Genomic DNA, 57,196 nt, shown 5'->3' with positions numbered 1-57,196 from the left:
ACCAGCGTGCCGTCGGCATTGCCGGCGGCGGGGTGGACGACCAGCCCGGCGGGCTTGTCCACCACGATCAGATGCTCGTCCTCATAGGCGATGACGAGCGGGATCTCCTGCGCCACATTGTGTGCGGGCGCGGGGGCGGGCACCGCCACGTCGAAATCGCGCGCACCGTCCAGCTTCCAGGCGGGATCACGATACGGCCTGCCGTTGCTGGAGACGTGGCCGGCGGAGATCAGCGCCTTCAGCCGCTCGCGCGACAAGGTCGGCAGCGCGGCCGCCAGCGCCCGGTCCAGCCGCCATCCCGCCGCATCCGGCGAGACAAAGGCTTTCGTGATCGACACCCCCGCGTCCATGTGTTGGGAAGATGGGAATGGTCCGACAAATTTCAAGAACGCTGGCGGAACGAATCCGCGTTCTCGCCGCAGCAGATCCGGGCCGCGAGGTGTGCGGGCTGCTGCTGGGCGCGGGGGAGGTGGTGACGGCGATCCTGCCGGCGGCGAACGTCGCGGCCAATCCGGCGCGGGCGTTCGAGGTCGACCCGGCCGTCCTGTTGGCGGCGCATCGCGCAGCGCGAGACGGTGGGCCGGCGGTGCTCGGCTGCTATCATTCGCACCCGAACGGCGTGGCCAGACCCTCCGCCCGCGATGCCGCGGCGGCGCAGCCGGGCCAGTTGTGGCTGATCGTCGCGGCCCGGGAGGTGCGGCTGTTTCGCTTCGATCCCGGCGGGTTCGTCGAACTGCCGGCCCCAAGTGGTTGCCACGCCGACGATCCGCGGCCATGACGCACCGCCGAACACGCGAGGAAACCCCATGACCGACGACGCGGTGGATTATGCGAGCCTGCTCTGCTCGCGCCTCTGCCACGATCTCCTGTCGCCCGTGGGGGCGATCAACAACGGGGTCGAGCTGCTCGCCGACGAGCATGATCCCGAGTTGCGCGCGCGCGTGCTGGAGCTGCTGGCCGAAAGCGCGCGGGCATCCGCTGCCAAGCTGAAATTCTTCCGGCTCGCCTTCGGCGCGGCGGGCGGCTTCGGCGATGCGGTCGACACGCGCGAGGCGCGCGCTGCGATCGAGGGGCTGTTCGGGCAGGACAAGCGCGTGGCGCTCGGCTGGATGGTCAGCGATCCGTCGATGGGCAAGGGCGCGATCAAGATCCTGCTGAACCTCGCGCTGATCGGCGCCGACGCGCTGGTGCGCGGCGGGCGGCTGGACGTCGGCGCGGAAGGCGGCGAGATCGTCGTCCGCGCGGAGGGGCCGCGGCTGGTGCTCGATCCGGAACTGCGCACCGCTTTGCTCGGCCAGACGGCCCCGCAGGCGCTCACCCCGCGGGCGGCGGCGGCGTGGCTGGTCCATCGCCTCGCGACCGGGCAGGGCGGCAAGGTGATGGTCTCCGACGCGGACGAGGGCGTGCTGCTGCTCGGCGCGCACCTGCCGGACGGGCGCAACCGGCTGTAAAAGACTTTTGCGTGAGCGGTGACGTCCGTCACTGGCGCGCCGGGCGCGGCCGAGCATAATCTCCGTCATCGACTCGCCGGACATAGTGTCGCGGTGAAGGGGGGAGACGAGCCATGGCGCTGCCGATCAAGTATCCGGACGAGCTGAAGAACTCCAACTGGCAGAAGAAGAAAGGGCTCGTCGCCAAGATCGCCACGTCGGGTGATGCCGGCACTGGCATCGGCAAGCTGCTGATTGCGCTCGAAGCGGCGTGGGGCAAGATCAAGTGGGATCAGCTCGGCTTCGACCAGGTGATGAAGGGCGTGGGGCGGACGAGCGTCGGCGAGGATCACATCAAGGAGTATGTGAAGGTCGTCAACGGCGAGATCAGCAAGGCGCTGCCCGCACGCAAGCTGGCCGCGGCGGTCGAGACGGAGGCCAAGAAGGTGGCCGAGGGCTGGGCGAAGGACAAGCTGATCCCGAAGAGCGCCACCGCTGCGGCTGCCGGCGTCAGCCTCGCCGCGCGCGATCTCGCTTATGCCATGGCGCCCGGCAATTTCGCCGAGTTCATGAAGGAAGAGGTCAACGCGATCCGCGTCGCGATCAAGAAGAACGAGGCGTTCAAGCAGCAGGCGCTGCAGAAGGTGAAGCCGCTGGTCGCCAAGATGCTGAGCGAGGCGGCGAAGGTGAAGCAGCCGGAGGATTGGGCGGACTTCTGGAAGGAGTATGTCCGCGGCGTGGGCACGCAGATGCCGCTCGCGGCAAAGGCCGAGCCGGCGCTCGACCCGCTCTACCGCAAGTTCAAGGCGCCTGCGGCGAACCAGACGAACCCGAAGGACGACAAGGAGATGAAGAAGCGCCTCAACGAGGTGATCACGCTGGGCAAGGAGATCCAGGCGGAGCTGCGCTGAGGCCCGATGGTCGGGGAGACAGGATGAGAATCAATTGTAAGCCTTGACAAGGAGTCCGCAGGAGTCGCGGCTTTCTCCGGTTTTTCACTCCACATGCTACAGCAGCGGTGCTATCAGTTGCTACAGCATCTGCACGGAGAAGCCGTCCATGTCCCTCGCGACCTACCTCGTTAAGCGCGGTAAGCGCGGCATCTGGCAGCTTCGCGTGCCCATTCCGCGTGCCCTCCACGCCCCCGGCAAGCCCAAGGAGCGAACCATGTCCATGGGCACGACCGATCGTTGCATCGCATCGGATCGTGCATTGGCTGTGCTGGACGAGTGGAAGCGGGATTGGGCCACAGCGCGAGGTCAGACGTTCGCCGCGCTGCCTCTGGTCTCGAGAGAACGTCGGACACCATCCCGAGCGGAGCTGGAGGGGCTGGCCGTAGAGTTTGCGCACGACGAGGCGCTGGCGCAAAGCGACATGCGCCGACAGCAACCCGGCGGGTGGCGCCGGCACATGCATCGCACGGAGGCGGCGCTTAACGCGTTCACACCGTTGGCAACGACCGGCGACCACTCGCTTGTTGAGGGGATGGCAAGGGACATTATCGCCGGCATGGGGCTGGACCTTGAACCCGGCACCTCGGCTTATCGCCAGTTCCTTACCGACCTGAGTGCCGCGCGCATGGCAGCGCTGAAAACAAGCTATGCGCGCGCGCGTGGCGACCTTGAAGCGTCCGCCGAAAGCCCGCTGGTTGCCCGCGTGCGCCAGCGTGAGCAGGACAAGGCTAAGCCGGGCGAGGCGTTGCTAGACCTGTTCGATCGCTATGCCGAACAGCGCCTCGCCGAGGGTCGCAAGCGCGAGGACACGCTCAAGCAAGATCGTAAGGTTATTGAGCAGTTCGTCGAGTTTGTCGGGGCCGATCGTGCTCTAGCGTCGATCAAGGCGGAGCACATCCGGGAGTACCGCGACACCTTGCGCCAGCTACCGCCAAAATGGCGCGACAGGGCCGATATGCGGGGCTTGTCGATGCGGGAAGCGGCAGCGAAGGCCCGCGCCGCTGATATGCCCCGCACGGCGCTCACAACGGTGAACAAGCACCTATCCACCATATCGCCGCTGTTCGCTTGGCTCATCAAGGAACGGTGGGACTTGTCGAACCCGTGCACCGGCCTGTTTCACGATAAGGTGCGCGGCAAGAACCCGCGCCCGCCGCTTGGCACGGAAAGGCTGAACAAGGTGCTGGCATCGCCTCTGTTCACCGGGTTCGAGGCCGACGGCAAGGAGCACAGCCCCGGCGAAGTCCGCGCGAACGATTGGCGATACTGGATACCCTTGCTTTGCCTCTTCACCGGCATGCGCGTCGGCGAGGCGGCGCAGCTTCGCACCGAAGACGTGTCGCAGCACGATAGCGGCGCGTGGATCATAGACATCCAGCACGCGCCGGAGAAAGGGCAGACGACGAAGGCAGGGCAGTCTCGCGCTTCGATGGCGCATGCGAAGCTCGTGGAAGCTGGATTCATCGAGTTCGTGAAGGACCGGCGTGCGGCTGACGGCGATTGCCGCTTGTTCCCGGAGCTTGTCGCGAACAATCGCCACCAGATCGGCGCCGAGCCCTCAGCGTTCTGGCGCGACTATCTCACGCGCATTGGCGTCAAGGCCGGCGCAGATGGTTTAGGCGCACATAGCTTCAGACATGAACTGGCAGACCGGCTCCGGGTGGAGGTCGGGCTGGTTGATGACCAGATCGCGGTTGCGCTGGGGCACGATCAGAAAAGCACAACGGCGGGCTACGGTGCGGTGCGCCAGGGCACTGTCCGGTTTCTAGCGCCCGTTATGGAGCAGGTTCATTTTAAAGGGGTCAATTTTGAGCATCTCCTTAGTCGTCGGTGACTTGTAGTCAAGCGGCGCGCTAGCGACAGTGATCGCTTGCGCGTTGCGGATGGCGCTCTCGTCCGCCATAATCGCCTTAGCTTGCGAGACGTTCGCGAACGGCCTAGACGCCGCGCCCCATCAGCGAAATGGCTTGTGAATCAACGAGGAAAAAGTGGAATCCGCGCTCGACGCGGCCGTGAGGCGCGTCGGGTTCATCGCGACCGTAAAATCCTCAGACTTCTGCGGCTGCACATCCATCTCTCGGAGCGTCAACACGGGCTCCACCGTGAACCGCTCGAGCCGTTATCAGTATACGCTGGGAAGCTGGACCACCCCAAGGGCACGAAGCTCACAACCTTTCCGGTCAGGAAACAGGCCGACGGCAACCCCATGCCGCACTGGGACGACCTGTCGCAGTGGATGAAGGCCCAACTGGCTGTGTTCACTTTGGAGATCTGGTCGTTCCAAACCTTCACGATGCATGTCCATCCCGACCTGGAACGTAGATGGGTGGCTGAGGGCAAGGACCCACGGGTCATGATGCGGGATCGACTGCGGCGAGAGTTCGATCGGCATGTCCGTCCTAGGCTCGATTGGTTCTTCGTCATTGAGGGCTGGAGCACAAGGACGAGAGACGCGACCATCTTGCACATACATGGGGGTGCTGCGACGTTCGAGGCGGGAGATGAAGAGAAGGTCATGTTGGCCGCTGCTCGCGCCGCTGGACACGGGCTGAAGGGCTACAGCACCGTGCCTCGGGCGATACATGGTCGGAAGTTCAGAAAGCTCCAGGCCGCCTACATCGACTACCTTTTCAAGTTCACCCGGCGGTCAGACCCAAGGCTACGTGAAAAGCGGTTTACCATGTCCCGCACCATGACCGGCGGCGCAAGAGCCTTTTGGGGCTTGGTCACTGAGGGATAATCTTGAAGCGGTAGAAGCCGCCCGCACTCTTCGATCGCACCCTGCATGATCATCTCGTCAGCAACAACGACGAGGCTCTTACGATCATGCTCATGTTCGACGTCACCGACACTGAAGGCACTCACCTGGCGACGATCTTCGCTATCGGCATTCCCCATGCTGCAAGCCTGTTCATGGCCTGGTGCTTGTGCCATGACGGTCGGACACCGGCCCGCATCAGCGTCGTCGAGCGCACCTGGGGCGAAGACAACCAGCACGCCCGCCATCATCGTGAGGCTGTCCTCGCCGAGCTCGCGGGCATTGGGACGTTCGATCCCCAGTCGGGATGGCTAATCGCACCCGCCGACTGGTCACTCGGTGGGGATGATCGGGCGTGAGCGATCAGCACAACACGCCCAAGTTAACGAAGTTTTGGGCGACGTGGGAGCGTGGGAACGATGTCACCGTCATGTTCGCCTGGACCATGGAGACAGCGCAGCGCCTCTATGATGAGGACTGCCGCGGGCGCGGCGTTCGATCTCGCGGCCTTCTCATCCAGGAGGTGCGTTGCTCGAAGCTCGATGGCCATCTACGCCTAGTTGTCCGCGAGGCATGCGACCGCGGTATCGAGGGCATCGGCCGCTACATCATGGGGGTTGGCTATCGAATATGCCGCCCCGGCGAAGACGAGGACATCGAGGGCCAACATCCAACGCGTTGATCTGATCGAACCGGCAGCTGGACACCGCACGATGAAGGTCGATGGTGTCCGGCCTGCGGACGCGCCTCCCACCGCACTTTACCCAGTGCCAATCATCAAGCCTCAGCCGACGGCGCGAGCGCTTCGATCATCCGACACTCCGCCACCGTGCCGCCGTCGCACGAGTCGATCACGGCTTTCAGCTCGCGGCGCAGCGCTACAAGGTCGGCGAGCTTCTGGTCGACGGCCCGGAGGTGCTCGCCAGCGATCTGATCGATCGCCGCACAGTCTTGCCCGCGATCATCCGACAGACTGAGCAGCGCCCGCACCTGATCCAGCGAGAAGCCGAGATCGCGGGCGCGGCGGATGAAGGAGAGCCGGGCTAGCTCAGGCTCGCCATAGGAGCGATAGTTGCCCGTGGTGCGTGCCGGGCGGGGCAACAGCCCGATCCGTTCATAGTAGCGGATCGTCTCGACCTTGGTGGCGGTCGCCTTCGCCAGATCGCCAATCGTCAGCATGTGCCTCCTACTCAGCGCCGAACCGCAGCCGCAAACCGCCGTTCACGGTGAAGCCGTCCAGCGGCGCCCAGGCGTCTACCGTCCAAGCGCCGTCGGGAGCCCGGCGAGGGCGCAGCAGCGGGGCGTAGCGGGTTTGGCGCACGTTCAGCAGGTTCTCCGCGTTGAGGAACAGGCTGGCACGGCCCAGCATGATCTCGCCCATCGCGCCAAGCTGGAAGTAAGGTCGACTCCGAGAACGGTAGGGATCGTCCTCAAGCGACTGGCGGCCGGTGTAATAGGCTTCGAGGCCGAAGCGGCTGCGGCCGTGCCGCTCCCACACCGCGGTTAATCCGGCCGTATCACGCGGGGTCAGCGGCACCGCGCGGCGCCCACCGCTGTCCGGGTCCGGCTCGCGTGCGTCGGTATGCACATAGCTGCCGGTCAGCGTCACTGCCTGCCAGCGATAGCGCAGCAAAAGCTCGGCCCCGCGGGTGCGGGTGACGCCCGCGGCGTTGACCAGCCCGACGCGGTCGCTGCTCACGTCCTGCACCTGAACGGCATGATCGATGTCCGATCCGAACAGCGTTACGTTCCCTTCGACCGGGCCGCGTGCATAGCCGACATCGATGCTGGCGCTGTCAGCGGTCTCGGCCCGCAGATCGCGTAGGGGCTCCAGCCGCGAAAGGCCGGCCGCCTCGATCTCTTCCACGAACGGAGTCGGCGCATGAAAGCCGCGGCCGAGAGATGCGCGCAAGGTCCAAGGACCGGGTCTGAACAGTGCGGAAAGGCGAGGGCTGAACCGCGTGCCATAATCGCTATGGTCGTCGACGCGCCCGCTCGCTGCGAGCGTGAGGCGCGACGCCAGGGTGTGCTCGGCCTGTGCGAAGAGGGCCGGCACATGGTAGCTATAGTCGAACACCGGAAACGTGCGCGAGCGATAGGCGTCATTCTGGTAAGCGGCGCCTGCCAGCCAGCGCGTGGCGCCTTGTCCGCCACCAAGTGATACCTCGGTAAGCAGCGTCCGGTGACGATCGTGCTCGACGACGTCGCCGAAGCGGCGCCGGTGCGATTGGGTGACGCCAGACATGCGCAGGTGGAGCGTCGCCCAGCCGGCGACGGGAAGCTGGGCGTTCACCCCCGCGTCGTAGCGCCGGCTGCGCTGCTGTTCGGGAAAGGCGCTGCCATCTGCGACCGTGCGTCCCGGCAGCGTGCCGCCGGCACGATGCTCCCCTAGAGCCCCGACGGTCAGCAGCGCTTCGGCCCCGCTCGCCCCTTCCCAGAATAGACGCGGACGCAGTGTCCAGCGACGATAGCCCGGCAGGCTGGCCCAGCCGTCGGCGTCGATGTCGCGGCGATCCTGCCGGTTGAGGCCCGCGGTCAATGATGCGCCGAGGGCACTCGTGACGGGAGCCGCGGCATAGCCGGTCACGTCCTGGCCGTCGCGGCTGGTCGCGTTCAACAGCAGCTCGCCCTGCGGCTCGGCCGTCGGTCGGCGCGACACTAGGTTCACGACGCCGCCCAACGCCGAGGGACCGTAGAGCGCAGACGCGGCCCCCTTGATGATCTCCACCTGTCGTAGGTCGGTCGGGGCGATCTGGAGCAGGCCGAGCGCCGGCGTCTGACCGCCATAAAGCGGCAGGCCATCCGCAAGGATCTGGGTGTAGCGCCCCTTCAACCCCTGCACGCGGACGTTCGCGGCGCCCAGACCCGGCGAGGTCGTCTGCACGCGAAGGCCAGGCGTCTCGCTCACCAGCATCGCGATGTTGCCGGGGCGCATCAGGAGTTTCTCCTCGATCTCCTCGCGGTTCAGCACCTCAACGCGGATCGGCTCATCCTGAACGCGGCGGCCGCTGCGCGTCGCCTGAACGACAATCTCCTCGGGCTCCTCGGCTTCAACTTCGGGAGGTCTGTTCTGCGCCTCTGCCGCAGGCCCGAGCACCACGACGACGGGCGCGATGGCCACGGCAGCTGATAGACGATTTTGCCAGCGAGCTTGCAAGCCACACCCCTATGCCAAGCCACATCATCTGCCGTTGGCGCTGTCGATAAGGCCTGTAGTAGCTACAGGGTCAAGCCACTGGATCACTTCACACCCAGCTGACGCCTGATCCCGACCAGCGCTGTGTCGGCATGGCCACCATGCAATCGTCCGAGCTTCGCCAGCTCGGCCACGAAGGCGTCGACATCCTCCTGACGATAGCAATGCGGCCGCAGCACATCGAGTGCTGCCTTGACCGACGTGAGAGCGACCTGCTCACCACCGTAGCGACCGTTAAGATTGCGTGCTCCAGCGTTGCGAGAGCTGTGTCGACTGCCCTTTGTTCGGGAGATGCCGTTGAGCCACGTCGCCGAAGGCTGCGCGCGTCTTCTCGGTAGATCGGTCGCAGGGGCTCCGGTCCCGAGGGGATTGGCTTGGGCCGCATGCCGATTGCAATGGGATGGAAGCGCACGTCATGGCTCCCGCAGCTACATCGGAAACGCTTGATGGCGTCGTCAGCTGCTACCGACCATCCGCGCTCGCGAAAGCCGGCGAAAACCTCGAAGTCACAATAGACGGAGATCAAGCCCCAGCGAAGGCACTCCACGCCAACGTCTGCGTCGCGCCAGGCGAAGTGGCCAATCGCCTTTGGTCGGCTGTTCGCTCCCATGCACCGCTGTGAACATATCACGAACAACCTAGCAAGGCTGGATGGCTGTGGAAGGCGGGGACAACCGCTTTGATCGTCGATGCCGCTCGGCGACTCCACTGGCCAACGTGGCGAGCCGCAACAAGCCGCCAGAGATGTTCTTAGGACCGCAGGGCTATCCTGACCCTGCGCCCGCTGCGATGCCCTAGCCCCTGTTTGCGGGCTATCTGGGCGACTTGCTGGCGAACGCCGCAGCGGCGCGAACCTGAGCGCCGGCCGGAGCTTTAGCGTCAAGATACGGGTCGAAAGGGCACGCGAGATCATCTCGCACGCTCCGCGACATTTCTGCCCTACACGGAAGAGTCTGGAAAACTCAGGAGTTCTGCGGCTTTGAGCCAGGTGTCAAAAACGGGGCAAGGTTGACGGAAGTTGGTGCTAAGTTGATGGACTTTCAGCTTTTTATGGTTGAAAACGGCAAGCGCGGCTATGTCGCTGCTGATCGCGCATCCGCCCCGCTCAGCATACCTGAAGGCGACCGAGCAGCCAGTGGATACGTCCACGCCGGCATGTAGGGCCTTCCTCCAGATGCTGGGCGTGTTCGCCGAGTTCGAGACAGCCCTACGCCGCGAACGGCAGATGAAGGGAATCGCAAAAGCCAAGGCCGCTGGTGTCTACAAGGGTCGCAAACCTTCGGTCGAGATCGATGCGGCTCGGGCGCTCCGGAAGCAGGGCTTGGGTGCCACTGAGATAGTCAAGCATCTCGGGATCGGACGTGCGAGCGTCTATCGTGCGCTGGGAACGTGATCGCCATCCACGCCGCTTCGACCTGCCGTCAAGCGAAGTCTTCGAATACGGGCGACCACATCACCCGGATGGTGCCGATGAGCCATATTTCCCCCGCTGCCCGCCATCCACAGGCGTGTGGAACGAAACATGGCGGCATCATGGGTGGGTAGCGTGCGAGACTCACCAGCGCTGGTGGGAAGACGGCGGCTCCATACCTTTTTCAGCTAAGGCCTTCGCGAAGACGCGCCGCAATCTCAGGTCCGACCCGGCGGAATCCAAGCAGACGTGCGGCGCTTCTGACGAGGTCTTCGCTGTCGCCTCCAGGATTGTCCTCGCGCGCCAAGGTTAGGGCCGCCCGTATCTCGATCAATGACAGCATATCCGCCTTACAGGTCGCGCCGGTTTCGGCTGAGCGATCGCGCACGGGCGGGGCGGCTGCTTGCCCAGCTGTGAACCAGAAGTCGTCATCAAGCCGTAGCACGGGATCTGTCCGGCGCGCGGCGCTTAGCGCATTGCGCGTCGCCGCAAGAACCCTGCGGCCCGCATTCTTCTTGCCGAACGCGCCAGCGATGCGTCGTGCGACCTCTTCCAGATGGACAGGGCCTTCGATCTCTACGACTTGCCGCACCAGCGGGATCAAAGTCGCAAGTGGAGCCTCATGCGGTTCAGCAGCGCTTGTAGCCCTCGGCTGCGCGCGGACGTAAGGTGGCATGGCCCGAGCCGCGGGCTCGGGCAGGACATACGACTCTACCTCCGCCACACTCTCAACAACGATCGGTCTGTCGTTCGAGCCCGCGATAGCCACCGGCTTGCCGGCGGCGTCGCGCGCCGTCTCCAGTGCTGAGCGCAGCCGCTCAATCTGGCTGCGGCGATCGTAGAACCAGTCTGTGCTCCATATTCGGTGGAACTGCCATCCGAGGTGTTCCAGCACATCCTGGCGAAGCCGATCGCGTTCCCGTGCCCATAGCGCGGAGTGGTAGGCGGCACCGTCGCATTCCACGGCAAGCAGGTAAGTGCCCGGCTGATCGGGGTGGCGCACGCCGATGTCGATGCGGAAGCCGGCCGACCCCACCTGTGGATCAGCGAGGTAGCCGAGGCTGCGAATCACCTCCGCGACGTCTTCCTCGAAGGGCGAGTCCGCGGCCATCCCCGTGACTGTCGCTTCGTCCATCTGCCCGGATTTGGCGTAGTCGAGAAAGCGCTTCAGGATGCGCGGTCCTTCACGCGATGCTCGGCTTACATCGAGGGCCGACGGATCGAACGAAGCGAACACCTCACAGCGGAGCCGCGCACGGGTGAAAAGCACGTTGAGGCGGCGCTCGCCGCCTTCGCCGTTGACCGGACCGAAGCTCGCACCGATCATGCGACCGCCCGGTTCGGTCGGGCCATAGCCGACGCTGATCAGGATCACGTCCCGCTCATCGCCCTGCACGTTTTCGATGTTCTTGACGAATACGTCCTCCTGCCTGCCCTCACGTAGCAGTCGGTCAAGCGCTGTGTCCGAGCGGCGGGCAAGTTCGAGGAGCTCGGCAATCGTGTTCTTCTGCGCATGGCTGAAGGTGACGATCCCGAGCGAGAGATCCGGCGTCAATCGCGCATGTTCGGCGACGCGCCGGACCAGCGCCTCGCCTTCCCGCCGATTGTCGCGGCGCCCGCCCTTGTCATACGCACCGTTCACCTGCGTGAAGATGAGGCCATAGCCGGGATCTTTCTCTAATGGCGATGGCGGCAGGACGAGGCCGTGCTCGTAGAACTCGGCGTTGGACACGCGCATGAGCGACGGATCGCGAGACCGATAGTGCCACTTCAGCATGCGGGAGGGCAGGCCACGCGCCTCACACAGCGTCAGGATGCTCTCCAGCTCACCGAGCGAGGCTGCACCGCCGAGCAGATCCTCGGCGTCTTCCTCCGGCTCGTCCGTCGCCCCCTCGCCGCTGTCGTCCGCGAGCAGCCGATCGAAAAAGGACGATGGCGGAAGCTGTTTCTGGTCGCCGACGACCACGATCTGGCGCGCGCGTGCGATGGCACCCAGCGCATCCTCCGGGCGAACCTGGCTCGCCTCGTCGATCACGAGAAGGTCGAAGGAGAGGGTGCCGGGCGTGAGATATTGCGCCACCGAGATCGGGCTCATCAGAAGGACGGGCTTGATCCGCTGGATCGCTGCCGGCGCTTCCCTGAACAGGCGCCGCAATGCCATGTGCGCACGCTTCTTGCCGATCTCGCCACGCAGCGTCTTCATCTCCCCCTGCGCGCCCTGTGGCAGCTGCTCCAGGTGGCCGGCGAGAATAGTGGTGACGTTCTCCTTGAGACGGCGGCGCTCCAGCCAGGTGAAGTCGGCCGCTAGCGCGTGACGATCCAGCCCACGCAACGACGCCAGCACAGGGTTGTGGGCCAACGCCTCGTCCCACAACCGCTCCGCACGGGCGAACCGCAGCTCGTCTGCGGCTGCCGAGGCGGCCAAGGTGCCATCGGCAAGCCGGGCGGCCAAGTCCTCAAGGCCGATCCGCTCGATAGCCTCGCGAGCACGGCATAGAGCGGTCCACTCGCCATAACGATCGATCGAGTCCGCCATGGCAGAAAAGCGAGCGGCTCGGATAGCAAGGTCGGCTTCGGCCGAAGCCGCAGCGTGATCTGTCGCGAGGGCCAGCGTGCGGCAAACTGCTTCGAGCAGAGTGATCTCCGCCGCGCCACGTCGTAACGCCTCAACCATCTGCGAGAGGCGTGCCGTTTCGGACGCCAGCGCGATGAGCCGGTCGCCCGCGACAGACATCGCACCGCCACGCGCCCGGGCGCACCAGCGTGCGACGGTGGCGACACGGGCGAAGTCGGTTCTCTCGCCGCGCCAGCTGTCCCCAAGCGACGAGGCCAGGAATGCCTCGTCATCTGCCCAGGAGCGCCGCTGCGACTGAACGTCGCAAAGCTGGTCAACAAGGCCCAGCCGTTCCTCGGGCAGCTTGGGCAGCGCTGCGTGCAGCAGCCCACCCAACGTCCGCGAGGCCCCGCGATAGGCGGACCCCCAGCGCGCGAACCACGAGCTTGCCCCAGCAACCAGCGGCGCACGCAAAGGGCCGACTTCGGTCGAGAACGCCGCGTCGACGAAGGCGGGCCGCGCTGCCTCGCGGGCTTTCTGCCAGGCCGCCGACGCGTCCAGTGCGTCGGTCAGGCGGGCAAGATCGCGATTGTCGATCAGGCGCTCCGCAAGGGGGCGGTCGTCAGGCGCAAGCCCTCCCAACCGACTAAGCAGATCGGCAACCGCTTCCACTTGGTCAGCGGCTCGCGGTCCTGCCACATTGGACGCGGTCATCGGCGTGTCGAGCGCGGCGCGGAGCTCATCAGCAGCTTGCCCGGCACGCCGCAGCTCGTCCACCAATCGGGTCAGCGCCACTGGCTGTAGATCGAGCGCGCCCACGCCTGCAAAAGGGTGGTGCTCGGGTGCGCCCGCCGTTTCGATCAGGGCCGCAAACCGGGCGAGCGCCGCAACCGCAACGTCCTCTTCGGCGCGCGTCATGGTTACGAGGGTGGACGCATCAAGTGTCGGCGGGGGCGTTCCTGCACCGACGAGCCGAGCCTGGCGGCCGAGCACAGTATATGCTGTTTCGCCGGACTTGCCGATCGGCTGATGCAACGCCGCGGCTATGTCATTCAGCCGATCACGGGCCTCGCGGAGCTCCGTGGGGGCGCTCGGAACACCCGGAACGGCTTGCCCCGCCAGCAGCGTCCGCGCGAGCTCACCCAACACGGCCTTCTTGTTCGCGGTCCGGCTGTGCAGCTCCAGGATCAGGTCGCGCAAGCCGACCTTTACCAGCCGGTCGTGGACTACTGATAGCGCGGCCATCTTCTCCGCCACGAACAGGACGGTGCGCCCTTCCTTCGCTGCCGCCGCAACGATGTTGGTGATGGTCTGGCTCTTGCCAGTGCCGGGCGGCCCCTGAACCACCAGGTTGCGGCCGGCACGAACCTCCTCGATCACCTTGGCCTGGCTGGCATCCGCGTCCACGACGTGAAAAATCTTTTCGGGCGGGAGAACAACGTCGAGTCGGTCGTCAGGCCCGAACAGCGGGCGCTCGGGCTCAAAACCCTCGTAAAGAAGTCCCCGCGTCAGTTCGTGTGCACCAAGCTCGTCTTCCGGCCACGCATCAAGCGCGAGGTCTCGATACATGAGGAGCTTGGAAAAGGAGAAGAAGCCGAGCTGGATGGCGTCCCGATCGATACGCCAGTCCGGCCGACTGGCAACGATGGTTTCTACCTCACGGTGGTAGTCCGATGGTCGCCAGCTCTCTTCCGCCACGTCGATCTCGGGCAGCTTGATGCCGAAGTCGTCTGCCCAACGCTGCTGAAGGGGCAGGTTGGTCATCACCTCCTCGTCACGAACGCGGAGCTCGTAGGTGGAGCTGCGTTCGTTGCGTTTGAGCTCGACCGGGAGCAGGACCAGGGGGGCTTCGCGAGGGACATCGGAGGTCTTGTCCTCGAACCATGTTGCGAAGCCGAGCGCCAGGTAGAGGATGTTGACGCCTTGCTCCTCCTCGGCGGTCTTCGCCTCGCGCGCGATCTTCAGCAGCTTTTTGGCAAGCGCGTCGGGTCCCAGCCGCGTCTCAAGCTGGTTGTCGGTGTAGCGCCCTTCACCAATCGCGTCGTCGTGATCATCGGCCAAGACAACTTCGCCAGCCGCATGCCGATCGTGGCCAAGCGCACGGAAACGCATGGCGCGACCGCCGGACAGGATCGCATAGACGTCGTCCGATCGCTCGTTGATGACGTTGACCACGTTGCCGCGCGTGTTTGCCCGATTGACGTGCACCAGCCGGTTGCGCGTGCCCGTCTCGACCAGCCGTCGACGGGTTTCGTCAAAAAGGCGTTGGACGGCGCGACGGGTGGGATCAGCAGATGAAGTAGAAGGAGCGGTAGCGGTCGTCGTCATCGTGTTGCGTTCTCGAGCGTGCTAACCATATCAATCAAATGCTCGAACCGTTCGCTCACGGCACCACCACCATCGCTCATGCAGCCTCCCCCAGCGAACGCAATCGACTTGATGATCGCCGCCCCACGTCAGCATGGCTCGGTCTTTGTAGAAGGAAAAGACCGAAACAGCCCTTTGGCAGCGGCCGATGCACCCCAGCCGGACGCTTGGGATGCTCACAGGGACGCGCTCAAGCTTCGTCAAACAGGCCAAGCGGCTCGGAATCGGACGTGCAAGCGTCTACCGTTCGCTAGGGACATGATCGCCATCCACGCCGCTTCAACCTACCGTCAAGAGAAGTCCTAGAAAACGGGTGAGTAGGCCACCCGGGTGCTGCCGATCAGGCGTGGGCTTTCGGCTGCCTGCCATCCATAGGCGCGCCGATGGCATGACCGCCAGCGTTCCAAATCTTTCCTACCCACTTCAGAGGCCATTAGAAAAGAGGAAGCTGTGAGTCTGGCTCATCCTCCGCGCGCTGAGGGCCGCTGGCTACCAACCGCAAGCCAGCTCCTTTAAGAGCAACCGCTAGGCTAATGGGGCGGCCCTCGACCGTGAGCTCAACCTCGAGACCGCTGCTGGATAAAAGCTTGGAGAAGGAGATTGAAGCGTTGCCTCCTTCGACATGCACAGCTCCGAGGTCTCGCAACTGAATCAACGGCTGGCTCTCTTGGTTGACCACGCTATCGGCGCGCACCGGGCTCGGCATCGGTCGCGCCGTTTCGAGCAGGACGGTTTGGTGCTCGAACCCGCCGCGTCTCAGACGCTTCTCGGTAGCTGCGGAGACCAAATCTTCCCATTCGATGCCGCTGGTAGAGGCAAGCCCTCGCACCACCTCGAGAACGTCGGAAAGCTCCTCCAGCTGTTCCGGGAGTGTTGCGGCAGCGCTGAGTTCAAGACCTTCCTCAAATAGCTTACCGATCAGGGCAGCTCTGTTTTCGCCTCGAGAGAGTCGAGCAGCGCTCACACGCTCACCTTTGGCGGCGATACTCTGAGGAATCGCGTCGCGAACAACTTTGTAATGTCGATGCCTCCCTCGCACACGCGGATACTTAGGGTGAGGCACGAGAACTAAGATGCCCGCCGCACGTAGGCGGTAATATGCGTGGCCCAGCACCGAGCCAGCTACTTCAACTGGTAAGCTGCGAGTTTGAGCGAGAAGTATAACCCTATCAAGGAATCGGTCATCATCTCGTACTAGCTCAACTTCAGGTGCAACCCATATGATAAATCTGTCTTGGCGCAAGGATGCGGTGTTGAGATCTGTCTCGTTGCGAACTCTGCATGTAGGGAGAGGCGGGCGCTTGGCGGCTTCAAAGCCGACAAACTCTCGCGAGCGATACCAAGGTAAGTGCTGCCCGAGGCCGAGCGTGGCTGGTAGATCGCAAAACCACATGACTTGCGCTCGGTCCTTGATCTTCCGAGCTATTGATACTGTCTCAAGAGCTATAAAGCGTAGCGCTTCCCTCGACAGCGTTCGATCCCGACCGTATTGCCTTGCAACCTGAACGTAGCGCCAACTGCCGTCGTTTTGCTCCTGAAGGAAGTCTGGTTTGAAGCGAACGTCGGCTGCAAGCTCCTCCCCGGTGCGTGCATCAAGCTGGAATGAGTCATGGCTAAGAAACTGGAGGCCATCAGGCAGGCCCCAGAGACAATCAACCCGCACGATGTCGTCCCCTGGGGAGTAATACGACCAAGCTGCGGCGCGGGCAGGAATGTATCGGTGCACGATGATCGCAATGTCGTCTTGCGCCACACCACCTGAGCTTAGATCGGAAAGGGTCTGGCTGACCCATCTTGCAGCTGTCTCGCCATTGACCGTGTGGGTGCGAGGTAGATTAAAGGACTTCACCTTCGGGTCTTTGCAGTCGGTTCGTAAGACGGCGCGACCGCCTGTCAGCCGATCAATCTCGCTTGCGAGTGCGGCCGCACCGTCTTCTCGCACGAGCAATGCCGCAAGCTCATCGCCGCCCGCGAAGAACAACTGATGTCGGGGCGGCTCTGAGCCCGTCCAGAAGTCTCTAATGTTCCGCAGCTTTCGCCAAGGTGGGTCATCTTGAACTCTATAAAGTGTAAAAATGTCTCCATGAGCGGAACGTGACGTGCTTTCCTCTGCGTGGCGCAGCGACGGCATCACATGGGGGTTTGCCCCAGCGGACGTAGGACTCTCCTGATCAAGCTGAACTATCCAAACTTTGCCGTTGGACGCGCACCATTCTAGGTGGGATCGTCCACCCACTCGAACATTAATCCAATGGCAAACCCTGCGAAGCACTCCTCCAACCTTAAGCGGAGACGCAAGATTTAGATTAATCTGCTCGTCTGGCGCCTGCGCAAACTTCGAGTTCAATCCACGCTCTGGAGAGAAGAGTGGCTCTTCTATGAAGTATTTCCACTGATTGCGAGTGGCGCTTAGATGCACCTCGTTTGAAACATGGCCGGAAAGATCAGGCGCAGTGTAGCGGTGGATGCATATGCCCATGCCGCTATGCCGCGCTCGATCCGAGAAGTGCCTGAAGATTGTCTCCATGGCCGCTGTGAGATCGGCCACCGACGCCCCTACTTCTAGGCGCAGTGACTTGTAGAGGCCGCGATCTTCAAGTCCTTCACCGACCGCGCTGGACCGCACGATAACTGCAATGCTTCCGTTGTCAGAAACGAGTCGCAGTGCCTCGCCGAGGCTTATCTTTTTACGATCTAGACGTGATTTCCACGCTGCCGGGTCATTCGCCCACTCCTGAGAAAGCCATGCGGGGAGAGCGACATATGGCGGCACCCACGCCGGCGGAAGGATCTGAAGTCCGGCTACCTTGGTGCCGTAATGTAAGATAGTCGTGAAGTAGTCAAACTGGGTGCTCGCTGGCGCGTGGGCCAGTCCTGGATGTAGCAGCAGGCCGGGCAGCCGCGGCTTGTTGTGGACTAGAGCTTCTGTCGGCCCGATTCTCACGCGGTTTCACGGCTGGTCACTGTTGTGCCGCTGCTCCCTTTTGGCTCATCAACCGTCCCGAACCACTTGTGAGCGAGTTTCTGCAAAGAGGCGAGGACATTGTCTGAAAAGTAGCCGATGAGCCATCCCGTGCCTACTGCGCCATAGAAGCTCGAGAAAAACTTGGTGTCGATGAGCGAGAGGAGGCCTGACGCGACGAGCATGGAGGCGAATACCGCGACGGTCCCGGAAAGCACGGGCACGATTAGACGCCAAAGGAGGCGATCTTGGTTCCACAAGCCTTTCGCGACCGAGTGGTAGAGCCACTTCAGGGCGAAACACGAGCCGCCCACGGTTCCGCTAAGTCCGACAGACATCCACAGGAGGAAGTTGCGATCCCGAGGATATACAAAGTCGACGCCCAGTAGATGGATCGGCCGATTGTCGAGAGGTGCGGGTGGGCCTACGTGGTAGGCCACCCAGATTAGGCCTCCGGCGCATACGAGGAGTGAGGCAACAAGGTAGACGAACTCGGCACTAATCTGGCACCAAGCTCGCGCGCCGTAACGGCTGGTCCAGCCGCCAAGCGGACGATGGTCTAGCTTGTTGTCCTCGCGCTCGCGCGGCGACTGATTGCCCGACGCTATCGAGTCGTGTTGAAGCGCAGCTCCCCGAGCATTGTTAGCGTCTCTCGCACGTTGTGCCTCTGAGGATGCGTCCGGTAGTTCCATTCAGGTCCGATCCCCAGCTCGCTCGCGATGATGCGACGGACCCACTGCGACTCTGGTCGACGCATTTTTCCCACCATGGTCTGGTGATCGGTCATCCGCCATAGGAGTATGTAGTCTCCCTCAACTGGCGGCTGATCAAACGGCGTAGTGGAGGCTACTGGAGCCTCCCACTCGATCCCTGAGTCGGCGGCACTTGTGACAGCTTCGATCAGGTCAAATGGCAGTGGAACGATATGCAGGTGCGCTTGGTCAACGCCGCACCCGACGAGCCCTCCTGGCTTCCGACTACCATGCTCGAAACAAAACACCTCCTTGCCCGTCTTCGAGAGGGTGTCCGCCACCTTGATGGCAATGGCGGCGAGTTCCACGCGCTCGGCAAGGTTCGTCTCAGAGAGGTTCAAAAGAGGCCGACGCGGCACGACAAGCGTCCAGCCCGGCGCGAGTGCGCCGGCTGATGGCACGGCCACAAATCGCTCGCTACGTAGGATCTCGCGATCCCACTCCGCACTCGAGCGGGGCAGCGAGTCGTTCGTGATCCACGCGAACCTCGTGCCTTCTACCATCGTCCATCTGCTCCGTGCGCCACCGTCTGCAAGACCGTTATATGATGTTCAGCGGGCCGCGAACAGAAACTACCATGGCCTAGGTAAGAGATCCCTTTCCACAGCGCCGCTGCACGCAAGGCACTGGAGTTTGCTCACACGCTACAACGCTCGCTACAGAACCTGCTACAGCAGGTCCGTGGAAGACCGCAGAAAACCGCGGTTTCCGGATGATGGTCGGGGAGACAGGATTCGAACCTGCGACCCTCTGGTCCCAAACCAGATGCGCTACCAGACTGCGCCACTCCCCGACGCGGACGCTGTTAGCCGCGATCTTGTCCGCCGCCAAGCGGTTGCGGCAGATCGCGGCTGGCGCGCGACAATCGTAGCAACCGGTCGCATGAGGCGACGTTTCCCGGCCGGCACGCGCCGTTTGCGTGTGCCCAGGTCAGGAGGAACCCAGTCCATGCGCAAGCTTCTTCTCGCGCTCAGCACGATCGCCGTCGCGCTGCCCGTCGCCGCCCTCGATGCCCAGCCGGGCTATGGCAATCGCCGCCGCGAGGTGCGCCAGGAACAGCGCGAATGCCGGCGCGAGCTGCGCCGCTCCGAAACGCGCCGCGAGTTCGATCGCGAGCTGCGCGAGTGCCGCCGCGAACTGGCGCAGGCGCGCCGATCCGGCCGGTGGCAGAACTGGGATCGTCGCTGGCGCGGCTGGTAAGCCCGGGGGCGGGGGGCGGCGCGGCCGTCCTCCGCCGCAGGTCAGCGGGCGACGGCGCGATCCAGCGCGGCGACGTCGATCCGGGTCATGCCCATCATCGCCTCCATCGCGCGGCGGGCGGTCTCCGGGTCGGGATGCGCCATCAGTTCCGCCAATCTCTGCGGGACGATCTGCCACTGATAGCCCCACGGATCCTTGATCCAGCCGCAGGCGATCTCCGCACCGCCCTGTGCGAGGAAGCCGTCCCAGATGCGGTCCACCTCCGCCTGATCGTCGCAATTGACCGACAGGGACAGCGCCTGCGTCGGCTCGGGCGGTGAGAAGCCGTTCAGCGCCTGGAAGCTCTGCCCCGCCAGCGTGAACTCGATCAGCTGCACCGCGCCCGCCTTGCCGCCGGGGAAGTCGGCCGGCGCGCGCTGCACCCGATCGATCCGCGCATCGGGGAAGAGCGAGACGTAGAGCTTCGCCGCCGCTTCGCCATCATCGACGAACCACAGGCACGGGCTGATCTTCGACATCGACTCGGCTCCCTCGACAGGTGGCGCGAGTTTGCCGTGATCGGTTACTAAAAACAACCAGCTGTGGATCAGACCTGCGGCAGCGCCTGATCGGCCACGCCCCAGCCGCGCAACGCCGGGCTGCCGGCGCGCGCGATCAGCTCCGCTGCATCGGCGATGGTGTAGCGGCCGGCAGCGTCCATGCCGGCCAGCTCGTCCCACGTGATCGGCGCGGCGACGGGGGCGTTCGGCCGGGCGCGCGCGGCATAAGGCAGGATGGCGGTGGCGCCGCGCTGGTTGCGCAGCCAGTCGAGAAAGATGCGGCCGGTGCGCTGCACCTTCTTCATGTTGGCGGTGAAGCGATCGGGATGCGCCGCCTCCATCGCGCGGGCGAAGCGGCTGGCGAAATCCTTGACCTCGGGCCACGCGACGCTGGCATCGAGGGGAGCGACGACATGGACGCCCTTGCCCCCGGTCACCATCGGGAAGGTGACGAGGCCCATGCCGGCCAGCGCATCGCGCAGCATCACCGCGGCGTTCCGCACTGCGGCGAAATCCAGCCCCTCGTCGGGATCGAGATCGAAGACGAGCCGGTCGGGCCGCTCGACATCGCCCGCCGAGGCGCCCCAGCCGTGAAATTCGATGGCGCCCATCTGCACGCAGGCGATCAGTCCGGCTGCGTCCTCGACATAGAGATAGGGCTGCTCGGACCCGTCCTTTTCACGCACCGGCACGTGGTGGACATGCTCGCCGAAGCTGCCGGCGTCATGCTTCTGGAAGAAGCAATGCTTGGCCCGCCCCTGCGGGCAGCGAACGAGGCTGACCGGGCGGTTGGCCGCCCATTGCAGCATCGGCTCCGCGACCGCGGCATAATAAGCGGCGAGCTGCCCCTTGGTGATCCGCGCCTCGGGATAGATGACGCGATCGGGGTTGGTGATGCGGATGCCGGCGAAGCTGTCGGCCGGCTCGGTCGGCGCTGGCGGTGCCTTGGCCTTCGCCTTGCCCTTCGCGGGCGGCGTGACGGCAACGGGCGTTTCCACCGTCACGTCCGCCGCGGGCTTGTCCTCACGCAGGCCCAGGAAGCTCGGGTGGCGCAGCACGCCGTCGCCGGTCGTCTCGGTGAAGGCGATTTCGGCGACGAGCGCGGGCTTGACCCAATGCGCGCCGCGAACGGCCGCGCGCGGCGCCTCGACCGTCGGCGTCTTGCGCTCGATCCGCTTCAGGCGTGCCGACAGCTCGGCCAGCGTGGCCGCGTCGAAGCCCGTGCCGACCTTGCCCGCATAACGCAGGCGCCCGTCCTCGTGCACGCCGAGCAGCAGCGAGCGGAAACCGCGCGCGCCCTTGTCGCTCGGCGTCCAGCCGACGATGACGAATTCCTGCCGGCGCAGGCATTTGACCTTGAGCCATGCCTGACTGCGCCGCCCGCGATAAGGCGCGTCCGCGCGCTTGGCGATGATGCCTTCATAGCCCTCTCCGCAGAGCGAGGCGAAGAGCTTCTCGCCGCCGCCCTCGATATGCTCGGCATAATGAAGCGGCGGCTGCACGCCTTCCAGTAGCGCGGCGAGCCGTCCCTTGCGCTCGATATTGGGGAGGGCGGTCAGATCCTCGCCATCCTGCTCCAGCAGGTCGAAGGCGAAATAATGCAGATCGCCGCCCTCCTTGAGCGCCGCCTGGAGCGCCTGGAAGGAAGGGCGGCCATTGGCGTCGAGCACGACCATCTCGCCGTCGATCAGCGCCGTGCCGGGGATCTGCGCCGCGGCCGCCTCGACGACGCTGCCGAACCGGTCCGACCAGTCGAGCCCGGTGCGGGTGAACGCCCGCGCCTTGCCGCCGCCGACCGCGACGAGCGCGCGATAGCCGTCATACTTGACCTCGTTCAGCCAGCCGGCGCCCGCCGGCACCGCATCGACGAGGGTGGCGAGCTGGACATCGCGGAAGGCGGGCGGCGCCGCGTTGGAGGCCTTGCCCCGGGGCCTCGGCGTCTTCGCCGCGGTTGCGGACTTCCGCGCGCGCGGGGCAGCGGATGCTTTCGCCTTGGCCGCGGGCTTCGCCTCGACGCCCGCCGCAATCTCCTCCATCGTGCGGCCCGTTGCGACGCTGGTCACCGCGCGGGCCACCAGATCGTCGCCGCCGCCGGCATGGTCGTCCGCCACCTTGCGGAGCAGCCAGTTCTCGTTCTTCTCGCGGCCGCGCGGCTTCAGGCGGATCATGATCCACTCGCCCTTCATCCGCTCGCCCTCAAGCGTGAAGTGGAGGTGGCCTTCCTCAAGCGTCTTTCGCGGATCCTTGCCGGGATGCGGCGTCCACGTGCCACGATCCCACAGCATCACCGTGCCACCGCCATAATCGCCCTTGGGGATCGTCCCCTCGAACGTGGCATAGCCGAGCGGGTGATCCTCGGTGCGGACCGCCAGCCGCTTGTCGTCGGGGTCGAGGCTGGGCCCACGCGTCACCGCCCAGCTTTTCAGCACGCCGTCCAGCTCCAGCCGGAAATCCCAGTGGAGGCGGGTGGCGGCATGCTTCTGCACCATGAAGATGTTGCCCGCGCTGTCGGCCAGCTCACCCTTCGGCTCGGCGGTGCGGGTGAAATCGCGCTTGGCATTGTAGAGCGCCAGCGGATCGTCCGGCCTGGCGGAGGGTGGGGTCGTGGCCTTGCGCGCCACCGCGTCAGGCCCGCTTGCGCGCGGGCGCCTTGGCCGGCGCCTTTGCCGCCGGCTTGGCGGCGGCCGGCTTCTTGGCCGCAGGCTTGGCCGGCGCCTTCTTCGCCGCGGGCTTCTTGGCGGGCGCCTCGTCCTTCGCGGCCGTATCACCCTTGTCGAGCGAGCGTTTCAGCGCCGCCATCAGGTCGATCACGTTGGAGCCGCGCGGCGCCTTAGTGTCGTCCGCCTCCACCGCCACCGTCTTGCCCTTGCGCTTGCGCTCAATCAGGCCCTTCAGCGCATCGACATAGCGATCGTGAAACTGGCTGGCGTCGAACTTGCCGGCTTTCTTGTCGATCAGCGTCGTCGCCAGATCGAGCAGGTCGGCGTCGGGCTTCTCGTCACCGATCTCGCGGAAATAGCTGGACGCCTTGTTCACCTCGTCGGCGTAGCGCAGCGTTTCCAGCACCAGCCCGCGCCCACACGGCTTCAGGCTGACGACATATTCGCGGCCACGGAGCGCCAGCTGGCCGAGGCCGATCTTGCGCGCCTTGCGGAGCGCCTCGCGCAGCACGATGAACGCCTCCTCGGCGAGGTCGTCCGCCGGCACGACATAATAGGGCTTCTCGTAGTAGATCGGATCGATCTCGTCATAATCGACGAACTGGGTCAGCTCGAGCGTCTTCCTGCTCTCCAGCTTGACGCTTTCGATCTCCTTCTCGTCGAGCAGGACGTAATCGCCTTTCGACACCTCATAGCCCTTGAGGATCTCGTCAGGGTCGACCGGGCCGATGCCGGGCACGACCTTCTCATATTTGATCCGCTTGCCCGATGGCTCGTGGATCTGGTGGAACGCCACCTGCGCGCCGCTTTTCGTCGCGGAGTAGATTTCCACCGGGATGGAAACCAGCGCCAGCCGGATCTGCCCCTGCCAATATGCCCGCGCCGCCATGGCCTTGCCGTCCTTCGTTGCGAGGGCGATTCAAAGCCGGGAGGCGTTTGCGGTTCCCTTGTTTTCTCGATGCATCGCCGGTCGTTACTCTGCCTTAACCATCCCTATGCGAGCGCCGGTTCCATGGACGAGTTGATGGGCGACTTCATCGCGGAGACCCGCGAGACGATGGAGGCGATCGCCGGGGAGATCGTCGCGTGGGAGGCCGATCCGGCGGACCGCGCGCGGCTCGATGCGATCTTCCGCTTCGTCCATACGGTGAAGGGCAGTTGCGGCTTCCTGAACCTGACGCGGCTCGGCCGGCTGGCGCATGCGGCGGAGGATGCGCTGGCCGACGTGCGCGACGGGCGGCGACCGGCGGATGCGGCGCTCGTCACTGCGGTGCTCGGCATCGTCGACCGGATCGGCGCGCTGGTGGATGCGATCGACCGGGGCGAGGGGCTGCCCGATGCCGAGGATCACCGCCTCGTCGCCGCGCTGGACCGGCGCGCGCCCGCGCCCGCGCCCGTCGCCGCACCGCCGCCGGCCGCGCGCGCGCCGGCGCGGTCGATCCGCGTGTCGGTCGACCTGCTCGACCGCATGATGGCGGGCGTGTCCGACCTGGTGCTCGCCCGCAACGAACTCGCTCGTCGCTTCCGCGACGAGGACGAGGCTGCGCTCGAGCGCCTGACCTGCACCATCGGCGAGCTGCGCGAGATGATCACGCGCACGCGCATGGCGCGCGTCGACAGCCTGTTCGCCGCGCTGCCGCGGCTGGTGCGCGATCTGTCCGCCGAGCTTGGCCGCCAGGTGACGCTCTCGATCGACGGCGGCGAGGTGGAGCTGGATCGCGAGATGATCGAGATGATCCGCGATCCGCTGACCCATATCGTCCGCAACGCCATCGATCACGGCATCGAGCCTGCGGCGGAGCGCATCGCCCGGGGCAAGCCCGCCGCGGGCACGCTGGCGCTCGCGGCGCGCCAGTCGGGCAACCAGATCCTGATCGAGGTGAGCGACGATGGTGCGGGCATCGACACCGCGCGGCTGGTGGCCAAAGCGGTCGCGGCCGGGCTGGTCGATGCGGGCGAGGCGGCGCGGCTGACGCCCGCCTGCGCCGCCGGGCTGATCTTCCGGCCCGGCCTTTCCACCGCGGAGGCGGTGACCGAAGTCTCCGGCCGGGGTGTCGGCATGGATGTCGTCCGCGCCAATGTGGAGCGGATCGGCGGCAGCGTCGCGCTCGACAACCGGCCGGGCGAGGGGGTGCGCCTGACGCTCCGCATGCCGATGACGCTGACGATCATTCCCGCGCTCACCGTCTCGGCCGGTGGGCAATGTTTCGCGCTGCCCCGCTCCGCCATCGAGGAGATTGTCCGCGCCGATGGCCCGGCCGTGTCGGTCGAGCAGGTCGGCGGTGCCACCATCGCGACGGTGCGCGGCGTGCGGCAGGCGGTGGTCGATCTCGCCGGGCTGCTTGCGCTCGAGGCCGGGCCTGCGCCCCTGCTGGTGCTGGTGCGGCCCGCAGGCGGGGCGCGCTTTGCCCTCGCCGTCGCCACGGTGCTCGATCATGAGGATCTGGTGGTGAAGCCCGCTGCGCCGGCGGTGATGGCGACCGGCCTGTATGCCGGCGTCACGCTGCCAGACGACAATCGCCCGATGCTGCTACTCGACCCACCCGGCCTCGCCATCGCCGCGGGCATCGCCACCGTGGACCTGGCCGGGCCTGCCGCCGATCCCGCGCCCGAGCCGGTCGCGACCATGCCGGCCCTGCTGTTCGTCGCGCTCGACGGGGCGGAGCGCGCGGTGCCGCTGCCGCTGGTCGAGCGGATCGAGGATGTCGCGGCGGATGCCGTCCGCACGATCCGCGGCCGGCTGCGGCTGGCGCATGGCGGGCGCGTCATCCCGCTGGTCGCCGATGCGGCGCTGCCGGGCGAGGGCAGCCTGCGCGTCCTGCACCTGAGCGACGGCACCGCGCATCTTGCGCTCGCCGTCGCCCACGTCGCCGACATCGTCGCGCTGCCACTGCCCTGCGGTGACGGGATCGCCGTGCTGGATGGCCGCCCGGTCGAGCTGGTCGATGTGCCGGCGCTGATCGCCGCCGCCGCGCTGCCGCCGCCCCAGCAGCGCCCGCTGGTGCTACTGGCCGATGCGGGGGACGGCTGGATGGAGATGATGCTGCGGCCGATGCTGGAGGCGGCGGGCTATTGCCTTGCGCCGCCTGGTGCTTCGCCCGGCGATGCCGACGTGGTGATCGCCGCCGAGGGGCAGTTGCAGCAGGCGGCGCCCGGCGCGCTCGTTCGCCTGCGCGCCGCCAACGAAGCGACCGAGGGGCACGAGGACAGCGTCTGGCGCTATGACGGTGCCGGCCTGCTTGCCGCACTCGCCGCGCGGACGGGCGGGCGCTGACATGCTGCACCTGATCGTCGCCATCGACGGCCAGCGCATCGCCTTGCCGGCGGCTGCGGTGGAGTCGGTGATCGAGCTGGACGCGCTCACCCCCGTGCCGCGCGGCCCTGCGCACCTGCTCGGCCTGATGGCGCTGCGCAGCCGCGTGCTGACGGTGATCGACAGCCGCGCCGCGATCGGCCTGCCGCCGGCACCGCCGAGCGAGCGGCGCGAGGCGGTGGTGGTCGAGGTGGAGGGGGCGGCCTATGCCCTCACCGTGGATGCGCTGGACGACGTGGCGGAGGCGGATGGGCCGCCGGAGCCGGTGCGGGGCACGCTCGCGGCCGCGTGGGCAGGCGTGGCCGATGCGGTGGTGCCCGTCGGCGGCGCGCTCGCGCTCCGTATCAATCCGGCGGCGCTGATCGCCGGGCGTTAACCGCTTGGCGACGCGGGCGGCCTAGGTCGTTGGCTCCGGATCAAGCTGGGGCGCCACGATGAAGACCTGTCTGGTCGTCGATGATTCCAAGGTGATCCGCAAGGTCGCCCGCCACATCCTCGAATCGCTCGCCTTCCGGGTGGAGGAGGCCGCCGATGGCCGCGAGGCGCTGGATGCGTGCGCGGCGCAGGCGCCCGATCTCGTCCTGCTCGACTGGAACATGCCGGTGATGAGCGGGATGGATTTCCTCCGCGCGCTCGGGCTCAGCAGCGTCTCGCCACGTCCCAAGATCGTGTTCTGCACGACGGAGAATGGTCACGCCCATATCCGCGCCGCGCTGGATGCCGGGGCGGACGAATATGTCATGAAGCCGTTCGATCGCGAGACGCTGGCGGGCAAGCTCCAGATCGTCGGTCTCGGCTGAGGCGGGCAGTGGCCGCATCTCCCCTGCGTGCGCCGCTCGGCGCACCGCTTCGCCTGCTGATCGTCGACGACTCGCTGGTCGCGCGGACCATGCTGGCGCGGATGCTGGAGGCGCGGCCGGGCTTTTCCGTGGTCGGGCTGGCGGCGGGGGTCGCGCAGGCGCTGGCGCTGCTCGATGGCGGGACGGCGGTGGACGTCATCCTGCTCGATCTCGACATGCCCGGCACCGACGGGCTCAGCGCCTTGCCCGCGCTGATCGAGCGGAGCGGCGGCGCGCGCGTGCTGGTCGTCTCCGCGACCTGCGGGGAGGGCGCCGCGGCCAGCGTCCGTGCGCTGGCGCTGGGGGCGGCGGATACGCTGCTGAAGCCCGTCGCCACCGATCTGGCCGGCGCCTTCGCCGATCGGCTGGAGGAGCGGCTGCGGCGCATGACCGGACAAAGCGGGGCGCCGTCACCCGCCCGCGCGTGCGGCCCGATCCGGCGCGATCCGGTGCGCTGCCTGTGTATCGGTGCATCGACCGGTGGCCCGCACGCGGTCGCCACCTTCCTCGCCGCGCTCGATCCCAGCTTTGCGGCACCGATCCTTGTCACGCAGCATCTGCCCGCGCCCTTCATGCCCGCCTTCGCCGCGCAGTTGCGCGATCTTGCCGCGCGGCAGGTGGAAGTTGCGCAGGATGGCGCGGCGCTTGCTCCCGGCGCGGTGTTGGTCGCGCCCGGCGACGCGCACCTGGGGCTCCAGAGGGGCGGCGGTGCGGTGCGCGTGAAGCTCGACCGGCGGCGTGGGGCTGGCGGCTACCTGCCCTCCGTCGATCCGATGCTGGAGGCCGCCGCCGCGATCTTCGGCGCGGGCACCGTCGCGGTGATCCTGACCGGCATGGGGCGTGACGGGCAGAGTGGGGCTAACGCCGTGGCCGCGGCCGGCGGCGAGGTGCTGGCGCAGGATGCCGCCTCCGCCGTCGTCTGGGGCATGCCGGGCGCGGTCGCGCATCTCGCCGCGGCGATCGCACCGCCGCCGACGCTTGCCGCCCGCATCGCCGCGCGCGGGAGCGGGGCGGCATGAGCGATCTCAGCCCGGCCAGCACGCGCGTCTTTTCCGCCATTCTGGAGGCGCGGACCGGCCAGCAGATCTCGCCCGGCCGCCGCTGGCGCATCGACGTCGCGCTCGCGCCGCTGCTCCGCGCGCGCGGCTGGCGCTCGCTGGAGCAGCTTGCCGCGCAGGTCGGCAGCGGGCGCGATCCGGCGCTGGCGGAGACGGTGGTCGAGGCGCTGCTCAACAACGAGACCAGCTTCTTCCGCGATCCGGCTGCGTGGACATTGTTCGCCACCCGCGCGCTGCCCGGCCTGATCGAGGCACGCACGGCCGAGCGGCGGCTGCGGCTGTGGAGCGCGGGCTGCGCGACGGGGCAGGAGGCCTTTTCGCTCGCCATGCTGCTGGCGGACGAGCCGCGCCTCGCCGGCTGGTCGGTCGATATCGTCGCCACCGACGTGTCGCGTGCCGCGATCGATCGGGCGCGGGAGGGGCTCTTCAGCCAGTTCGAGATCCAGCGCGGCCTGCCGGCACCGCTGATGCTCCGCTGGTTCGAGCAGGAGGGGGAGGGCTGGCGCGCCGTGCCGGCGCTCCGCCGCCGCATCCGCTTCCACCATCACTCGCTGCTGGAACCCGCCCCTGCGCCGGCGCGGTTCGATGCGATCTTCTGCCGCAACGTGCTGTTCTATTTCGCCGACGCCGTCCGCACTCGGGCCTTCGATCGCCTCGCCGGCGCGCTTGCGGGCGAGGGCGTGCTGATGCTGGGCGCGGGCGAGACGGTGATCGGCCAGACGACGCACTTCGCCTCCGATGCGGCGGCGAGGGGGCTCTACCGGCGCACGCAGCCTTGACGTAGGGCAAGTCTGCGGGAACATGGCTCGCGATCGAGCATGAGGGTGTGGCCGACGGATGATCGACTTCATCGAAACGCCGTCCCCCAACCATGACGAGCGCAAGCTGCCCGTCTCGATCCTCGTCCTCCATTATACCGGCATGCAGGATGCCGCCGCCGCCATCCGCCGGCTGACCGATGCCGAGGCGAAGGTCTCCTCTCATTATCTCATCTCGGAGGACGGGCAGATCCTGCGCCTCGTCGATGAGGGGCGGCGCGCCTGGCATGCGGGCAAGAGCTACTGGCGCGGCGTCGAGGACGTGAACTCCGCCAGCATCGGGATCGAACTGGTCAATCCCGGTCACGATATCGGCTACCGGCCCTTTCCCGAGGCGCAGATGGCGGCGCTGATCCCGCTCATGGCGGACATCGTCGGCCGGCACCGCATCACCCGCGGCAACATCGTCGGCCACTCGGACATCGCACCGGCGCGCAAGGTGGATCCGGGCGAGCTGTTCGACTGGGAGCGGCTGGCCCGCCTCCGCCTCGCGCTGCCGCGCCCGCGCAAATATCTGACCGACCCGCACTGGTCCGACGGCGGCTTCCTGCTCGCGCTGGAACGCTTCGGCTATGACGTGGCGGACAAGGATGCGGCGGTGAAGGCGTTCCAGCGCCGCTACCGGCCCGAGAGGATCGACGGCGTTATCTGCGGCGAGACCCGCGCCATCCTTCTCTCGCTGCTGACCGGCGGTGACAAGGGGGCGGAGGCGCGCGGCGGCACGTCGGGGCCGCGCACTTATTAGGGCATCGTCCCTCGACACGCCTGCACCGCCCGCCTATCGCATTCCCCGCCAGAGGGCCGGGCGGCCGCCGGTGCGGTGACGCACGGGAGGAAAGTCCGGGCTCCGCAGAGCAACGGTGCCGGGTAACACCCGGCGGCTCCGGGTTCGCTTGGGGTCAGGGACAGTGCCACAGAAAGCAGACCGCCGGTCTTCGGTCCGGCAAGGGCGAAAGGGTGCGGCAAGAGCGCACCGCGGGGCTGGCAACAGCACCGGCACGGCAAACCCCACCGGGAGCAAGACCGAATAGGGACGGCGCATGGCGTGGCTCGCGCCGGTCGTCCGGGTTGGTCGCTTGAGGCGGCGCGCAAGCGTCGTCTTAGAGGAATGGTCGCCCATCCGCGGGCTCCCGAAAATGGGGCGGGCGGTGGACAGAACCCGGCTTACAGGCCCTCTGGCGCTTTCACTCCGGCGGCCCGTGCGGGCTGCCATTCAGACTGATCGAACAATTATGCGGGCCTGCCATTCTCCGGCGGGGCGGCTGCGCCTAGATGGGAGGCGATGGCACGATCGACACGATCCAACGACTGGGGTTTTCCCCGCTGGCGCGGCTATGGCAGCGAACGCGGCGCCGCGCGCGTGCGGCTGTGCGACCGGGACGGCTGCGAGGCACCGGGGGACCGGCGCGCGCCGAAATCGCCCAACAGCCCGGAAAGCTGGTGGTTCTGCGTCGATCACGCGGCCGAATATAACCGCAACTGGAACTACTTCGAAGGCCTCTCCGCCGAGGAGGCGGCCGCGCGCGAGGCGGGTGAGCGCAGCACCGCCAACGGCTATTCCAGCGCATCGCATTATGCCTGGGGCGGCCCCGGCGACGGCACCCGTTCGCGCGACGAACTGCGCGCGCTGGACGTGCTGGGGCTCGATCCCGATGCGGCGTTCGAGGAGGCGAAGCAGGCGTGGCGCCGGCTGGCCAAGGCCAACCATCCCGATGTCGCGCCCGGCGACGCCAAGGCGGCGGAGCGCTTCCAGGCGGTGCAGGCCGCCTATGAGGTGCTGCGCCGCGCGGAGGAGCGGCGCCAGGCCGCGCCCGGCCCACGATGAAGGATCATGTCCGCGCCGACTGGCGCTCGACCGTGCTGGTCTGCCGCAAATGCTCCAAGAAGCAGTCGGGCGGCTTCGGCCCGGACGGTGACGAGCGGCTGGCCAAGGCGCTCGCCCGCGCGGTCGGCGGCGGGCGCAAGCGCAAGGCGCAGGTCGGCGTGGTCGAGGTCGATTGTCTCGGCATCTGCCCCAAGCACGCCGTCGTCGCCGTCGATGCCGCCCACCCCGGCCGGTGGCAGCTGATCCGCCCCGGCACGCCGATGGACGAGGTGGCGGAGCGGCTGGGGCTGATCGAGGGCGTCGTCAAAGCCTGAGCGGGCCCTGCGCGCCCTTCTTCGTCATGCTGGCCCCGGTTCAGCATCGACCGGTCCTCGCGTAGTCACTTCGTCCATTCAGGCGTTCAGCGCCGCATGGCTTACCTAACGCTTGCGGTTGCGATCCTCTGCGAAGTCATCGCCACGTCGTGCCTGCGCGCATCGGCCGGCTTCACCCGCCCGTTGCCGATCATCGTCGCGCTCGCCGGCTATGGCATCGCTTTCTGGTGCCTGTCGCTGACGCTGCGCACCGTGCCGACGGGCATCGCCTATGCCATCTGGTCGGGCGTCGGCATCGTCCTGATCGCCGCCGCCGGCTGGCTGTTCGCCGGCCAGCGGCTCGATCCGCCTGCGCTCCTCGGCATGGCGCTGGTCGTCGCGGGCGTGCTGGTGATGACGACGCTGTCAAAGGCCAGCGTCTAGGCCTTGATGCCCCACCGCTCGCGCACCACCCGCTCCAAGACGGCCAGCGGCATCGCCCCGCTGGTCAGCACGGCGTGGAAGGCCTTGAGGTCATAGCCCGGCTGCTTCGCCGCGGCGTCGCGCAGTTCGACCCACTTGGTGTGGCCGATCTTGTAGCTGCACGCCTGACCCGGCCAGACGGTGTAGCGGTCGATCTCGCCCTGGCTGCGGCCGCGGGCGATCCCCGTCGTCGCGATCAGATAATCGGTCGCCTTCTCGCGGCTCCAGCGCTTGGCGTGCATGCCTGAATCCACCACCAGCCGGGTCGCGCGGAACAGCAGCGACTGGAGGTAGCCGGCCTGGCCGAGCGGATCGCCCTCATACATCCCCATCTCGTCGGCCAGCTGCTCCGAATAGAGCGCCCAGCCTTCGGAATAGCCGCTGAAGAAGCCGCGGCGGCGGATCAGCGGAATCTCCTTGCTCTCCAGCGCCAGCGTGACCTGGAGGTGATGGCCGGGCACCGCCTCATGATGCGTCAGCGTGGCAAGGCCGAACTTCGGCCGGTCGAACGTGTCGCGCAGGTTGATGAAGTAGATGCCCGGGCGCGATCCATCCAGCGAGGCATTCTGGTAATAGCCGCCGGGCGCGCCGGCCTGGATCGTCGGCGGCACGCGCCGCACCTCGACAGGGGCGGCCGGCAGGGTGGCAAAGGCTTCGGGCAGGCGCTTGCTCATCGCCTCAATCTGGCGGTTGAGCTGGGCGAGCAGCGCGGCGCGGCCCTCGTCGGTGTTCGGGTAGAGCTGATCCGGCCGCTCGTTCAGCGCGACGAGGCGCTGGCCGACGCTGCCCTGGCTCATGCCCTGGCCCTTCAGGATCGTGTCGATGCGGGCGGAGATCGCCGCCACCTGCTCAAGGCCGATGCGGTGGATCTCGTCGCCGCTCAGCGCCACCGTCGTCGCCGCCTCTGCCGCGGCGGCATAATAAGCGTCACCGTCGGGCAGGCGCCAGCAGCCGGCATCGTGCACCGCCTTGGCGCGCAGCTCCGTCACCAGCGCGCGCTGGCGGTCGAGTGCGGGGAACACCGCCTGCTCGACGATGGCCTTGGCACGCGCGGCATGATCGCCCGCGACGCCCGCCGCCTGGAGCTTGGCGGCGAAGCCGGCCACCATCACCGTCTGCTCCGCCGGCTTCTCCCGTGCGGCGGCCAGCTGTTTCAGCGTCGTATCGAGGATGTAATCGGGCGCGAACACGCCTTTGGCCGCATCCTCCCGCTGGCGCGCGCTGCTCGCGTCGATGGCGGCGGGGAAGGCGGCCAGGCGGGCGAGATAGGCGTCCGCATCCGCCGCATCCTTCACGCGCACCTGCGAATCGAGGAAATCGGGGATGTCGCGATAAGGCCCGGTCAGCTGGCTGAGCACATAGGGCGCGAACCGGCCCATGCTGCTGCCGTAGCGGAAGCGCTCGGCCCCCGCGACCTGCCGCTCCAGCTGCCACAGCACCACCTCGCGATCGATCCGCGCGGGCGGGGACAGGGTGGCGGGATAGACGCGGCGCAGCTCCGCCAACTCCGCCTTGGCCCGCGCGAGATCGCGCGCCTCGGCCGATGCGGAGACATCGTCCAGCCGCCGCTTAAGCGTCGCGCGCGGCCCCTGATCGAGGCCGAGCCGGGTCGCCTGTTCGGGGCTCGCCTCCAACCGGGCATAGAAGAAGCGGTCGAGCATCGCGCGGAACGCGGCGTCACCCTGCGGCTGGGCGGTGGCGCGCGCAGGCAAGGCGCCCGCCACAGCCGCCGCGGCGGCGCTGGCGACGAACTCACGACGGTGCATGGGGTAACTCCGGCTGACTGACGATCTGCCAGCCGGATTAACGACTTGCGCGCGGCTTGTCGAAGCGCCTAGCCGCCGGCCGCCGGCAGCTCCGCCAGCATCTCGGACACGCGGGCGCGCAACTCGGGCTCCCGCGTCATCTCGAGCAGCGCGATCAGGCTGGCGCGGGCCGCCGCGGTGTCGCCGCCCTCCAACTGGAGCCGCGCGCGCTGCCACCACGCATGCGCATTATCGGGCGCGAACACGGTCATCCGCTCGAACAACTCGCGCGCGCGATCGCCATCGCCCGCCGCCTCCGCGCGCGAGGCCTGGTTGAGCAGCAGCCGGCTCAGCACCATGCGGTTCGACATGGGGGCGACATGCGCCGCATCGATCGCGCCGTTCGAATCGGCCACGGAGGCGAGCAGCGCCGCCAGCCGTTCCCGGCCGACCGGGCGGCCATCATGGAAGGGATCGATCAGCACCGGCGCCGTATCCGCCCCGACGCGGACGAGGACGTGGCCCGGCGTGTTCAGCGCATCTGCCGACCAGCCGACGCGCCGCGCCGCCGCGACGTAGAGGATGGCGAGGCTGACCGGCAGGCCGCAGCGCCGATCGATCACGCGCATAAGGTCGGCATTGGCGGGATCGTCATAGCTGTCGATGTCGCCGGTGAAGCCATATTCCGCGGCCAGTACGCTGGCGAGCAAGCGGGCCTGTTCGGCGCTGGTGTGCGCATCGTCGCCCACCTCGGCCACGCGCTCGGCAATCTCGCCGAGGATGCGGGCATAAGGCGCGATGTCGACGTCGGGATGGTCGAGCGCCGCCAGCTCGAGCGCGGCGGCGTCAAGCAGCAGCGTCTCCTCATCGAGGAGGCCGAGATGAAGGATGCTGTCGGTCATCGCACGAAGATGGGGATGGCGCGGCTGCCGCGCCAGTTGCCCATGTCAGCGCATCCCCGACGGTGTCGGCGGCTTCTTCACGACCGCACCCGCCCATTCGATCTCCGCACCGTCAGGCGCGGGTTCATCCGGAACGGTGCCGGGAGCGGCGGACTGTGCGACCTGGTCCGCTGCCTGATCAGACTCGTCGCCATCCTCGCTGCCCTGGACGCCGCCGATATCCTCTTCGACGATCTCGGGATCGATACCGGATGTGCCCTCGGCCATGGTCGTCTCCTTCAAACCTGCGGGACCAACGTGCGGTCGGGCGCTTGGCTCCGCGCGGTCAGGCCGCGCCGCGTGCGAGGCCCTTCACCCGTGGCGAAGCGCGGCCGAGCCGTTGCGCGCGGCCGAGCAGCAGGGCGGTGGTTGCCTGCCGATCGACCGGCTTCGAGAATAGGTATCCTTGGCCGAGCACGCTGCCCGCCGCCTGCAGCAGGCGTGCCTGCTCCTCCGTCTCGATCCCCTCGGGCACGACCTTGATATCCAGCTTGCGCGCGATCTGGATGAGGCCGTCGACGATCGCCTTGCTGGCGTTCGACGTGGCGAGGCGATCGATGAAGCTCTTGTCGATCTTGATGATGTCGACCGGCACCGTCAGCAGGTGGGTGAGCGAGGCGAAACCCGTGCCGAAATCGTCGAGCGCCACGCGCATGCCGCGCGCGCGCAACGCCTCGATCGCCCGCTGCACGATGGGATCGCCATCGCCCATGTAGACCGCCTCGGTCACCTCGACGATGACGTGATCGAGCGGCACCTGCTCCCGCTCGAACGCGGCCGCCAGCACACGATCCAGCGCGCCGCCATGCATGTCGGCGGACGAGACGTTGACGCCGACATGCTGGAAGGGAATGCCCATCTCCAGCCAGCGCCGCACGTCGGCCGCGACGAGCGCCAGCATGCGTGCGGTGAGCGCCGTCGCGACGTGGACGTCCTTGGTCGCCTCGTGGAAGCGGGCGGCGGAGACGATCTCGTCGCCCAGCCGCATCCGGCAGAGCGCCTCCAGCCCGACGATCTCGCGCGTATCGAGGCGGACGATCGGCTGGTAATAGGCTTCGATCCGGTCTTCCCGCAGCGCCGCATCGACGTCGCGAATGTCGCCCAGCCGGCGCGTGATGTTGGTGCCGAGCCCCGGCCAGTAGCGGACGAACCCGCCGCGGCCCGTCTCCTTGGCGTGATACAAGGCGAAATCTGCATTCTGGCGGACCCGCTCCGCCACCCGATCGCCATGCGACAGAACCGCGCCGCCGATCGTCGCCCGCGGGACGATGATCTGCCCGCCGCAATCCGCGGTGCTGCCGAGCGCGGAGAAGAGTTTCTCCGCCGTTCGATCAAGATCGTGCAGAGAATCCGCAGATTGCAGGATGATCGCGAACTCGTCGCCGCCAATGCGGAAGGCGCGCTCACAGCCGATCGCGTCCGCGATGCGCCGCGCGACGATGCGCAGCAGGCAATCGCCGGTGGGATGGCCGAACGTGTCGTTGACGACCTTGAGGTTGTCGAGATCGAGCACCAGCAGCGCCCAGTCACCCGGCGTCGTGCAGTCCAGCGCTTCGAGCGCCTTGTTGAACGCGGCCCTGTTCGGCATGCCGGTCATGGCGTCGGTATAGGCCCGCCGTTCATGCTCGATCACCCGCTGGTGACGCTCCAGCGCGATCATGAAGAGATGGACGCAGTGCTCCACGATCTCCCGCTCGCGCGCGGTCGGCCCGCGCTGTTCGCGATAGTAGAAGGCGAAGGTGCCCGCCGGCTCGCCGCGCGCGTCGAGGATCGGGCTCGACCAGCAGGCGACGAGACCGAGCGGAAGCGCGAGATGCCTGAACGCGGCCCAGCTGGGATCGGCCGCGATGTCGGTCGCGACGACGTCGGTGCGCAGGAAAGCGGCGCTGCCGCACGATCCGGCACGCGGGCCGATCGCCACGCCATCGAGCGCGGCCGAATAGGCAGCAGGCAGGCCGGGCCCGGCAAGCGGATGGATGAGCCCCGCTGTATCGACGGTGAGAATGGAGCAAATAACGCCGGGTGCGAGCTTCTCCGCCTCAAGGCACATGCGCTCGGCCGTGGTGACAAGCGAGTCACCCTTCGCGATCATCTTCAGGATCGTGTTCTGCAGCTCCAGCAAGGCTCTCTCGCCTTCACTTCGACACGACATGGCCAGCCTCTTCCGTGACGCTCCTTGATGCAGGATAGGATTAAAGATCTCCTGCTTGGTCGAGGCGACGCGAATTGGGCAATCTGCAGGGCTCGCCGTCCGAGCCGCGGGGCGGCAGGGCGCGCTCAGGCGAGGTCGATCGCTCCGTAGAAGGGGCGGATCTCGATCTCGCTGGGCACCGGCATTGGATTGGGGCAGCGTCTTGCCCAGGCCACCGCCTCGTCCATGTCGCGAACCTCCCAGATCCAGAAGCCGGCTACCAATTCGCTTGTCGCCGGAAACGGGCCGTCGATCACGCGACGCTCGAGGCCGTCGAACGCGATCCGCTTGCCGTGCGAGGACGGCTTGAGCCCATCGGCGCAGATGAGGATGCCGGCCTCTTCCAGCGCCCGGTTGAAGCGGCCCATTGCTGCCATGTCGGCTGCGTTGGGCGGCAGGCCGCGCTCGCTCTCCTCGGTGGCCTTGACCAGCACCATCACGCGCATTGCCTGCCTCCCTGGCCCGGATCGCTCAGGTGCAGGTTATAGCGGCTTCGGGCGGGGCGGAAGAAGCTGCGGCGACCGCCTCAGAGTGGACGGCCGGCGGCGGCGCGTTCGAACTCGACGGGATCGTGCGCGCAGAGGACGGTCAGCTCGCCCCGATGCTCGACCGAGAGGCGGCGCAGCCTCTCCTGATTGGTCATGCGCAACGTGCGGCTGACCTCCATCATCGTCTGGTAGCCGCGCAGCCCCGGCGTGCAGTGCCGCTTCGCCCCCCGCATCTCGCCGCGGTAGAAGTAAGCGTCGCCCGCGTGCAGCAGCCAATCCTCGCGCCGCCGGATCGCCACGCCCGCATGGCCCCAGGTGTGGCCCGGGAGGGGAACCAGCAGGATCTCGGGCGGCAGGCCCTCCAGATCGCGCACCGCATCGAAGCCGAACCAGCGCTCGCCCTGCGCCCCGTAGCGCCGCCAGCTGGACACGTCGTTGAACTGGGCTGGGCGGTAGCGATTGCGATGGACGAAGCTGCCGGTCGTCCTGGTGGCGCTGGTCCATTCGGCGTCGAGCAAGTGGACCCTGGCCTGGGGGAAATCCTCGAGCCCGCCGGCATGATCGAAATCGAGGTGCGTCAGCACGATGTGGCGCACATCTGACGCGGCAAAGCCGAGCGCCTCGATCTGGCGGACCGCTGTCTCTTCCTCGCGCAGCTTGATGTTGAGCAATGTGCGCATGAAGCGGGTGATGCGAGGATGCGGCGGGCGATGCGGGTGATCGACATCGCGCAGACCATAGCCCGTATCGACGAGGACGAGGCCGTGCGCATCCGTCTCGATCAGCAGGCAGTGACACACCAGCCGCCCCGTCGGGCTCAGGCTCCGGCCGTCGAACAAGGCGCCGCCGAACGGGCAGTCGGTGCCGCAATTGAGATGGTGGATGCGCATCGCGGCCGCGCTCAGATGTCGGCCGAGGGCGGCGTAATGGGGGTTGGCCGCGTGTCGCTGAGCGCCACCGCGACCAGGGTCAGCAGCAGCGAGGTGAACACGACCGCGGCCAGCGCGATCCGCGTGTCGCCGGTGCCTCGACGACGACCAAACCACAGCGTCGCGCCGCCGGCCAAAGCCGCGATTACTGCGATGCCGGCGAAGATGGCACCGGAGATGCCGAGTTGCTGGTTGTCAGCCCCGCTGACCGACATGGACTGCGTGACAAGATAGCAGGGGACGGCGAGCAAAGCTGCGAGCAGTGCGACCAGCCCGAATCCTGCGAGCCCGTTTTTTCCGCGATCGCTCATCCGATCTCCCGTCGCAAAGCGAAGCGGGCGGGGCCCGGAGGCACCCGCCCGCACGAGGGTGTTACATCTTGTGACCGCCATGCGCGCCGCCGCCGGCCTGCATCTTGGTTGCCTGATCGAGATGCTTCTTGACGATGGGAACGGCCGACTTGGCCGAGGTGCGCAGAGGTGCCTGGTCGCCGCCCTGGGCATAGCTCTGGTGCAGATTGAGCGCGGCCTGGTGCGCGGGCACCTGCTGGGCGAGATAGATGCGGTCGAAATCCGCCGGCGACGCGCTCTGCAACTCGTTGATCGACGCGGTGGCGCCGGGATCGAGAGCGGGCGGCGGCGGGGTCAGGCCGGCCTTGCTCGCTGCCTTCATCGTCGCGGCGGTGGTCTTCTGGTGATGCTGGATCAGCATCCTGGCAAAGGCCTGCACTTTCGGATCCTGCGACTTCTGGAGCGCGATCTGGCTGGAATTTATCTCGTACAGATCGCTGCGGCCGGCGGCATCGACATAGGGAGCGGCCGTCGTCATCGCCTCGGGCGGCGGCGGAGGCGGCGGGGTCTGCGCCATGAGCGGCGCGCCCAGCAGGAACGAGGCGGCGAGCGCAACGTGCTTGGCAACGGTCATGCATTTTCTCCTTGGGATGACACCGGCCGTCCGGCCTTTGTTCAGGCTCAGCCCCGCATTGTCTCGATCATGCGCAGATGGCGTTGGACCATCGGTGCTCCGCCACGCGCATAGGAGGCGAGCTGCGGATTGTCGCCGTGCCGGCCATAACCATCGAGAAGCGTTAGCGTTTCCTGATGCGCCAGCTTTTGCTGATCCAGATAGGTATCGTCGAAGGCATCGGCGGGAGCCTCCGCCAGATGATCGAGCAAGGTCTGGCGGCGCGTGTCCGGGGTGGTCGGCACGGAGAGGCCTGGGCTGGCCGACGTCACCTCCGTGGACCGCAGTGCCGAGCGGAGCTGGTGCGCGGAGGTGGTGTGATGTTCGATCATCATCTCCGCATGGGTCCGCACATCCGCGCGCTGTGCCTTTTGCAGGGCGATGCGGGCAGCGGCGATCTCGTAGAGGTCACCCGCGCCGGCGCTGGCGACGAAGGTCTCGGCATTCGTCGCACCCATGGTGGCGGCCGATGCGGTGCCCATCATGCCGCCGACCGCGTCGCCCACCTTGTTGACGAACTGCTTGAGCCCGCCGGCATCCTGATTGCTGTTGGTATAACTCATCATGGCAGCCTCCTCAGATGGCGAGCGCGGGCGTGGGCTCGGCATCGATGGTCTGCGCGGCGCCCTGCGGATGCTTGGCGCGCATGTTCCGCTCGTAGCCGAGCTTGGCGCCGCCATCCTCCTCGCGCAGCGACACGACGGGGTGGGGACCGTCCGTCTCCAGCCGATACTCCTCGCCGAAGCGTTCGCGATGCTGGCGGATCACCTCCTCGGACGGTGCGCCGCCGCGATTGACCGTCGCCTGATAGTCGAAATAGCGGTGACCCTCGGGCAGCTGGTCGACCGGCAGGAACTCGGAGTCCCACGCGGTCAGATCGACCTGCCATTCAACCAGCTGGCGCAGGTAGGTCTTGTTCTCCTCGAACGTCATGGCTCGATCATACGGGGCGATCAGGCTGGCGGGATCGACACCCTCGCTCTCCTCGACGAAGCGCGCGGCGATCTGGAGATGCTCGATCTCCATGTTGAGATGCAGCTCCCAGATCGCGCGGATGCGCGGATCGACCTCGGTCTGCATGAAGGACCAGTAGAGCCAGCATTCGTGATTCTCGTGCTGCAGCCAATTGGTCGCCCAACCCTGTTCGGGATCGAGCAGACTTTCGTAGTGGGTGACGTGCTGCTCCTCGATCTCGGCAATCTCGAGATAAAGCGCGCGGGCCAGCGGCTCCGTCGGGCGATTGCCGAAGTTCATATAGTAATTCATCGTCTGCTGCTCTGAGCTGACGAGCGTCATCGCATTCAGGATCGACTGGCGATGCGCGGCCACCTTCGTCATGGGGCGGCGCAGATCGTCGCGCGGATCGCGATGTTCGAAGATAGTCGGGCGGCCGGGCGTGATCTCGGTATAGTCGCCGGTAATCTCGCGCGCGCGGCGACCATTGCCCATCAGATCCATCAGATTGGCATAGCGATAGAGGTGGTCGAAATCCTCCAGCAGGCCGAATTCATAGCATTGCCGCAGATACGGATCAGGCTCGTTCCGCGCGAGCCATGCGGTGAGATCGACGGCGACCTGCTCATAGCCGATCGTGATCTCGACGGCATTTTCCTGCTTTTCGCCGGGGAGCAGCCAGTTCACCGCTTTCTGCTGCTGCTGTTCGATGCGGCGAACCAAAGCGAGCCGCTGCTTCAATTCGACGTCCGGCGTGTTGCGGGCGAATTGGTGCGAGAACATGATGGACTCGACTTCGATGCCGTTCATCACGATCACGCGACAGCGCGTATAGGGATGCACGTCTTCCGTGCGATAGGGCTCGACGTTCAGCTCGGACCAGCTGCGCAGCTGTTTGGCAAGCGGGATGCCCCGTTCGGCGAGTGGATTGAACGACATGGCGAAGTCTCCACTGGAGTCTCGGCCATAACCGCAGCCACACCGCGAAGTTCACGTCATAAGCCTAATAATTTCATACACTTAGATTAGGATCGGCTGGTTGCGGTGACATGGTCCGCCTTGAGGAAGCGCGGCGGACCATGCCGCGTGGCGAGCGTCAGGCGTGCGCCGTGACGAGATCCTTCAGTTCCTCCACCTCCAGCCGGCCGAGTTGCCGCATCATCCGGCCGGCGACGGGCACGGGCTCCGCGCACTTCAGGCAGTCGATCGCGTGCCGCTCACGATAAGGCAGCGCCCGATAATAGCCGATCACCTCCGTCAGGCTGCCCTGCGCCAGCATCCGGCCGGACCAGGCCTGCACCAGCCTGGAATGCGCCTGCCACGGAATTTCCTTTGCCATAAGCACCTTCTTTTTATGGTTCTTGGTGTTGAACGCGCGGGGCGAAGCCCACGATCCCCGGAAACTGATTGATATATGTTGCGCGGAAAAACACCGCCGGGCGGTGCATCAACTGAGCGGAACTGCGTGTGCAATCAGCGAGTTAACCGATCCTCATACAATGGAGGCGACGATGGCTCAGAAGGGCGCAGGCGGCAATCCGGGTGCGGTGACCAAGAAGGGCGGCGACGACGCGAGCGGCAGCACAGGCACCGGCCGCGGCGGCGGTAAATCCGGAAACAGCGGCAAGAAGGGCTAAGCTCCTTCTGCCACCCTGACCGTGACTGGGCGGGCGCCTGACTTGCGCATGACCTAGCATGATTGTCAGGCCGGATGGATGCCTTCTCGCTTTGTCTCGCTTATGCGCGCGGGCGGGAGGACGATCCGGCATGACGTTGCACGGCAAAACCGCTTTAGTCACAGGCGCGCGCGGCGGGCTTGGGCGCGAGATCGCGCTGGGTCTGGGTGGCGCCGGGGCGCATGTGCTCGTTCATGCGCGCACGCTGGCTGCGGCGGAGACGGTGGTCGCCGAGATAGCGCGCTGCGGCGGCACGGCAGAGGCGGTCGCGTTCGATCTTGCCGACGAGGGGGCCGTCGCGTCTCACGTCGCGGGGTTGGTGCCGCTCGACATTCTCGTGAACAATGCGGGTTTGCGCGACCGGCGGCTGGCGAAGGCGCTCGATCGCAGCGCCGTTCGCGGCCTGCTGGAGGTCAATCTCGTCGCTCCGTTCGAGATTGCCCGGATCGTCGCCGCGCGGATGCCGCCGGGCGGGCGGATCATCAACATCACGTCGATCGCGGGCCAGATCGCACGCTCGGGCGATGCGGGTTACACGATGGCGAAGGGCGGGCTGGATGCGCTCACCCGCGCGCTCGCGGCCGAATATGGGCCGCGCCAGATCACCGTCAACGCGGTAGCGCCGGGCTTCTTCGCCACCGACGCCAATGCCGCCATGGCCGCCGATCCGGCAATTGCCGAGCATCTCGCCCGGCGTACGTCGCTCGGCCGGTGGGGGCGGCCGGAGGAGATCGTCGGCGCCGTGCTGTTCTTCGCCTCGGACGCGGCCTCCTACGTGACCGGGCAGGTTCTTGCGGTGGACGGTGGTTATCTGTCGCATTTCTAATGTGTTAGCCCGCTCGTGCGTCCAAGCCTGAAAGTGACAGGATCGAGCAACACATTGGAAAAAATGCCTTCCGATTAGGCAGTGTGCCTAAACAATCAGCAGAGACGCCCACAGTTTAGGCATGTAGGGTGTCCGGAGAGGAGCTTCCGATGATCGCACTCGCCCTTGCTGCCACCGCGCTCGCCGCCCCGTTGGCCAGCCACGATGTCGTGCTCACGCACGGCGCGACGCCGGTCCGCGCCAGCTATCAGGCCCATGCCGACATGCGGATGAAGACGATCGGCATGAGCGCTGGGACGCGCATGTCCACCGAGCGGTGCCGCTGGATCGCAACCGTCCGTGTCGAGCGCCAGCTCGCACCGGCGCATGGCAACCACCATCCGCTCAGCCGCACGCTTGCGGGCGCGCGCAAGATCGAGGGCAGCCGCCCCGGCCATTGCATGACCGCGCGTGCCGGCGTGCAGCGGGATCTTGCCGCACGGACGGGCGACCTTCACGATCATGTCCGCGCTGTCGCGGCCGCCGACCAGCCGACCTTGCTGGCCGAGTTGAAGACGGTGCGCGCGCTGGCGCTGGATTGAGGATGAACCGCGTCGCGCCCCTCATGGCGCTGCTGCTGGCGGCGTTGCCGTCCGCCATGGCAGCGGCGCAGGGGATCGAGCCTTCGCTCGATCTCACCACGGATGAGCGGCGCCGCGGGCTCAGCTGGTCGCGCGGCCGTCCTGCTCTCGTCGCGGGTGTCGTCGTGCCGGTCGGCTCCACGCTGTCGCTCGGCGCACGTGGCACCACGCTGCGCCGCAGCGCCCGCCATGGCGGGGCCGCGCTCGGCTTCGATCTCGACGCGATGATCGCGCGCGATCTCGGCCCGTGGCGGCTGAGCGGCGGCGTGATCGGGCATGTGTTCACGGGCCGCAGCGAGCTCGGCTATGCGGAGGTGGAGGCAGGCGTCGGCCATCTGATCGGCCCGCTTCAGATCGACCTGACCGCCACCTATGCGCCGCGGCAGCGCGCCATCGGCGGCGACAATCTGTATGTGCGCCTGGCCGGCTCCGCCGCGCTGCCGGGCACGCCGCTCGCGTTGCGCGCGCATCTTGGCCACAGCAGCGGCGATACGCGCGACATCGAGCGTGCAGCGCGCCTGCGGCCCGATGGCGATTACTGGGATTATCGGATCGGGCTGGATCTCACCCGCACGCCGGTCACCTTCGGCGTCGCCCTTTCGGGCACCAGCGCCGACCGGCCGGCACCCGGCCGCTTTGTCGATCGCCATGTCGGCACGCGGCTGGTCGCCTTTGCGCGGCTGGCGCCCTGACCGGGGCTGACGGACTCACGTCAGGCCGTGTCGCCCCAGAAACCGGCGGCTGCGGGGATGATCAGGCCGCCATCGTTGCGCACGCCGCCCGCCCGGTCATTGCTCAGCCAGAAGGGGCCATCGAGATCGACGAAGGCGCAGCGCTGCGCGAGGATCAGGGCGGGCGCGATGGAAAGCGATGAGCAGATCATGCAGCCGACCATCAGCTGAAGCCCAGCCGCCGCCGCCGCATCCGCCAGCATGAGCGCGCCGGTGAGGCCGCCGGTCTTGTCCAGCTTGATGTTGACCACCTGGTAGCGCCGCGCGAGCCCGGCGACATCCTCCGCAACATGGACCGATTCATCCGCCGCGATCGGCACCAGCGGGCGGAAACCGTCGAGTCCATCGTCCTGACCGGCCGGCAGGGGCTGTTCCAGCAGATCGATCCGCTGTTCGGCGAGGAGCGGCTGAAGGCGCGCGACGTCCTCCAACGTCCAGCTCTCGTTCGGGTCGACGATGATCCGGGGTCCGGGCGCGGCGGCACGGACGGCGCGGATCTGGTCCGCGGGGGCGACGCCGTCCACCTTCACCTTGAGCAGGGGGACATGGGCCAGAAGCCGTGCTGCCGCCGCCATCTCCTCGACGGGGCCGAGGCCGACCGTCATCGCGGTCGGCATCCGCCCGGGCGTGGAGCAGCCGAGCAGCGCGGGCACGCTCGTGCCGGCGGACTTCGCCTCCAGATCCCACAGCGCGCAATCGACCGCGTTGCGCGCCGCACCTGCCCGCATGATCGTCAGCAGCGCGTGCCGGTCCGCGCCCGCCTCGATCGCGGCCCGCGCAGCCTCGATCTCGGCCAGCGCGTCCGCCACGGACTCGCCGTAGCGCGGATAGGGGACGCCTTCGCCGCGGCCCACGCGCTCGCCATCCCCGATCTCCACCGTGACGACGTCCGCCACCGTCTTGACCCCGCGCGAGATGCGGAAGGGGGTGGCGAGGGGGAAGGCGTCGCCTTGCGCGGTCAGGGTGCGGAGCATGGGCCGCCTGCTTAATGCGGAACCGCGCCGAGTTCGACGCCTGTCTTGTCATGCAGTGCGAAGCGATCGACGAGGTCGGCGCTCGCTTGGTTATATCCGATCACCTCGACCGCCGAGCCGTCGCGCCGCAAGCGCGCGACGATCTTGTCGAGCGCGCCGACGCCGGAAATGTCCCAGAAGTGGGCGGCGCTGACGTCGATCGTCACCGGCCGGCCCTCCTCCGGCAGGAACGCCCTGGTGAACCGCGTGACCGAGGCGAAGAAAATCTCGCCACCGACCCTGTAGCGCACAGCTTCCCCCTCCTCGCGCCGTTCGACCGTGAACATGCGCTGCACCTTGCCGGCGAAGAAGATGGCGGAGAGCAGCACGCCCGCCAGCACGCCCTGCGCCAGATCCCGGGTGACGACGACCACGGCCACCGTCACCAGCATCACCACCGAGGATGTGGGCGGATGCCGCCGCAGGTTCGGGATCGAGTTCCAGCTGAACGTGCCGATCGAGACCATGATCATGACGGCGACCAGCGCCGGCATCGGGATGCGGCCGACGACAGGGCCGAGCGCGACGAGCAGGAACAGGAGGAACGCGCCGGCGACGAAGGTGGACAGCCGCGTGCGCCCGCCCGACGTGACGTTGATCACCGACTGGCCGATCATGGCGCAGCCGCCCATGCCGCCGAGCAAGGCCGCGGCGATGTTCGCGCCGCCCTGCCCCAGGCACTCGCGGCGCTTGTCGCTGTCCGTGTCGGTCATGTCATCGACGATCTGGGCGGTCAGCATCGATTCCAGCAGCCCGACCGCGGCCATGGTGAGCGAATAAGGCAGGATGATGCGCAGCGTTTCCAGCGTCAGCGGCACCGCGGGCAGGGCGAAGGATGGCAGCCCGTCAGGCAAGCGGCCCATGTCGCCGACGGTGCGGACGGGCAGGCCGAGCGCGATGCTGACCACCGCCAGCAGAAGGATGGCGACCAGCGCGGACGGCACCGCCCTGGTCAGCCGCGGCAAGAGGTAGATGATCGCCAGCCCCGCGGCGACCATCGCATAGCTGTGCCACGTGACGCCGGTGAGCTGTGGCAGTTGCGCCATGAAGATCAGGATGGCGAGCGCATTGACGAAGCCCGTGATCACCGACCGTGAGACGAACTGCATCAGCAGATCGAGGCGCAGCAGCCCCGCGGCGATCTGGATCAGCCCCATCAGGATCGTCGCGGCGAACAGATAGGCCACGCCGTGATCGCGGACGAGCGGGGTCACAACGACGGCGACCGCGGCTGTCGCGGCGGAGATCATGGCGGGCCGCCCGCCCAGCAGCGAGATGATGATGGCGATCGCGACCGAGGCGTAGAGCCCGACGCTGGGATCGACGCCGGCGATGATCGAAAAGCCGATCGCCTCGGGGATCAGCGCCAGCGCGACGACGATGCCGGCGAGGACATCGCGGCGCATCTGCGCGGCGCCGACGAACCATGAGGTTCGGAAACTAGCGTGCATGTCTGTCATGTATCCGGGAAAGGAGCGGCACACGCGATCCGGTCGATCGACGAACCGGAAAGGCGGATCAGCGTGTGCGTTGCCCGGCGGATCGGCGGCCGGGATAGCCACCCGGGATTGCACCGGGTCCTTGCGCGTGACCGCTCCTAAACACGCAGGATCGATATTGGCAAGCAGAGCGCGCCTTGCGGCCTCAGCGGACCTCCATGCTCGCCGCCTCGCCGGTGGCTGTGGGTGCCTTCACTTCCGGGGACAGGCGAGCGGGACCGGCGGGAGCAACGGGTGCGGTGCCTGGCAGGCACTGTGCCGGGCTGGGGCGTGGCGTGTGGCGGCAGTTCCACAGGACCTGCTCGCGATCGGAGCCTGCCACCTTGCGGTAGAGGAAGCTCACCGTCTGGAGCGACTGACGCGGGATCGGCAGCTTAGCCGGGATCAGCCGCGGCTCGGCCCAGCCTGCGACCAGGCAGGCCGGCCGCCGCGCGCAGAGTGCCAGAGCGGTCAGCGCAAAATCGCCGGAGAAGGCGGCGGGATCGAGCTGGAGCCCGAACTCGCCCGCCTGCTCGTCCGCCAGCCGGACGATGCTGCCCCGCAAGGCGCGCGGCTCGACGCCCGCGACCTGGAGGGCGGCCCGCGCCGGGACGGGCTCTGCCGGCACCGGTTCGCCGTCCACCAGAGGCTCGCTTTCCACCTCATCGAGCGTGCCGGGCGTGGCGAACTCGCGCAGGCGCCGGTCGAGCACCTCGCCACCGGCGTAGCGGCCGGTGAAGGCGCCGTTCAGGCCCCAGCCGCCCCGCCACCGGAAGAACAGGTGGGTGTGAACGGCGGCGATCTTGTCGAGCGATGCGCTCCAGTAGGGCACCACCCAGTCGGTATGATAATGGGTGGCGGTGCCGACGACCTTCGCGACGGCGCCGTCCAGCGCCGCTTCGGCGATTTTGCGCGCGCGATCCCACATCGGCATCAGCGGCCGCCGGGCGAGCGCCCCGTCGCAGGTGAAGGTGAACTGGCAGCCCGTCTTCCGCTCCGACCCCTGGAAGACGACGCCGCAGATGGTCTTCGGATAAGCGGGGTGGCGCAGGCGGTTGAGCACGACCTGGACGACGGCGCGCTGGCCGACGGGATCGTCGCCCGCTTCGTACAGCGCAGCGCTGGTGAGGCAGAGTGCGGCCCGCTCGCGATCCGCATCGCTGCCGGCGAAGCGGAAGGGGCGGGCGGGAGAGATGGGTCCCGGAATGAAGGGCACGGCGGCGTTGATCTCGCGCGCCCGCTCCGGCGTCATCTCCAGCAGCTCAAGCGGCTCGACCATGGGCGGCGGCTCGGCCAGCCGGACGCGCGGGCTTGCCCGTGTCGCGGCATGTGTGCGCACGATCGGCGTTCCGGGCGGCGTCTCGCGCAGGCCAGACAGCACATAGGTGGCGGCAAGAAGGCCGAGCGCGCTGCCGAGCAAGATGGCCGGCGCGCTGCGCGGAGACGAAAGCGGCTGCGACAGGTGGCAATCCCCCGAAATCCAGCGCGACTTGCCTCCGCGCGTCAAGCGTGCAGACGAATCAGGTTCCGATCGGCTCCGGCATCATCGCTGCGCGGCGCGATATTAACGCGGCGCTGACCTTGCAATTGGGATCAGGCGCGCGGAGCCCTCGGCTCACAAGTTTTCGGCAGACGCCGCGCTCAGCGCTCGAGCAGATCGCCGATCTTGGCGGCCAGATCGCTCATCACGAATGGCTTGGTGATCACCTCCATGCCAGGCTCGAGATGGCCGTTGCCCACCGCCGCATTCTCGGCATAGCCGGTCACGAACAGCACCTTCAGCCCCGGTCGCGTCTCCCGCGCCGCATCCGCGACCTGACGGCCGTTCATGCCGCCGGGCAGGCCGACATCGGTGATGAGCAGATCGATACGCGCATCGGAGCCGAGGATCTTCAGCGCCGACGGGCCGTCATCCGCCTCGATCGAGCGATAGCCCGCCTCCGTCAGGATCTCGACGATCAGCATGCGGACGGTCGTCTCGTCATCCACGACGAGGACGGTTTCACCGGCGCCCGTCTCGGCGATCTTGGCGTCGAGCTCCTCGCGATCCTCCACCAGTTCGCCGATCAGGCGCGGAAGATAGAGACACATCGTGGTGCCCTGGCCCGGCTCGGTATAGACGCGCACCTGCCCGCCCGACTGGCGGACGAAGCCGTGGATCATCGACAGGCCGAGACCCGTACCCTGGCCGATCGGCTTGGTGGTGAAGAAGGGATCGAAGATCCGGTCGACGATGTCCGCGGCGATGCCGGTGCCCGTATCGGTGACGCAGATCGACAGATACTGGCCGGGCGGCAGATCGCGATCCCGCGCGGCGCGGTCGTCCAGCCACTTGTTCGCCGTCTCGATGGTGAGGCGACCGCCGTCCGGCATGGCGTCGCGCGCGTTGATCGCGAGGTTCAGCAGCGCACTTTCCAGCTGGGCCGGATCGACCTTCGCGATCCAGAGGCCGCCCGCACCGACCACCTCGACCTTGATCGCGGGCCCGACGGTGCGCCGGATCAGATCCTCCATGCCGAAGACGAGGCGGTTCACGTCGGTGGGCTTCGGATCGAGCGTCTGCCGGCGCGAGAAGGCGAGTAGCCGCTGGGTGAGCGCCGCGGCGCGCTGCGCCGAGGTCTGCGCGCCTTGGAGAAAGCGGTCGATGCCGTCCGCCCGGCCTTGCGCCAGCCGCCGCTCGATAATCTCCAGGCTGCCGCTGATGCCCGCGAGCAGATTGTTGAAATCATGTGCGATCCCGCCGGTGAGCTGGCCGACGGCTTCCATCTTCTGCGCCTGCCGCAGCGTCTCATGCGCCTGCGTCAGCTCCGCCGTGCGATCGGCCACGCGCTGTTCCAGGTCTTCGTTGGCTTCCTGCACGCGGCGGATCAGGCGGGCATTGTCAATCGCGATCGCCGCCTGCGCCGCCAGGCCGAGGATCAGCTCCTCATGGCGCGCAGTGAAGCGCGCGGCCTCGGCATGGCCGAAGAACAGCCCGCCGATGACGCCGCCCTCGCGCGAGGCGACCGGGACGGCGAGGTAGCTGGTCACGGGCAGATGCCCCTCCGGCATGCCCGCCCATGGCGCGTTGCGGCCGTAGCGCGGATCGCGGGTGATGTCGTCCGACCGCACCACGCCTGCGCCGGTGAAGGTGGGTCCGAAGACCTCGGTATTGCGCGGCATCGGGAAGCCGGCAAACGCCTCCCGCGGGACGCCGGACAGGCTGTAGAGCATGTAGCTCTCCCCGGCCGCATCCACGACGTTGTAGAAGAATGCGCCATATTCAGCGCCGGTCAGCTCGCGACCCGCATCGGTGACGAGCTGGACGATCCGCTCCAGATCCTGCTCGACGATGGTCGCCGCCGCGATGCGGTTGAGCGTCTGCAACCCGGCGCTCTGTTCGCGCAGCGCCTGCTCGGCGACATAGGCGTTGGTGACGTCGAAGCCTTCGCAGAAGATGCCGGTCACGCGGCCGGTGTCGTCGCGCACGGGCTCGTAGATGAAGTCGAGGAAGCGTTGGCCGGCGGACGCGCCGGGATAGTCGAGCTGAATGGGGCTCCGCTCCGCCACGAAACGCTCGCCGGACGTGTAGGCCCGGTCGAGCCACTCGAAAAAGCGCTGTCCGACAAGTTCGGGGAACACGTCGCGCGCGCTGCGGCCGATGAAGTCGCGATCGCCGAACAGCCGCCGATAGGCGTCGTTGACGAATTCGAAGACGTGATCGGGGCCGCGCAGCACGGTGATGAAGCCGGGCGCCTGCTCGAACAAGCGCCGCTGCCGCGTCGCCTCCGCCTCGCGGTTGCGTTCGCGCAGGATGCGCTCGGTGGTTTCATTCCCCTGATTGAGCACGCCGGCAACGCCGCCATCCTCTCCGCGAATCGGCGTGAAGCTGTAATTCCAATAGGTCTCCTGCACGCGCCCGTCGCGCATCATCGGCAGGAGCTGATCGAAGGTTGAGAAGCCCTCGCCCGTGGCGAGCACGGTTTCCAGCTGCGGGCCGACCACCGACCAGATGTCGCTCCACACCTCGCCGCCGGGTTGCCCCAGCGCGGCGGGATGCCGGTCGGCCGCCACCGGCACCCAGGCGTCATTGTAGAGCAGGCGCAGCTCCGGGCCCCAGTAGATGGCGGTCGGAAAGCTCGAATGCAGGCAGATGCTGATCGCCGAGCGGAGCGACTGCGGCCACGTCTCGGGCGCGCCGAGTGGCGTCTGCGTCCAGGGAAAGGCGCGGATGCGCTCGCCCATGCCGCCGCCACCGGAGAGGAAATCAAGCATATCGTGTGCAGCAATCGCGCTATGTCAGCCGGGGCGAGGCGTGGCGCATAGCGGAGTTGTCGCGAGGAGCCATCCTTGCTTCGTCGCCCTGTCCGCACCGGTGGCCGGGCGACATGCCCGCCTCATGGGCCGTCCAAACGCTCCGAGCGGCGATCCGGTCCGCGGCCTAGCCCATCGGCCGGTCGAGCGAGGCTGGCGGCCGGGAAAACCAGCGGGGGCCCTGCGCCGTGATGTAGATGCAATCCTCCAGCCGCACGCCGAACGATCCCGGCAGGTACAAGCCCGGCTCGTTCGAGAAGCACATGCCCAGCGCAAGCGGCGTCCGCTCGCCGCGCACGAAGTTGACCGGCTCGTGCCCTTCCATGCCGATGCCGTGGCCGGTGCGGTGCGACAGGCCGGGCAGCGCATAGCCGGGGCCATAGCCGAGGCCGTCGTAGAAATGGCGCACCGCATCATCGACCGCGCCCGCCGCCACGCCGACCTGCGCCGTCTCGAACGCGATCTGCTGACCGCGCCGCACCTGATCCCACACGCGGCGCTGCTGCGCACCCGGGCTGCCGACCACGAAGGTGCGCGAGATGTCGGATTCATATCCGTGGACGTTGCAGCCGCAGTCCATCAGCACGACGTCGCCCTCCCGCACCACCTGCGGCTTGCCGGAGCCGTGCGGATAGGCGCTCGCCTCGCCGATGAGGACGAGGTTGAAACCGACGCTGGCGCCCTCCGCCGTGGTGAAGCGGCTCATCATCGCGCCGATGTCCGCCGGCGTCATGCCCGCACGCACCTGTGGCCATGTCGCACGGTAGGCGGCGACGGTTATGTCGGCGGCAACCTGCATCAGCGCGATCTCGGCCGGCGTCTTGATCATGCGGCAGCCGCGGAAGATGGCGGTGCCGGGCTCGATCGTGGCGGAGGGGAGGGCGCCCGTCAGGCCCTGGACGATGAAGGTACGGAGCGTTTCCTCCGTCCCGATCCGGCCGGATGCCAGCTTGCGATCGGCGATCAGCCCGGCGGCGATGGCATAAGGGCTCTGATCCTCCTCCCACGCGCGCACCTCCGCCGGCACGAGGAGCGTTTCGCGGATCGAGCCTTCCTCAAACTTGGGGACGATCAGCGCGGCATTGCCCTCGCGCGGAATGATGGCGAGCGCCGGCCGCTCGCTGCGCCGCCAGCGGACGCCGGTGAAATATTCCATCGAGGCGCCCGGCTCGGTCACGATGGCCGAGACGCCCTGCTGCTGCATCAGGCGCTGCGCCTGGCGGATGCGCGCCTGCCGCTCCGCCGGGGTGATCGGGCGGGCGCGATCCGCCATGCGGCCGGCAGGCGCCGCCGCGGCAGGCAAGCTGACACTCGCGCCAAGCCCCAAGGCACCGGCGCCGGCAAGGAAGGCGCGGCGGCCCAACGACGTGTCCCTGCCGTGCGTATCCATGCCTGCCCCTTCCCGAATGAAGTGGCTGCACCCTTCCCAGATTTCGCGAGCCCGATCCACTCGCGATCCCGGGAGGCGGTCAGGCAACCCCGCTTCGGCTATTCCGCCGCCTGTGCCAGCGCGACCTGCGACGTCGGCTCGATGAAGCGGCCGGGGAAGGCACCCGTGTAATTGCCGTTCACATAGGTCGGCATGCCGTTGACCATCGTCATCCGCATGGGCGCCGCGCCGCGGGTGAAGCGCCACGTGCGCCCGCCCTTGCCGTTCGGCACGTCGTAGATCTTCTCCAAGGGGCGCTGCTCGATCTCGTCGAGGTTGAACACGGCGATGTCTGCGGCCTTGCCGACCTTCAGCTCGCCGCGGTCCGTCAGGCCGAAGAAGTTGGCGAGCTTGCCGGTCAGATTGTAGACGACGAGCTCGATCGGGCAGAGCTTCAGGTCGCGCACCAGCCGCGTCATCACCATGACGTTGTTGCCGATGCCGCAGAGCATCTGTCCGTGCGCGCCCGCGTCGGTGATGTTGGTGATGGCATTGGCGTCCGCCATCATCTCCGCCGCTTCCTCCGGCGTACGGGTCGGCGGCATGTCGATCATGATCGAGGAATCGAGGCCGTTCGCCAGCACCCACGCGGCGAGCGCGTCGGACGGGTGGTCGATGCCGGCCTCAACCATGTACTCCGACAGCGTGATGCCGAGCGGGCCGAGGCCCGTTTCGCTGGTCGCAAGGATCAGTCGATCCGGATCGCGCGCCTGCGCGCCGGGATAGCCGCCGTCGAACGAGGCGCGGGCGCGCGCCAGCCACTCCGGATCGCGCAGCAGCGCCAGCTTCTCCTCGTCCGAGCCCGCATCGATGAACTCATGCCAGACGAGCACGCCCGTCTGCCCGAAGACGAGCGTCTTGCGGAAGGTGAGCGAGGAGGCGAGCGGCTGGAGATTGAAGGTGGTGGTGAAATCCTTGCCCTCGGCCTTCAATCGCTTATGATGATCGTAGAGCGGCTGCAGCTTGGACTGCGACCGCTTCGGCGGCAGGCCGGCCCATTGCACGCGAAGATTGCGGTTGCCGACCAGCCGCTCCAGCCGCTCAAGATCCTCCACCCCGGTCTGCCGGATGGCGACACCGATGATGATCTCGACGGTGCGGCCCGGATAGCGCTCGACCACGTCGAACAGCGCTTCCCACTCGGCATCGCTGGCGGTGATCGTCGGGATGGGGCGGCCTTGCTGGTCCCAGTCGAGCAGGTTGCTCGACAGACCGAGCGCGCCGGCGGCCAGCGCATCGTCGAGCAGCTCGCACATCTTGGCAATCTCGGCCGGGGTAGACTGGCGCTCCCACGCCTCCTTGCCGAGCACCGCGACACGCAGCGCGACATGGCCGCAGAAGGTGGCGAAGTTCACCGGCAGCTGAAGGTTCTTCTCTAGCGAGGCGCGATATTCGGACCATTTGGTCCAGTCCCACGGCAGGATGTCGAGGAAGGGTTCGAGCGGGATATCCTCGAAGAAGGAGAAGATCTTGACCATCTCCAGCCGCGCCTCCGCCTCCGACGAGCAGGGCGCGGCGGAGAAGCCGCAATTGCCGTTGATCGACGTGGTGACGCCGTAGGCCGCCATCGGCTCCAGCATCGGCATCCACCACATGGGCGCGTCGAAATGGTTGTGCGTCTCGACGAAGCCGGGGGTGACGTAGCAGCCCTCGGCGTTGAACACGCGCTCGGTGCCGCTGGTCGACACGGACGGCCCGATCTCCGCGATCAGCCCGTTCGCGACGCGAATGTCCGCGCGGAAGGGTACGGCGCCGGTGCCGTCCACCACGGTGCCGCCCTTGATGATGTAGCTGTGGAGCATCTGCCTGTCCTCACCCTTTCATGGTCCCGGGCAGGCGGATGTGTCCGCTTCCGCCCCGCGAAAGACGGCGGCCGGGCTGCGCGCTGCGAGCCCGGCCGCTCCCCCGCTCAGTCGATCATTCCGCCGCGGCGGCGTATTGGAACTCGGCGACAGGCGAGAGGAATTCGCCCGGCCGCTCGCCCGTCGGACCGTTGCGGTCGAACGTCGGCGTACCGTTGACGAGCGTCAGCCGCATCGGCGCGGGATCGCGCGTATAGCGCCAGGTGATGCCGCCCATGCCATCCGGCGTGTCGTAGATCTTGCGCTCGGGGCGGCGTTCGATCTCGTCGATGTTGAAGACGGTGATGTCCGCCGGATTGCCGACCGCGAGCACGCCGCGGCCCTGCAGGTTGAAATGCTCCGCGATCTTGCCCGTCTGGACATGGACCGCCTCCTCGATGGTGATCTTGCCCTGGCGAACATAGTAGGTGAAGTAGAGCATGTTCTCGCCCGGGCCGCAGAACATCTGGGCGTGGGCACCCGCATCGGATACGTTGCCGAGCGACTTGGGATCGCGGATCAGCTCAAGGATCACTTCCTCGTTCATCGGGAAGGGAGACATGTGGACGGTGGATTTCACGCCGTTGCGCAGAATCCAGTCCGCCATCGCGTCCGAGCGGTGCTCGATCCCGGTCATGCGCATATAGTCGCTGAGCGTCAGGTTCATCGGCCCGACGCCATTGTCTGAATTGCGCAGCTCCAGCCGGTCCGGATTGTTCATCGGCGAGTGCGGCCACGCCTTGGTGTCCCAGCTCTCCCGCGCCCGGGCGCGCCACTCGGGATCGGCCAGCAGCCGCTCCTTCTCTTCGAAGCTGTCGGCGGCGACCACTTCGTGCCACACGAAATCGCCCGATTGCGCGAAGATCAGCGACTTGGTGAGCGACAGCGTGTTGGTCGGCGAGACGTGCGTGTAGGCGGTCCAGAAATCGCGCCCCTCCGCCTTCAACTGCTCGTGCTGGCGCTTCAGATCGGCGAGGATCGGCTTCTGGAAGTCGAGCGTCGGCAGGCCGCCCCACTGGATGCGGATCGGCAGGCCTTCGGACAGGCGCGCGAACTTCTCGAGCGTGGCGGGGCAGGTCAGGCGGATGAACGTGTCCATCACCACCTGGCAGATCGTGCCGGGATGGCGTGCCAGCACCTCGAACAGCGCGCGGAATTCCTTGTCCTCGGCCGCGAAGGTCGGCACCGGCCGCTCGTCCCCGTCAAAGTCGAGCTGGTTGGTCGACAGGCCGAGCGCGCCCGCCTGGCAGGCATCGTCGAGCAGCTCGCACATGCGCGCAATCTCGTCATCGGTGGCGGCGCGATCCCACGCGTCGAGGCCCATGACGGCGAGGCGGATGGCAATGTGGCCGACGAACGCCGCATAGTTGAGCGGCATGCGCACCTTGGACACCATCGATGCCTTGTATTCCGACCATTTGCGCCAGTCCCACGGCAGCTCGCTGACGAAGGCCTGCTTGTCGATATCCTCGAAGAAGGCGAAGATGCCGACCACTTCGTCGCGCGCCCGCACGTCATCCGAGATCGGTGCGGCGGAGAAGCCGCAATTGCCCATCACGATCGTCGTCGCGCCATAGCCGGGCAGGGGATTGAGATCGTTCTGCCACCACATGGTGGCGTCGAAATGCGTGTGCGGCTCGATGAAGCCAGGCGTGACGTAGCAGCCGGTCGCATCCACCTGCGTCTCGGTGTCGCCCCGCGGTGCCAGATCGCTGCCGATCTCGGCAATCACGCCACCGGCGACGCGGACGTCGGCGCGGTAGGCAGGGGTCAGCTTGCCATCGACGACGGTGCCGCCCTTGATCAGATAATCGCCCATATCCTCTCCCCTCGGTAATCAGATGTGCTGCCGGAGCCGCCCCGCGCACCCCGGCTGGCGTGAAAAAGGCCGGTCCTTGCCGGACCGGCCCTGATATTGCTTACTCCGCGGCCTGAGCGGTCTGGCCGTGATCGTCGTTGGCGGGGCGTGGGTCCTCGCTGACCGCGGTGGTCCAGGTCCATTCGCCGGCGGGCGGCGGGTTGGTGATGCCGAATTCCTCACGAATGTCGCTGACCTGATGGTCGAGATAGTCGCGGAAGGGGATCAGGAAGAGCGGGTGCTTCCACGCGCGGCCTTGCGCCGCGCCGATATCCTCGGCGTCCAGCTCGACCTTGTAGGCCTCGGGGTAGAACAGGCCGCTCTTCATCGTCGTCTTGGCCTTGAGATAGGCCGACACGCGGTTGAAGAAGGCGGCGAGCTCGGGCTTGAAGTAGGCGTAGAGCGCACGGGCATTGGCAGCGAGCAAAGCGACCTCACCGGCGTGGTTCGTCTCGAACCCGGTGATCATGTGCTCGATGTCGTGCGTGTGCGTCCGCTCCTTCATGTAGAAGTCGAAGTCGGTCTTGATCTCCATTCCCTGGTAGAAATGGTCCATGTTGTAGCCGCTGTTGACGACGAAATCATGGATGACGGCGCGGAGCGTGCCGGGCTTGGGGTCCTTCAGCTCGTCGAGCGTGAAGAGCGAGATCTTGCGGCCGTCCAGCCAGTTCTTGAAGAGCGGCAGGCGCGCTTTTTCTTCCTCGAACAGCTGGAAGATGCGCGGCCAGTCCTCCAGCTCCATCAGGATCTTGACGACGTTGGGGATGAAGGCGGTGTTGGGCAGGTCGGCCCCGTTCCGGCGCAGCATCTCCTGCGCGATCAGCGTGCGGAGTTCCGCATGGTTGAGATAGGGCGACGAGCTGATCAGCGTCGAGCTCTCGGTCGTGAAGCCGGGCCCTGAGCCGTTATAATAAGCGAAGTCGGCCTCGCTCACCTTCGATGCGATGTCGTTGTCCATGCTCGCTCTCCTGTAGCCCTCATGCGGGGGGATGCGCCCGACCGCATCGCGGCGCGCCGGTGCCGCTGTGTTTCGGAACGTAACTCCGAATTCTTGCACAGGCAAGGAAGCGCGTGATCCGGCGGACACGGCCAGGCCACGGGCTGCCGCGGCGTTTCACTCGACAAGTCGCAAGACAAGGCCGCCTCGACTGAATAGACCTGCCGAAAACCAAGGGGGAGTGGAGCATGACTGAGCAGTCCGACCGGGTCGTGATCGTCACGGGCGCCGGCCAGGGGATCGGCGCGGCGATCGCCTCGCAGTTCGCGGCAGAGGGCGCGCGCGTCGTCCTGGCGGGCCGGACCGAGAGCAGCCTTGCTGCACAGAAGGAGCGGATGGGCGGCGGCGACCGCATCGCCTGCCAGCGTGCGGACGTCGGCGTGCAGGACGATGTGGAGGCGCTGATCGACTTCACCCTCGCCCGGTTCGGCCGCATCGACGTGGTGGTGAACAATGCGGGCAGCGGGCGGCTCGGCCGCGTCACGCAGCTGCCGCCATCGGAGTGGCATTCGCTGTTCGCCTCCGACGTGGACTCGATCTTCTACAGCTCGCGCTTCGCCATTCCGCATCTCGCCAAGACCGGCGGGTCCATCGTCAACATCGCCTCGATCTGCGGGCTGGCGGGCGATTATGGCTTCAACGCCTACAATGCCGCCAAGGCCGCGGTGATCAACCTGACGCGCGCGATCGCGCTGGATCATGCGCGGGACGGCGTGCGGGTGAACTGCGTCAGCCCCGGCCTGATCGCAACGCCCGCCACCGACCAGATGGGGGAGGAGGGCCTTAAGCACTGGACCGCGCGCATTCCGATG

Annotated in this window: 52 protein-coding genes, 1 tRNA gene, 1 other RNA gene and 1 other annotated feature (2 of these 55 cut by a window edge); of the genes, 24 read left to right on the top strand and 30 right to left on the bottom strand. The window is 67.1% G+C overall.

What is annotated here, in order from left to right; all coding sequences use genetic code 11:
- Positions 1-350 carry the start of an RluA family pseudouridine synthase gene (locus BM360_RS10510; RefSeq protein WP_093314423.1) on the bottom strand. The gene continues 604 nt to the left of window position 1, outside the view, so the window shows 350 of its 954 coding nt (coding positions 1-350); its start codon is at positions 348-350; its stop codon lies off the left edge, out of view.
- Between the two features lie 17 nt (positions 351-367).
- Here BM360_RS10510 and BM360_RS10505 point away from each other — a divergent pair, with 17 nt between their 5' ends.
- From BM360_RS10505 to BM360_RS10475, 7 genes are all read left to right on the top strand, one after another.
- On the top strand, positions 368-778 hold the full coding sequence (locus BM360_RS10505; protein WP_093314421.1) for a M67 family metallopeptidase: 411 nt from the start codon (positions 368-370) through the stop codon (positions 776-778).
- A gap of 28 nt (positions 779-806) precedes the next feature.
- On the top strand, positions 807-1,451 hold the full coding sequence (locus BM360_RS10500) for a histidine phosphotransferase family protein (RefSeq protein WP_093314419.1): 645 nt from the start codon (positions 807-809) through the stop codon (positions 1,449-1,451).
- A gap of 113 nt (positions 1,452-1,564) precedes the next feature.
- Positions 1,565-2,341 carry a hypothetical protein gene (locus BM360_RS10495; protein ID WP_093314417.1) on the top strand — a complete coding sequence of 259 codons (777 nt, stop codon included), beginning with the start codon at positions 1,565-1,567 and terminating at the stop codon, positions 2,339-2,341.
- A 148-nt stretch (positions 2,342-2,489) separates the two neighbouring features.
- Complete coding sequence (locus BM360_RS10490) at positions 2,490-4,217, top strand: tyrosine-type recombinase/integrase (protein WP_093314415.1); 1,728 nt, start codon at positions 2,490-2,492, stop codon at positions 4,215-4,217.
- A gap of 372 nt (positions 4,218-4,589) precedes the next feature.
- Complete coding sequence (locus tag BM360_RS10485) at positions 4,590-5,123, top strand: hypothetical protein (RefSeq protein ID WP_093314413.1); 534 nt, start codon at positions 4,590-4,592, stop codon at positions 5,121-5,123.
- Positions 5,124-5,215: 92 nt separating this feature from the next.
- Positions 5,216-5,500, top strand: coding sequence for a hypothetical protein (locus BM360_RS10480; protein WP_131819242.1), 285 nt, complete (start codon positions 5,216-5,218; stop codon positions 5,498-5,500).
- Positions 5,497-5,823, top strand: coding sequence for a hypothetical protein (locus tag BM360_RS10475; RefSeq protein WP_093314409.1), 327 nt, complete (start codon positions 5,497-5,499; stop codon positions 5,821-5,823). Before BM360_RS10480 ends, BM360_RS10475 begins: the two co-directional genes overlap by 4 nt.
- A 95-nt stretch (positions 5,824-5,918) precedes the next feature.
- Here BM360_RS10475 and BM360_RS10470 read toward each other — a convergent pair whose 3' ends face one another.
- Both BM360_RS10470 and BM360_RS10465 read right to left on the bottom strand, forming a co-directional pair.
- Positions 5,919-6,320: a MerR family transcriptional regulator gene (locus BM360_RS10470; protein ID WP_093314407.1), complete on the bottom strand. Its 402-nt coding sequence runs from the start codon at positions 6,318-6,320 to the stop codon at positions 5,919-5,921.
- 7 nt (positions 6,321-6,327) lie between these two features.
- Positions 6,328-8,262 carry a TonB-dependent receptor plug domain-containing protein gene (locus BM360_RS10465; RefSeq protein WP_093314405.1) on the bottom strand — a complete coding sequence of 645 codons (1,935 nt, stop codon included), beginning with the start codon at positions 8,260-8,262 and terminating at the stop codon, positions 6,328-6,330.
- Between the two features lie 1,150 nt (positions 8,263-9,412).
- Between BM360_RS10465 and BM360_RS10460 the strand changes: the two genes are divergently transcribed.
- Positions 9,413-9,730, top strand: coding sequence for a recombinase family protein (locus BM360_RS10460; protein ID WP_093314403.1), 318 nt, complete (start codon positions 9,413-9,415; stop codon positions 9,728-9,730).
- Positions 9,731-9,932: 202 nt separating this feature from the next.
- Here BM360_RS10460 and BM360_RS10455 read toward each other — a convergent pair whose 3' ends face one another.
- The 5 genes from BM360_RS10455 to BM360_RS10435 form a co-directional block, all read right to left on the bottom strand.
- Positions 9,933-14,630: a DUF3320 domain-containing protein gene (locus BM360_RS10455; protein WP_093314401.1), complete on the bottom strand. Its 4,698-nt coding sequence runs from the start codon at positions 14,628-14,630 to the stop codon at positions 9,933-9,935.
- Between the two features lie 472 nt (positions 14,631-15,102).
- A complete protein-coding gene (locus BM360_RS19340; protein ID WP_131819241.1) occupies positions 15,103-17,613 on the bottom strand; it encodes a nucleoside triphosphate pyrophosphohydrolase in 2,511 nt (836 codons plus the stop codon).
- Entirely contained in the window at positions 17,610-17,855 is a 246-nt protein-coding gene (locus BM360_RS10445) for a hypothetical protein (RefSeq protein WP_131819240.1), read from the bottom strand. The genes BM360_RS19340 and BM360_RS10445 overlap by 4 nt, the downstream gene beginning before the upstream one ends.
- 380 nt (positions 17,856-18,235) lie before the next feature.
- On the bottom strand, positions 18,236-18,886 hold the full coding sequence (locus BM360_RS10440; protein WP_093314395.1) for an HIT family protein: 651 nt from the start codon (positions 18,884-18,886) through the stop codon (positions 18,236-18,238).
- Positions 18,887-19,099: 213 nt separating this feature from the next.
- Positions 19,100-19,176: transfer RNA gene (locus tag BM360_RS10435), tRNA-Pro, on the bottom strand.
- Between the two features lie 155 nt (positions 19,177-19,331).
- On the opposite strand from BM360_RS10435, the gene BM360_RS10430 reads away from it, so the two are divergent.
- Positions 19,332-19,583, top strand: a complete 252-nt coding sequence (locus BM360_RS10430; protein ID WP_093314393.1) for a hypothetical protein — start codon at positions 19,332-19,334, stop codon at positions 19,581-19,583.
- A gap of 41 nt (positions 19,584-19,624) precedes the next feature.
- Here the strand turns inward: BM360_RS10430 and BM360_RS10425 are convergent, their stop codons facing one another.
- From BM360_RS10425 to ku, 3 genes are all read right to left on the bottom strand, one after another.
- On the bottom strand, positions 19,625-20,101 hold the full coding sequence (locus BM360_RS10425) for a VOC family protein (RefSeq protein WP_093314391.1): 477 nt from the start codon (positions 20,099-20,101) through the stop codon (positions 19,625-19,627).
- 68 nt (positions 20,102-20,169) lie between these two features.
- A complete protein-coding gene (gene ligD, locus BM360_RS10420) occupies positions 20,170-22,743 on the bottom strand; it encodes a DNA ligase D (protein WP_093314389.1) in 2,574 nt (857 codons plus the stop codon).
- Positions 22,744-22,747: 4 nt separating this feature from the next.
- Complete coding sequence (gene ku / locus BM360_RS10415) at positions 22,748-23,671, bottom strand: non-homologous end joining protein Ku (protein WP_093314387.1); 924 nt, start codon at positions 23,669-23,671, stop codon at positions 22,748-22,750.
- 123 nt (positions 23,672-23,794) lie between these two features.
- Here ku and BM360_RS10410 point away from each other — a divergent pair, with 123 nt between their 5' ends.
- The 10 genes from BM360_RS10410 (at position 23,795) to BM360_RS10365 (ending at position 31,372) form a co-directional block, all read left to right on the top strand.
- The gene (locus BM360_RS10410) at positions 23,795-26,056 is read left to right on the top strand and encodes an Hpt domain-containing protein (RefSeq protein ID WP_093314385.1); all 2,262 of its coding nucleotides are present in this window, start codon (positions 23,795-23,797) and stop codon (positions 26,054-26,056) included.
- 1 nt (position 26,057) lies between these two features.
- Positions 26,058-26,471: a chemotaxis protein CheW gene (locus BM360_RS10405; protein ID WP_165611276.1), complete on the top strand. Its 414-nt coding sequence runs from the start codon at positions 26,058-26,060 to the stop codon at positions 26,469-26,471.
- A 58-nt stretch (positions 26,472-26,529) separates the two neighbouring features.
- Positions 26,530-26,895 (top strand): response regulator, encoded by a 366-nt coding sequence (locus BM360_RS10400; RefSeq protein WP_093314381.1) that lies wholly within the window; start codon positions 26,530-26,532, stop codon positions 26,893-26,895.
- Positions 26,896-26,903: 8 nt separating this feature from the next.
- Positions 26,904-27,953, top strand: a complete 1,050-nt coding sequence (locus BM360_RS10395) for a chemotaxis protein CheB (RefSeq protein WP_242653443.1) — start codon at positions 26,904-26,906, stop codon at positions 27,951-27,953.
- The gene (locus BM360_RS10390) at positions 27,950-28,771 is read left to right on the top strand and encodes a CheR family methyltransferase (RefSeq protein ID WP_093314379.1); all 822 of its coding nucleotides are present in this window, start codon (positions 27,950-27,952) and stop codon (positions 28,769-28,771) included. The genes BM360_RS10395 and BM360_RS10390 overlap by 4 nt, the downstream gene beginning before the upstream one ends.
- Positions 28,772-28,829: 58 nt before the next feature.
- Complete coding sequence (locus BM360_RS10385) at positions 28,830-29,555, top strand: N-acetylmuramoyl-L-alanine amidase (RefSeq protein ID WP_093314377.1); 726 nt, start codon at positions 28,830-28,832, stop codon at positions 29,553-29,555.
- Positions 29,556-29,603: 48 nt separating this feature from the next.
- Positions 29,604-29,993, top strand: an RNA gene (gene rnpB, locus BM360_RS10380) — RNase P RNA component class A.
- A 99-nt stretch (positions 29,994-30,092) separates the two neighbouring features.
- On the top strand, positions 30,093-30,635 hold the full coding sequence (locus BM360_RS10375) for a J domain-containing protein (RefSeq protein ID WP_093314375.1): 543 nt from the start codon (positions 30,093-30,095) through the stop codon (positions 30,633-30,635).
- Positions 30,632-30,949 carry a thioredoxin domain-containing protein gene (locus tag BM360_RS10370; RefSeq protein WP_093314373.1) on the top strand — a complete coding sequence of 106 codons (318 nt, stop codon included), beginning with the start codon at positions 30,632-30,634 and terminating at the stop codon, positions 30,947-30,949. The genes BM360_RS10375 and BM360_RS10370 overlap by 4 nt, the downstream gene beginning before the upstream one ends.
- Before the next feature lie 96 nt (positions 30,950-31,045).
- Positions 31,046-31,372 carry a DMT family transporter gene (locus BM360_RS10365; RefSeq protein ID WP_093314371.1) on the top strand — a complete coding sequence of 109 codons (327 nt, stop codon included), beginning with the start codon at positions 31,046-31,048 and terminating at the stop codon, positions 31,370-31,372.
- Here BM360_RS10365 and BM360_RS10360 read toward each other — a convergent pair.
- The 11 genes from BM360_RS10360 to BM360_RS10310 form a co-directional block, all read right to left on the bottom strand.
- Positions 31,369-33,177: a DUF885 domain-containing protein gene (locus BM360_RS10360; protein ID WP_093314369.1), complete on the bottom strand. Its 1,809-nt coding sequence runs from the start codon at positions 33,175-33,177 to the stop codon at positions 31,369-31,371. The genes BM360_RS10365 and BM360_RS10360 overlap by 4 nt on opposite strands.
- Before the next feature lie 68 nt (positions 33,178-33,245).
- Positions 33,246-34,058: a SirB1 family protein gene (locus tag BM360_RS10355; RefSeq protein WP_093314367.1), complete on the bottom strand. Its 813-nt coding sequence runs from the start codon at positions 34,056-34,058 to the stop codon at positions 33,246-33,248.
- Between the two features lie 45 nt (positions 34,059-34,103).
- A complete protein-coding gene (locus tag BM360_RS10350) occupies positions 34,104-34,325 on the bottom strand; it encodes a hypothetical protein (RefSeq protein ID WP_131819239.1) in 222 nt (73 codons plus the stop codon).
- Between the two features lie 58 nt (positions 34,326-34,383).
- Positions 34,384-36,219, bottom strand: a complete 1,836-nt coding sequence (locus BM360_RS10345) for a putative bifunctional diguanylate cyclase/phosphodiesterase (protein WP_207544580.1) — start codon at positions 36,217-36,219, stop codon at positions 34,384-34,386.
- Between the two features lie 155 nt (positions 36,220-36,374).
- The gene (locus BM360_RS10340; protein WP_093314361.1) at positions 36,375-36,734 is read right to left on the bottom strand and encodes a YciI family protein; all 360 of its coding nucleotides are present in this window, start codon (positions 36,732-36,734) and stop codon (positions 36,375-36,377) included.
- A gap of 80 nt (positions 36,735-36,814) precedes the next feature.
- Positions 36,815-37,666 (bottom strand): MBL fold metallo-hydrolase, encoded by an 852-nt coding sequence (locus BM360_RS10335; protein WP_093314359.1) that lies wholly within the window; start codon positions 37,664-37,666, stop codon positions 36,815-36,817.
- Positions 37,667-37,677: 11 nt separating this feature from the next.
- Positions 37,678-38,016, bottom strand: a complete 339-nt coding sequence (locus BM360_RS10330) for a hypothetical protein (protein ID WP_093314357.1) — start codon at positions 38,014-38,016, stop codon at positions 37,678-37,680.
- A 61-nt stretch (positions 38,017-38,077) separates the two neighbouring features.
- Entirely contained in the window at positions 38,078-38,629 is a 552-nt protein-coding gene (locus tag BM360_RS10325) for a DUF4142 domain-containing protein (protein WP_093314355.1), read from the bottom strand.
- 47 nt (positions 38,630-38,676) lie between these two features.
- Positions 38,677-39,234 carry a DUF4142 domain-containing protein gene (locus BM360_RS10320; RefSeq protein ID WP_165611275.1) on the bottom strand — a complete coding sequence of 186 codons (558 nt, stop codon included), beginning with the start codon at positions 39,232-39,234 and terminating at the stop codon, positions 38,677-38,679.
- A gap of 10 nt (positions 39,235-39,244) precedes the next feature.
- Positions 39,245-40,561: a hypothetical protein gene (locus BM360_RS10315; protein WP_207544579.1), complete on the bottom strand. Its 1,317-nt coding sequence runs from the start codon at positions 40,559-40,561 to the stop codon at positions 39,245-39,247.
- A gap of 157 nt (positions 40,562-40,718) precedes the next feature.
- Positions 40,719-40,961: a hypothetical protein gene (locus tag BM360_RS10310; RefSeq protein WP_093314351.1), complete on the bottom strand. Its 243-nt coding sequence runs from the start codon at positions 40,959-40,961 to the stop codon at positions 40,719-40,721.
- 172 nt (positions 40,962-41,133) lie between these two features.
- Here BM360_RS10310 and BM360_RS20035 point away from each other — a divergent pair, with 172 nt between their 5' ends.
- From BM360_RS20035 to BM360_RS10295, 4 genes are all read left to right on the top strand, one after another.
- Positions 41,134-41,259 carry a hypothetical protein gene (locus tag BM360_RS20035; protein WP_278247421.1) on the top strand — a complete coding sequence of 42 codons (126 nt, stop codon included), beginning with the start codon at positions 41,134-41,136 and terminating at the stop codon, positions 41,257-41,259.
- Between the two features lie 130 nt (positions 41,260-41,389).
- Positions 41,390-42,124 (top strand): SDR family oxidoreductase, encoded by a 735-nt coding sequence (locus BM360_RS10305; RefSeq protein WP_093314349.1) that lies wholly within the window; start codon positions 41,390-41,392, stop codon positions 42,122-42,124.
- Positions 42,125-42,273: 149 nt separating this feature from the next.
- Positions 42,274-42,705, top strand: a complete 432-nt coding sequence (locus BM360_RS10300; RefSeq protein ID WP_093314347.1) for a hypothetical protein — start codon at positions 42,274-42,276, stop codon at positions 42,703-42,705.
- 2 nt (positions 42,706-42,707) lie between these two features.
- Complete coding sequence (locus tag BM360_RS10295; protein WP_093314345.1) at positions 42,708-43,436, top strand: TorF family putative porin; 729 nt, start codon at positions 42,708-42,710, stop codon at positions 43,434-43,436.
- 20 nt (positions 43,437-43,456) lie between these two features.
- Here the strand turns inward: BM360_RS10295 and dgcA are convergent, their stop codons facing one another.
- The 8 genes from dgcA to BM360_RS10255 all read right to left on the bottom strand — a co-directional run bounded on the left by dgcA (position 43,457) and on the right by BM360_RS10255 (position 56,345).
- Positions 43,457-44,449: an N-acetyl-D-Glu racemase DgcA gene (gene dgcA / locus BM360_RS10290; protein ID WP_093314343.1), complete on the bottom strand. Its 993-nt coding sequence runs from the start codon at positions 44,447-44,449 to the stop codon at positions 43,457-43,459.
- 11 nt (positions 44,450-44,460) lie between these two features.
- Positions 44,461-45,939, bottom strand: a complete 1,479-nt coding sequence (locus BM360_RS10285) for a SulP family inorganic anion transporter (RefSeq protein WP_423228899.1) — start codon at positions 45,937-45,939, stop codon at positions 44,461-44,463.
- A 77-nt stretch (positions 45,940-46,016) separates the two neighbouring features.
- Positions 46,017-46,072, bottom strand: a sequence feature (sul1 is cis-regulatory element that is thought to sense ions involved in sulfur or methionine metabolism; They are found in Alphaproteobacteria).
- 60 nt (positions 46,073-46,132) lie between these two features.
- Entirely contained in the window at positions 46,133-47,386 is a 1,254-nt protein-coding gene (locus BM360_RS19770) for a cell wall hydrolase (RefSeq protein ID WP_242653442.1), read from the bottom strand.
- A gap of 221 nt (positions 47,387-47,607) precedes the next feature.
- Positions 47,608-50,220 carry an ATP-binding protein gene (locus BM360_RS10275; protein WP_093314339.1) on the bottom strand — a complete coding sequence of 871 codons (2,613 nt, stop codon included), beginning with the start codon at positions 50,218-50,220 and terminating at the stop codon, positions 47,608-47,610.
- Positions 50,221-50,386: 166 nt separating this feature from the next.
- A complete protein-coding gene (locus BM360_RS10270) occupies positions 50,387-51,649 on the bottom strand; it encodes a M24 family metallopeptidase (protein ID WP_093314337.1) in 1,263 nt (420 codons plus the stop codon).
- 98 nt (positions 51,650-51,747) lie between these two features.
- The gene (locus tag BM360_RS10265; protein ID WP_093314335.1) at positions 51,748-53,490 is read right to left on the bottom strand and encodes an N-acyl-D-amino-acid deacylase family protein; all 1,743 of its coding nucleotides are present in this window, start codon (positions 53,488-53,490) and stop codon (positions 51,748-51,750) included.
- A gap of 115 nt (positions 53,491-53,605) precedes the next feature.
- Complete coding sequence (locus tag BM360_RS10260; RefSeq protein WP_093314333.1) at positions 53,606-55,348, bottom strand: N-acyl-D-amino-acid deacylase family protein; 1,743 nt, start codon at positions 55,346-55,348, stop codon at positions 53,606-53,608.
- A 100-nt stretch (positions 55,349-55,448) separates the two neighbouring features.
- Positions 55,449-56,345 (bottom strand): Coq4 family protein, encoded by an 897-nt coding sequence (locus BM360_RS10255; protein ID WP_093313372.1) that lies wholly within the window; start codon positions 56,343-56,345, stop codon positions 55,449-55,451.
- 227 nt (positions 56,346-56,572) lie between these two features.
- Here BM360_RS10255 and budC point away from each other — a divergent pair, with 227 nt between their 5' ends.
- Positions 56,573-57,196: the 5' portion of a meso-2,3-butanediol dehydrogenase gene (gene budC, locus BM360_RS10250; RefSeq protein WP_093314331.1), read on the top strand. Its footprint extends 153 nt past the window's final position; only the first 624 of its 777 coding nucleotides appear in the window; the start codon lies at positions 56,573-56,575; its stop codon lies beyond the right edge, outside the window.

The organism is Sphingomonas jatrophae, from assembly GCF_900113315.1.
GTDB lineage: Bacteria > Pseudomonadota > Alphaproteobacteria > Sphingomonadales > Sphingomonadaceae > Sphingomonas_P > Sphingomonas_P jatrophae.
The sequence above is the reverse complement of the archived record's forward strand: the minus strand, read 5'-3'. Positions and strand labels throughout refer to the sequence as shown.

Coding starts and splice junctions, on each gene's coding strand:
- BM360_RS10505 (WP_093314421.1), top strand. CDS start 368: ATGGTCCGACAAATTTCAAGAACGCTGGCGGAACGAATCCGCGTTCTC.
- BM360_RS10500 (WP_093314419.1), top strand. CDS start 807: ATGACCGACGACGCGGTGGATTATGCGAGCCTGCTCTGCTCGCGCCTC.
- BM360_RS10495 (WP_093314417.1), top strand. CDS start 1,565: ATGGCGCTGCCGATCAAGTATCCGGACGAGCTGAAGAACTCCAACTGG.
- BM360_RS10490 (WP_093314415.1), top strand. CDS start 2,490: ATGTCCCTCGCGACCTACCTCGTTAAGCGCGGTAAGCGCGGCATCTGG.
- BM360_RS10485 (WP_093314413.1), top strand. CDS start 4,590: ATGCCGCACTGGGACGACCTGTCGCAGTGGATGAAGGCCCAACTGGCT.
- BM360_RS10480 (WP_131819242.1), top strand. CDS start 5,216: ATGTTCGACGTCACCGACACTGAAGGCACTCACCTGGCGACGATCTTC.
- BM360_RS10470 (WP_093314407.1), bottom strand. CDS start 6,320: ATGCTGACGATTGGCGATCTGGCGAAGGCGACCGCCACCAAGGTCGAG.
- BM360_RS10460 (WP_093314403.1), top strand. CDS start 9,413: ATGTCGCTGCTGATCGCGCATCCGCCCCGCTCAGCATACCTGAAGGCG.
- BM360_RS10455 (WP_093314401.1), bottom strand. CDS start 14,630: ATGACGACGACCGCTACCGCTCCTTCTACTTCATCTGCTGATCCCACC.
- BM360_RS10440 (WP_093314395.1), bottom strand. CDS start 18,886: ATGGTAGAAGGCACGAGGTTCGCGTGGATCACGAACGACTCGCTGCCC.
- BM360_RS10430 (WP_093314393.1), top strand. CDS start 19,332: ATGCGCAAGCTTCTTCTCGCGCTCAGCACGATCGCCGTCGCGCTGCCC.
- BM360_RS10425 (WP_093314391.1), bottom strand. CDS start 20,101: ATGTCGAAGATCAGCCCGTGCCTGTGGTTCGTCGATGATGGCGAAGCG.
- ku (WP_093314387.1), bottom strand. CDS start 23,671: ATGGCGGCGCGGGCATATTGGCAGGGGCAGATCCGGCTGGCGCTGGTT.
- BM360_RS10410 (WP_093314385.1), top strand. CDS start 23,795: ATGGACGAGTTGATGGGCGACTTCATCGCGGAGACCCGCGAGACGATG.
- BM360_RS10405 (WP_165611276.1), top strand. CDS start 26,058: ATGCTGCACCTGATCGTCGCCATCGACGGCCAGCGCATCGCCTTGCCG.
- BM360_RS10400 (WP_093314381.1), top strand. CDS start 26,530: ATGAAGACCTGTCTGGTCGTCGATGATTCCAAGGTGATCCGCAAGGTC.
- BM360_RS10390 (WP_093314379.1), top strand. CDS start 27,950: ATGAGCGATCTCAGCCCGGCCAGCACGCGCGTCTTTTCCGCCATTCTG.
- BM360_RS10385 (WP_093314377.1), top strand. CDS start 28,830: ATGATCGACTTCATCGAAACGCCGTCCCCCAACCATGACGAGCGCAAG.
- BM360_RS10375 (WP_093314375.1), top strand. CDS start 30,093: ATGGCACGATCGACACGATCCAACGACTGGGGTTTTCCCCGCTGGCGC.
- BM360_RS10370 (WP_093314373.1), top strand. CDS start 30,632: ATGAAGGATCATGTCCGCGCCGACTGGCGCTCGACCGTGCTGGTCTGC.
- BM360_RS10365 (WP_093314371.1), top strand. CDS start 31,046: ATGGCTTACCTAACGCTTGCGGTTGCGATCCTCTGCGAAGTCATCGCC.
- BM360_RS10360 (WP_093314369.1), bottom strand. CDS start 33,177: ATGCACCGTCGTGAGTTCGTCGCCAGCGCCGCCGCGGCGGCTGTGGCG.
- BM360_RS10355 (WP_093314367.1), bottom strand. CDS start 34,058: ATGACCGACAGCATCCTTCATCTCGGCCTCCTCGATGAGGAGACGCTG.
- BM360_RS10350 (WP_131819239.1), bottom strand. CDS start 34,325: ATGGCCGAGGGCACATCCGGTATCGATCCCGAGATCGTCGAAGAGGAT.
- BM360_RS10340 (WP_093314361.1), bottom strand. CDS start 36,734: ATGCGCGTGATGGTGCTGGTCAAGGCCACCGAGGAGAGCGAGCGCGGC.
- BM360_RS10335 (WP_093314359.1), bottom strand. CDS start 37,666: ATGCGCATCCACCATCTCAATTGCGGCACCGACTGCCCGTTCGGCGGC.
- BM360_RS10330 (WP_093314357.1), bottom strand. CDS start 38,016: ATGAGCGATCGCGGAAAAAACGGGCTCGCAGGATTCGGGCTGGTCGCA.
- BM360_RS10325 (WP_093314355.1), bottom strand. CDS start 38,629: ATGACCGTTGCCAAGCACGTTGCGCTCGCCGCCTCGTTCCTGCTGGGC.
- BM360_RS10320 (WP_165611275.1), bottom strand. CDS start 39,234: ATGATGAGTTATACCAACAGCAATCAGGATGCCGGCGGGCTCAAGCAG.
- BM360_RS10315 (WP_207544579.1), bottom strand. CDS start 40,561: ATGTCGTTCAATCCACTCGCCGAACGGGGCATCCCGCTTGCCAAACAG.
- BM360_RS10310 (WP_093314351.1), bottom strand. CDS start 40,961: ATGGCAAAGGAAATTCCGTGGCAGGCGCATTCCAGGCTGGTGCAGGCC.
- BM360_RS20035 (WP_278247421.1), top strand. CDS start 41,134: ATGGCTCAGAAGGGCGCAGGCGGCAATCCGGGTGCGGTGACCAAGAAG.
- BM360_RS10305 (WP_093314349.1), top strand. CDS start 41,390: ATGACGTTGCACGGCAAAACCGCTTTAGTCACAGGCGCGCGCGGCGGG.
- BM360_RS10300 (WP_093314347.1), top strand. CDS start 42,274: ATGATCGCACTCGCCCTTGCTGCCACCGCGCTCGCCGCCCCGTTGGCC.
- BM360_RS10295 (WP_093314345.1), top strand. CDS start 42,708: ATGAACCGCGTCGCGCCCCTCATGGCGCTGCTGCTGGCGGCGTTGCCG.
- dgcA (WP_093314343.1), bottom strand. CDS start 44,449: ATGCTCCGCACCCTGACCGCGCAAGGCGACGCCTTCCCCCTCGCCACC.
- BM360_RS10285 (WP_423228899.1), bottom strand. CDS start 45,939: ATGCACGCTAGTTTCCGAACCTCATGGTTCGTCGGCGCCGCGCAGATG.
- BM360_RS10275 (WP_093314339.1), bottom strand. CDS start 50,220: ATGCTTGATTTCCTCTCCGGTGGCGGCGGCATGGGCGAGCGCATCCGC.
- BM360_RS10270 (WP_093314337.1), bottom strand. CDS start 51,649: ATGGATACGCACGGCAGGGACACGTCGTTGGGCCGCCGCGCCTTCCTT.
- BM360_RS10265 (WP_093314335.1), bottom strand. CDS start 53,490: ATGCTCCACAGCTACATCATCAAGGGCGGCACCGTGGTGGACGGCACC.
- BM360_RS10260 (WP_093314333.1), bottom strand. CDS start 55,348: ATGGGCGATTATCTGATCAAGGGCGGCACCGTCGTCGATGGCAAGCTG.
- BM360_RS10255 (WP_093313372.1), bottom strand. CDS start 56,345: ATGGACAACGACATCGCATCGAAGGTGAGCGAGGCCGACTTCGCTTAT.